The 56,249-nt window shown below is 65.9% G+C and carries 51 protein-coding genes, 1 tRNA gene and 1 pseudogene (2 of these 53 running past the window's edge); 26 read left to right on the top strand and 27 right to left on the bottom strand.

Annotated features, from left to right (window positions below; all coding sequences use genetic code 11):
* The 5 genes from IB275_RS04645 to rplU all read right to left on the bottom strand — a co-directional run.
* Window positions 1–278, bottom strand: the 5' portion of a protein-coding gene (locus IB275_RS04645) for a CreA family protein (RefSeq protein ID WP_192290216.1). 178 nt of this gene lie to the left of the window's left edge; 278 of the gene's 456 nt are visible here — the first part of the coding sequence; it begins with the start codon at window positions 276–278; its stop codon lies beyond the left edge, outside the window.
* 11 nt (window positions 279–289) lie between these two features.
* On the bottom strand, window positions 290–1,408 hold the full coding sequence (gene proB / locus IB275_RS04640; RefSeq protein WP_081517334.1) for a glutamate 5-kinase: 1,119 nt from the start codon (window positions 1,406–1,408) through the stop codon (window positions 290–292).
* 61 nt (window positions 1,409–1,469) lie between these two features.
* Entirely contained in the window at window positions 1,470–2,690 is a 1,221-nt protein-coding gene (gene cgtA, locus IB275_RS04635) for an Obg family GTPase CgtA (RefSeq protein WP_151189396.1), read from the bottom strand.
* 159 nt (window positions 2,691–2,849) lie between these two features.
* Window positions 2,850–3,107, bottom strand: a complete 258-nt coding sequence (gene rpmA / locus IB275_RS04630) for a 50S ribosomal protein L27 (protein ID WP_017521622.1) — start codon at window positions 3,105–3,107, stop codon at window positions 2,850–2,852.
* 41 nt (window positions 3,108–3,148) lie between these two features.
* A complete protein-coding gene (gene rplU, locus IB275_RS04625; protein WP_015475683.1) occupies window positions 3,149–3,460 on the bottom strand; it encodes a 50S ribosomal protein L21 in 312 nt (103 codons plus the stop codon).
* Window positions 3,461–3,701: 241 nt separating this feature from the next.
* On the opposite strand from rplU, the gene IB275_RS04620 reads away from it, so the two are divergent.
* Together IB275_RS04620 and IB275_RS04615 are read left to right on the top strand one after the other, a co-directional pair.
* Entirely contained in the window at window positions 3,702–4,670 is a 969-nt protein-coding gene (locus IB275_RS04620; RefSeq protein WP_081517332.1) for a polyprenyl synthetase family protein, read from the top strand.
* Between the two features lie 170 nt (window positions 4,671–4,840).
* Window positions 4,841–5,065: a PA4570 family protein gene (locus IB275_RS04615; protein ID WP_045217230.1), complete on the top strand. Its 225-nt coding sequence runs from the start codon at window positions 4,841–4,843 to the stop codon at window positions 5,063–5,065.
* Window positions 5,066–5,198: 133 nt separating this feature from the next.
* Here the strand turns inward: IB275_RS04615 and bamJ are convergent, their stop codons facing one another.
* The 6 genes from bamJ to IB275_RS04585 form a co-directional block, all read right to left on the bottom strand.
* Window positions 5,199–5,816, bottom strand: a complete 618-nt coding sequence (gene bamJ / locus IB275_RS04610; RefSeq protein WP_045217227.1) for a BamJ family beta-barrel-assembly machinery protein — start codon at window positions 5,814–5,816, stop codon at window positions 5,199–5,201.
* A 101-nt stretch (window positions 5,817–5,917) separates the two neighbouring features.
* A complete protein-coding gene (locus tag IB275_RS04605; RefSeq protein WP_045217224.1) occupies window positions 5,918–6,214 on the bottom strand; it encodes a DUF6482 family protein in 297 nt (98 codons plus the stop codon).
* A gap of 126 nt (window positions 6,215–6,340) precedes the next feature.
* Window positions 6,341–6,835, bottom strand: a complete 495-nt coding sequence (locus IB275_RS04600) for a TIGR00645 family protein (protein ID WP_017521628.1) — start codon at window positions 6,833–6,835, stop codon at window positions 6,341–6,343.
* Between the two features lie 187 nt (window positions 6,836–7,022).
* On the bottom strand, window positions 7,023–7,364 hold the full coding sequence (locus tag IB275_RS04595) for a PA4575 family protein (RefSeq protein WP_081517330.1): 342 nt from the start codon (window positions 7,362–7,364) through the stop codon (window positions 7,023–7,025).
* A 146-nt stretch (window positions 7,365–7,510) separates the two neighbouring features.
* The gene (locus tag IB275_RS04590) at window positions 7,511–10,018 is read right to left on the bottom strand and encodes a Lon protease family protein (protein WP_192290218.1); all 2,508 of its coding nucleotides are present in this window, start codon (window positions 10,016–10,018) and stop codon (window positions 7,511–7,513) included.
* Window positions 10,019–10,114: 96 nt separating this feature from the next.
* Entirely contained in the window at window positions 10,115–10,438 is a 324-nt protein-coding gene (locus tag IB275_RS04585) for a TraR/DksA family transcriptional regulator (protein WP_045217219.1), read from the bottom strand.
* 246 nt (window positions 10,439–10,684) lie between these two features.
* Here IB275_RS04585 and IB275_RS04580 point away from each other — a divergent pair, with 246 nt between their 5' ends.
* Complete coding sequence (locus IB275_RS04580; RefSeq protein WP_192290220.1) at window positions 10,685–11,173, top strand: DUF3015 domain-containing protein; 489 nt, start codon at window positions 10,685–10,687, stop codon at window positions 11,171–11,173.
* Between the two features lie 61 nt (window positions 11,174–11,234).
* The gene (locus IB275_RS04575) at window positions 11,235–13,100 is read left to right on the top strand and encodes an Lnb N-terminal periplasmic domain-containing protein (protein WP_192290222.1); all 1,866 of its coding nucleotides are present in this window, start codon (window positions 11,235–11,237) and stop codon (window positions 13,098–13,100) included.
* 48 nt (window positions 13,101–13,148) lie between these two features.
* Here the strand turns inward: IB275_RS04575 and IB275_RS04570 are convergent, their stop codons facing one another.
* The 4 genes from IB275_RS04570 to rtcR are packed head-to-tail and all read right to left on the bottom strand — an operon-like array spanning window position 13,149 to window position 17,353.
* Window positions 13,149–14,204 (bottom strand): hypothetical protein, encoded by a 1,056-nt coding sequence (locus IB275_RS04570; RefSeq protein WP_192290224.1) that lies wholly within the window; start codon window positions 14,202–14,204, stop codon window positions 13,149–13,151.
* Window positions 14,201–15,142: an SMI1/KNR4 family protein gene (locus IB275_RS04565; RefSeq protein WP_192290226.1), complete on the bottom strand. Its 942-nt coding sequence runs from the start codon at window positions 15,140–15,142 to the stop codon at window positions 14,201–14,203. The genes IB275_RS04570 and IB275_RS04565 overlap by 4 nt, the downstream gene beginning before the upstream one ends.
* Window positions 15,135–15,704, bottom strand: a complete 570-nt coding sequence (ybiA, locus tag IB275_RS04560) for a riboflavin biosynthesis intermediates N-glycosidase (protein WP_192290228.1) — start codon at window positions 15,702–15,704, stop codon at window positions 15,135–15,137. Before ybiA ends, IB275_RS04565 begins: the two co-directional genes overlap by 8 nt.
* Before the next feature lie 35 nt (window positions 15,705–15,739).
* A complete protein-coding gene (gene rtcR / locus IB275_RS04555) occupies window positions 15,740–17,353 on the bottom strand; it encodes an RNA repair transcriptional activator RtcR (RefSeq protein ID WP_192290230.1) in 1,614 nt (537 codons plus the stop codon).
* Between the two features lie 285 nt (window positions 17,354–17,638).
* On the opposite strand from rtcR, the gene IB275_RS04550 reads away from it, so the two are divergent.
* The 8 genes from IB275_RS04550 to IB275_RS04515 all read left to right on the top strand — a co-directional run bounded on the left by IB275_RS04550 (window position 17,639) and on the right by IB275_RS04515 (window position 24,129).
* Window positions 17,639–17,711 (top strand) — tRNA-OTHER (locus IB275_RS04550).
* Between the two features lie 361 nt (window positions 17,712–18,072).
* Window positions 18,073–19,215 (top strand): slipin family protein, encoded by a 1,143-nt coding sequence (locus tag IB275_RS04545; RefSeq protein ID WP_192290232.1) that lies wholly within the window; start codon window positions 18,073–18,075, stop codon window positions 19,213–19,215.
* A gap of 31 nt (window positions 19,216–19,246) precedes the next feature.
* Window positions 19,247–19,645, top strand: coding sequence for a zinc-ribbon domain containing protein (locus tag IB275_RS04540; RefSeq protein ID WP_192290234.1), 399 nt, complete (start codon window positions 19,247–19,249; stop codon window positions 19,643–19,645).
* Entirely contained in the window at window positions 19,642–20,868 is a 1,227-nt protein-coding gene (locus IB275_RS04535; RefSeq protein WP_192290236.1) for an RtcB family protein, read from the top strand. The genes IB275_RS04540 and IB275_RS04535 overlap by 4 nt, the downstream gene beginning before the upstream one ends.
* A 9-nt stretch (window positions 20,869–20,877) precedes the next feature.
* Complete coding sequence (locus tag IB275_RS04530; protein WP_192290238.1) at window positions 20,878–21,456, top strand: hypothetical protein; 579 nt, start codon at window positions 20,878–20,880, stop codon at window positions 21,454–21,456.
* A 19-nt stretch (window positions 21,457–21,475) separates the two neighbouring features.
* Window positions 21,476–22,501, top strand: coding sequence for an RNA 3'-terminal phosphate cyclase (rtcA, locus tag IB275_RS04525; protein WP_192290239.1), 1,026 nt, complete (start codon window positions 21,476–21,478; stop codon window positions 22,499–22,501).
* A 102-nt stretch (window positions 22,502–22,603) separates the two neighbouring features.
* Window positions 22,604–22,969 carry a hypothetical protein gene (locus IB275_RS04520; protein WP_192290241.1) on the top strand — a complete coding sequence of 122 codons (366 nt, stop codon included), beginning with the start codon at window positions 22,604–22,606 and terminating at the stop codon, window positions 22,967–22,969.
* 128 nt (window positions 22,970–23,097) lie between these two features.
* Window positions 23,098–24,129 (top strand): cytochrome-c peroxidase, encoded by a 1,032-nt coding sequence (locus tag IB275_RS04515; RefSeq protein WP_192290243.1) that lies wholly within the window; start codon window positions 23,098–23,100, stop codon window positions 24,127–24,129.
* Between the two features lie 51 nt (window positions 24,130–24,180).
* Here IB275_RS04515 and gdhA read toward each other — a convergent pair whose 3' ends face one another.
* On the bottom strand, window positions 24,181–25,515 hold the full coding sequence (gene gdhA, locus IB275_RS04510; RefSeq protein ID WP_138212153.1) for an NADP-specific glutamate dehydrogenase: 1,335 nt from the start codon (window positions 25,513–25,515) through the stop codon (window positions 24,181–24,183).
* A 217-nt stretch (window positions 25,516–25,732) separates the two neighbouring features.
* Here gdhA and IB275_RS04505 point away from each other — a divergent pair, with 217 nt between their 5' ends.
* Window positions 25,733–26,029: a hypothetical protein gene (locus IB275_RS04505; protein WP_225607857.1), complete on the top strand. Its 297-nt coding sequence runs from the start codon at window positions 25,733–25,735 to the stop codon at window positions 26,027–26,029.
* 64 nt (window positions 26,030–26,093) lie between these two features.
* On the opposite strand, the gene ettA is transcribed toward IB275_RS04505, so the two are convergent.
* The gene (gene ettA / locus IB275_RS04500; protein ID WP_192290245.1) at window positions 26,094–27,758 is read right to left on the bottom strand and encodes an energy-dependent translational throttle protein EttA; all 1,665 of its coding nucleotides are present in this window, start codon (window positions 27,756–27,758) and stop codon (window positions 26,094–26,096) included.
* A gap of 420 nt (window positions 27,759–28,178) precedes the next feature.
* Between ettA and IB275_RS04495 the strand changes: the two genes are divergently transcribed.
* Window positions 28,179–32,342, top strand: a complete 4,164-nt coding sequence (locus tag IB275_RS04495; protein WP_225601857.1) for an EAL domain-containing protein — start codon at window positions 28,179–28,181, stop codon at window positions 32,340–32,342.
* Between the two features lie 267 nt (window positions 32,343–32,609).
* Window positions 32,610–33,863, top strand: coding sequence for a serine hydroxymethyltransferase (glyA, locus tag IB275_RS04490; protein ID WP_024763060.1), 1,254 nt, complete (start codon window positions 32,610–32,612; stop codon window positions 33,861–33,863).
* Between the two features lie 191 nt (window positions 33,864–34,054).
* Here glyA and IB275_RS04485 read toward each other — a convergent pair whose 3' ends face one another.
* Window positions 34,055–34,561, bottom strand: coding sequence for a SecDF P1 head subdomain-containing protein (locus tag IB275_RS04485; RefSeq protein ID WP_192290247.1), 507 nt, complete (start codon window positions 34,559–34,561; stop codon window positions 34,055–34,057).
* Between the two features lie 290 nt (window positions 34,562–34,851).
* On the opposite strand from IB275_RS04485, the gene IB275_RS04480 reads away from it, so the two are divergent.
* The 3 genes from IB275_RS04480 to IB275_RS04470 all read left to right on the top strand — a co-directional run bounded on the left by IB275_RS04480 (window position 34,852) and on the right by IB275_RS04470 (window position 38,012).
* Complete coding sequence (locus IB275_RS04480) at window positions 34,852–36,147, top strand: NCS2 family permease (RefSeq protein WP_081517309.1); 1,296 nt, start codon at window positions 34,852–34,854, stop codon at window positions 36,145–36,147.
* A 192-nt stretch (window positions 36,148–36,339) separates the two neighbouring features.
* Window positions 36,340–37,425 (top strand): tRNA (uridine(54)-C5)-methyltransferase TrmA, encoded by a 1,086-nt coding sequence (trmA, locus tag IB275_RS04475; protein ID WP_192290249.1) that lies wholly within the window; start codon window positions 36,340–36,342, stop codon window positions 37,423–37,425.
* 89 nt (window positions 37,426–37,514) lie between these two features.
* Entirely contained in the window at window positions 37,515–38,012 is a 498-nt protein-coding gene (locus IB275_RS04470) for a DUF4136 domain-containing protein (protein ID WP_192290251.1), read from the top strand.
* A gap of 3 nt (window positions 38,013–38,015) precedes the next feature.
* On the opposite strand, the gene IB275_RS04465 is transcribed toward IB275_RS04470, so the two are convergent.
* The gene (locus IB275_RS04465) at window positions 38,016–38,318 is read right to left on the bottom strand and encodes a DUF1883 domain-containing protein (RefSeq protein ID WP_017521653.1); all 303 of its coding nucleotides are present in this window, start codon (window positions 38,316–38,318) and stop codon (window positions 38,016–38,018) included.
* Window positions 38,319–38,418: 100 nt separating this feature from the next.
* Window positions 38,419–38,877, bottom strand: coding sequence for a DUF4345 family protein (locus tag IB275_RS04460; protein WP_081517307.1), 459 nt, complete (start codon window positions 38,875–38,877; stop codon window positions 38,419–38,421).
* Between the two features lie 184 nt (window positions 38,878–39,061).
* Between IB275_RS04460 and IB275_RS04455 the strand changes: the two are divergent.
* Window positions 39,062–39,513 (top strand): annotated as a pseudogene (locus IB275_RS04455) (DUF411 domain-containing protein).
* A 176-nt stretch (window positions 39,514–39,689) separates the two neighbouring features.
* Here IB275_RS04455 and alaC read toward each other — a convergent pair.
* Window positions 39,690–40,907, bottom strand: coding sequence for an alanine transaminase (gene alaC / locus IB275_RS04450; RefSeq protein ID WP_081517305.1), 1,218 nt, complete (start codon window positions 40,905–40,907; stop codon window positions 39,690–39,692).
* A gap of 172 nt (window positions 40,908–41,079) precedes the next feature.
* Here alaC and IB275_RS04445 point away from each other — a divergent pair, with 172 nt between their 5' ends.
* Both IB275_RS04445 and ypfJ read left to right on the top strand, forming a co-directional pair.
* The gene (locus IB275_RS04445) at window positions 41,080–41,940 is read left to right on the top strand and encodes a PhzF family phenazine biosynthesis protein (protein ID WP_192290253.1); all 861 of its coding nucleotides are present in this window, start codon (window positions 41,080–41,082) and stop codon (window positions 41,938–41,940) included.
* Window positions 41,941–42,007: 67 nt separating this feature from the next.
* Entirely contained in the window at window positions 42,008–42,913 is a 906-nt protein-coding gene (ypfJ, locus tag IB275_RS04440) for a KPN_02809 family neutral zinc metallopeptidase (RefSeq protein WP_192290255.1), read from the top strand.
* Window positions 42,914–42,944: 31 nt separating this feature from the next.
* On the opposite strand, the gene IB275_RS04435 is transcribed toward ypfJ, so the two are convergent.
* Both IB275_RS04435 and IB275_RS04430 read right to left on the bottom strand, forming a co-directional pair.
* Window positions 42,945–43,379 (bottom strand): response regulator, encoded by a 435-nt coding sequence (locus IB275_RS04435; RefSeq protein ID WP_192290257.1) that lies wholly within the window; start codon window positions 43,377–43,379, stop codon window positions 42,945–42,947.
* A 151-nt stretch (window positions 43,380–43,530) separates the two neighbouring features.
* Window positions 43,531–45,426 (bottom strand): propionyl-CoA synthetase, encoded by a 1,896-nt coding sequence (locus IB275_RS04430; protein WP_192290259.1) that lies wholly within the window; start codon window positions 45,424–45,426, stop codon window positions 43,531–43,533.
* Between the two features lie 304 nt (window positions 45,427–45,730).
* Between IB275_RS04430 and IB275_RS04425 the strand changes: the two genes are divergently transcribed.
* Window positions 45,731–45,910 (top strand): hypothetical protein, encoded by a 180-nt coding sequence (locus tag IB275_RS04425; protein WP_045217315.1) that lies wholly within the window; start codon window positions 45,731–45,733, stop codon window positions 45,908–45,910.
* On the opposite strand, the gene IB275_RS04420 is transcribed toward IB275_RS04425, so the two are convergent.
* The 3 genes from IB275_RS04420 to IB275_RS04410 all read right to left on the bottom strand — a co-directional run bounded on the left by IB275_RS04420 (window position 45,911) and on the right by IB275_RS04410 (window position 51,506).
* Window positions 45,911–47,086, bottom strand: coding sequence for a multidrug effflux MFS transporter (locus IB275_RS04420; protein ID WP_081517300.1), 1,176 nt, complete (start codon window positions 47,084–47,086; stop codon window positions 45,911–45,913).
* Window positions 47,087–47,297: 211 nt separating this feature from the next.
* On the bottom strand, window positions 47,298–50,456 hold the full coding sequence (locus IB275_RS04415; protein WP_192290261.1) for an efflux RND transporter permease subunit: 3,159 nt from the start codon (window positions 50,454–50,456) through the stop codon (window positions 47,298–47,300).
* 12 nt (window positions 50,457–50,468) lie between these two features.
* A complete protein-coding gene (locus IB275_RS04410) occupies window positions 50,469–51,506 on the bottom strand; it encodes an efflux RND transporter periplasmic adaptor subunit (RefSeq protein WP_494514423.1) in 1,038 nt (345 codons plus the stop codon).
* A gap of 303 nt (window positions 51,507–51,809) precedes the next feature.
* Here IB275_RS04410 and IB275_RS04405 point away from each other — a divergent pair, with 303 nt between their 5' ends.
* A complete protein-coding gene (locus IB275_RS04405; RefSeq protein WP_081517297.1) occupies window positions 51,810–52,442 on the top strand; it encodes a TetR family transcriptional regulator in 633 nt (210 codons plus the stop codon).
* Between the two features lie 36 nt (window positions 52,443–52,478).
* Here the strand turns inward: IB275_RS04405 and IB275_RS04400 are convergent, their stop codons facing one another.
* Window positions 52,479–52,676 carry a heavy-metal-associated domain-containing protein gene (locus IB275_RS04400; protein ID WP_081517296.1) on the bottom strand — a complete coding sequence of 66 codons (198 nt, stop codon included), beginning with the start codon at window positions 52,674–52,676 and terminating at the stop codon, window positions 52,479–52,481.
* Between the two features lie 153 nt (window positions 52,677–52,829).
* On the opposite strand from IB275_RS04400, the gene IB275_RS04395 reads away from it, so the two are divergent.
* The 3 genes from IB275_RS04395 to cueR form a co-directional block, all read left to right on the top strand.
* Entirely contained in the window at window positions 52,830–53,312 is a 483-nt protein-coding gene (locus tag IB275_RS04395; protein ID WP_192290265.1) for a hypothetical protein, read from the top strand.
* Window positions 53,313–53,415: 103 nt separating this feature from the next.
* Window positions 53,416–55,821, top strand: coding sequence for a heavy metal translocating P-type ATPase (locus IB275_RS04390; protein WP_192290267.1), 2,406 nt, complete (start codon window positions 53,416–53,418; stop codon window positions 55,819–55,821).
* A gap of 51 nt (window positions 55,822–55,872) precedes the next feature.
* Window positions 55,873–56,249: the 5' portion of a Cu(I)-responsive transcriptional regulator gene (gene cueR, locus IB275_RS04385; protein ID WP_192290269.1), read on the top strand. The gene runs 25 nt beyond the window's last position; only the first 377 of its 402 coding nucleotides appear in the window; its start codon is at window positions 55,873–55,875; its stop codon lies off the right edge, out of view.

Raw genomic sequence — 56,249 nt, 5'->3', positions numbered from 1 at the left:
TCCTTCAACTCACCGGCAAAACGGATCGGCCCGACCTGACGACAGGAGATCGACGCCTCGGCACGATCCTCCGCCAGCCCCAGCCCACCCTTCACGCCACCCGTCTTGGCGCGAGACAGGTAGCAACTGACACCCCGCACCTTCGGATCATCGAAAGCCTCGACGACGATCTTGTCGTTCGGCCCGACCCATTTGAAGACGGTGGACACCTCACCGACCACGTCGGCCCGGGCCAGCGCCGGCAGCAGCATCAGCGCCGCCATCAATCCCTTGCGCATGAAGAATCTCCTCAGACGAGCACCAGGTTGTCGCGGTGCACCAGCTCCGGACCATCGACATAGCCAAGCATGCCTTCGATGGCATCGGTCGGCTGGCCGATGATCTTCTGCGCCTCCAGAGCGCTGTAGTTCGCCAGACCGCGAGCGATCTCGCGACCCTGCTGATCCACACAGACCACCATCTCTCCGCGACGGAAGCTGCCCTGCACGGCCTTCACGCCGACCGGCAACAGACTCTTGTGATCCTGCGACAGGGCCTTCACTGCACCATCGTCCAGCACCAGCGTGCCGCGCATCTGCAGGTGACCAGCCAGCCACTGTTTGCGCGCCGCCTTGCGACTCTGCTCGGGAGTCAGCAGCGTGCCGAGCCGCTCACCGACACGCAGGCGATCCAGCACACGCTCGATACGACCACCAACGATGACGGTGTGCGCACCGGAACGCGCCGCCAGACGAGCCGCGCGCAGCTTGGTCTGCATGCCGCCACGACCCAGCGCACCACCGGTACCGCCAGCAACCGCGTCCAGGGCGGGATCATCGGCGCGAGCTTCGAAAATCAGCTCGGCATCGGGGTTGTTGCGCGGGTCAGCGTCGAACATGCCATCGCGATCAGTGAGGATCACCAGCAGATCAGCCTCGACCAGGTTGGCCACCAGCGCCGCCAGGGTGTCGTTGTCGCCGAAGCGGATCTCATCGGTAACGACGGTATCGTTCTCGTTGATCACCGGGATCACGCCGAGATCGACCAGCGTGCGCAGGGTGTTGCGCCCGTTCAGGTAGCGCTTGCGGTCGGACAGGTCGTCATGAGTCAGCAGCACCTGCGCGGTCTGCAGGCCGTGCACGCCGAAGCTGGACTCCCAGGCCTGGACCAGGCCCATCTGCCCCACCGCGGCGGCCGCCTGCAGCTCGTGCATGTCACTAGGTCGGGAAACCCAACCCAGGCGGCTCATGCCCGCCGCGACGGCGCCCGAGGACACAAGAACCAGCTCAACGCCCGCGCAATGCAGCGCGACCATCTGCTCGACCCATACCGCCATGGCATCACGATCCAGACCGCGACCATCGGCGGTCAGCAACGCACTGCCAATCTTGACTACCCAGCGCTTGGCGCCAGTGACCTTCTCACGCATACCCTCAACCTTAGAAGTCAGGCTTCACACGTTTCATCCGGACCGGCGGGCGCCGTTCCGATCAAGGCACGTAGAAGATTTCCGGCCCATCGCCGTCGTCTTCGTCATCCTCGAAATCATCGTCATCCGCATCATCGACATTCTTCAGACCGGAGCGACGCAGTGCACGAGCATCGTCCAGGGCCTGCAGACGGGCACGGGCCTCGTCTTCGATGCGCTGATCCAGGGCCGCCAGGGCTTCGCCATAGGCCGGCTCCTCCTCGATGCGCAGGGTGCGCTCGTCGAGGTACTTCATGATGTCCTGGCTCAGCTTCTCGGTGCCTTCACGCTCCAGGGCGGAGATCACATAGACCGGACCCTCCCAGCCCAGACGCTCGACCACGGCCTGCTTGCGACGCTCCTGCTCCTCAGGCTCAAGGATCTGATCCATCTTGTTCAGCACCAGCCAGCGATCACGCTCGGTCAGCGCCGGGCTGAATTTCTCCAGCTCGTGGACGATGGTTTCCGCGGCATCGGCCGGATCACTCTCATCCAGCGGCGCCATGTCGACGATGTGCAGCAGCAGACGGGTACGCGCCAGGTGCTTGAGGAAGCGGATGCCCAGGCCGGCGCCTTCGGCAGCACCCTCGATCAGGCCGGGGATGTCGGCGACCACGAAGCTCTTGAAGCGCCCCACGCTGACCACGCCCAGGTTCGGCACCAGGGTGGTGAAGGGATAGTCGGCGACCTTCGGCTTGGCGGCGGACACCGCACGGATGAAGGTGCTCTTGCCGGCGTTCGGCAGACCGAGCAGACCGACGTCCGCCAGGACCTTCAGCTCCAGCTTGAGGTCACGCGCATCACCAGGCTTACCCGGCGTGGTCTGGCGCGGCGCACGGTTGGTGCTGGACTTGAAGCGGGTATTACCCAGGCCGTGCCAGCCGCCCTGGGCAACCATGATGCGCTGACCGGCAGTGGTCAGGTCACCGATGATCTCCTGGGTATTGGCATCGATGATGGTGGTACCGACCGGTACGGGCAGGACGAGATCGTCACCCTTGGCGCCGGTGCAGTCCTTGCTGCCGCCGTTCTCGCCACGCTGGGCGTCGAAACGACGGGTGTAGCGATAGTCCACCAGGGTGTTCAGGTTCTCGTCGGCCTCGAGGTACACCGAGCCGCCGTCACCACCGTCACCGCCGTTGGGACCGCCTTTCTCGATGAACTTCTCGCGGCGGAAGCTCATGAGGCCGTTGCCGCCGTCACCGGCTTTCACGTGGATGGATACTTCGTCGACGAATTTCATTGCGAACGCCTCCCGCAGCAGCTGCGGGTTGAAAATAAGAAAAGGAGCATAGGATACAGCCAAGTCCGCGCAAACGCCCGAACCGGCAGCACCTCGTCTGGAAACGCCAGAAACAAAAAAGCCCCGTCGCGAGACAGGGCTTTTTCAGTGAGAGCTCGCTTAGGCAGCGACGACGCTTACATAGCGACGGCCAAAGGCGCCTTTCACTTCGAACTTGATCACGCCGTCGACTTTAGCGAACAGGGTGTGATCCTTGCCCATGCCAACGCCGTAGCCAGCGTGGAACTGGGTACCGCGCTGACGCACGATGATGTTGCCTGCTTTCACAGCCTGGCTACCGAACAGCTTCACGCCAAGGCGTTTGCTTTCTGAGTCGCGGCCGTTGCGGGTACTACCGCCAGCTTTTTTGTGTGCCATGAGTCAATTCTCCTAAAACAGGAAGCAGCCCTAAAAAGGAATTAGGCCTGGATGCCGGTGATTTTGATTTCAGTGAACCACTGGCGGTGGCCCTGACGCTTCATGTGGTGCTTGCGGCGGCGGAACTTGATGATGCGCACTTTGTCGTGACGACCGTGGGAAACCACTTCTGCGGTCACTTTCGCGCCTTCTACCACCGGCAGGCCGATCTTGACGTCATCGCCATTGGCGACCAGCAGGATGCGATCCAGGTTGATCGCTTCGCCGGTGGCAACGTCGAGCTTCTCGACCTTGAGGAATTCGCCTTCGGTGACTTTGTATTGCTTGCCACCAGTAACAATTACTGCGTACATCTGGATGTCTCCGTTAGACCTGCTCACCCGACGCTTTATAGAAAGAGGAATCGGTCGGCATGGCTGCATGGGGCCGGAAAGGACGCCCGTGCAATTGCGTAAGGCAGGATATGCCAGGGAAGTTCGGGGCCGCGATTGTACGCAAACCCCTGGTGCGGATCAAGCCCCATGGGGCCTTGCCTTGACAGCCCAAACAGCGGCACCTAGCATGCCGCGCAATCTACGAGGAGCGCTGTCTTTAATGCAACCCCAGGCTTTCTATCGCGTGGTGGCGGACGACTTCACCGCCGTCGACGGCATCATCCGTCGCCAACTCACTTCCCGCGTTCCCCTGGTGGAAAAGATCGGCGACTACATCATCTCCGCCGGCGGCAAGCGTCTTCGCCCGCTGCTGGTGCTCCTCTCGGGCAAGGCCCTGGGCTATTCGGGCGATGACCTGAAGCTGCTGGCCGCCACCATCGAATTCCTGCACACCTCGACCCTGCTGCACGACGACGTGGTCGACGCCTCCGGCCTGCGCCGCGGCCGCGCCACCGCCAATGCCCAGTGGGGCAACGCGCCGAGCGTGCTGGTGGGCGACTTCCTTTATGCGCGCTCCTTCGAAATGATGGTCGAACTGGGCTCCATGCCGGTCATGCGCATCATCTCCCAGGCCACCCGCGTGATCGCCGAAGGCGAAGTGCTGCAGCTGTCCAAGGTCCGCGACGCCAGCACCACCGAAGAAACCTACATGGAAGTCATCCGCGGCAAGACCGCAATGCTCTTCGAAGCCTCCACCCACAGCGCCGCCGCGCTGGCCAACGCCCAGCCGGAGCAATCCGAGGCGCTGCGCCTGTTCGGTGACGCCCTGGGGATCGCCTTCCAGCTGGTGGACGACCTGCTCGACTACCGCGGCGACGCCGCCAGCCTGGGCAAGAACGTCGGCGACGACCTCGCCGAAGGCAAGCCCACCCTGCCGCTGATCGCCACCATGCGCGACGGCACCCCGGAACAGGCTGCACTGGTGCGCAAGGCCATCCAGCAGGGCGGCAGCCAGGATCTGGAAGGCATCCGCGCCGCCGTGGAAGCCGCCGGCGCGCTGGACTACACCGCCAACCTGGCCCGCGAGTACGCTGCCCGCGCCATCGACTGCCTGAAGGCGCTGCCGGACAACGAATACCGCGCCGCGCTGATCGAACTGGCCGAGTTCGCCGTCGCCCGCACGCACTGATCCGCCGCTTCACCAAAGCCCGCCCCGGTTCGCCGCGGCGGGCTTTTTGTTGCCTGTCTTTTGACCGGGAACAACAGATCGTCGCCTGCGTAAAAATTTTTCCAATTCAGGCTTGCTATTAAGATAATAAGAATTATTCTCATTAAACGGTCTGCACGGAGGAACACGCCATGACCTACATGATCGACGCCTGGCTGGATCGCCCGCACCCCTACCTGCGCATCCTGCATCGGGACACCGGGGAAGTCTGCGCGGTGCTGGAAGAAGAAGCGCTGGATGAACTGCGCGAACAGGGCGGCCTGGAGTTGTCCGAGCTCAATACCAGCGAACCGCTGGTGCTCAAGGAGCTGGTGCGCAACCTGTTCCTGTTCTGTTACGCCCGCGCGCTGCGCTAGACGCACTTTACGATGGCGCAGGAAGCGCCATCGGTGCTCCGCCGCCCGGGAGGCGGATGCACAAAGGGGCGCCTGAGCGCCCCTTTTCCTGCGCAGTCGCCAGGGATGGCACTGCGCAGCGAACCTTCGGGAATCAGAGGATTTCCAGCAGCTCGACGTCGAACACCAGCACGCTGTGCGGCGGGATGCTGCCGACGGCCTGGCCGCCATAGGCCAGCTCGCTCGGCACATGCAGGCGCCATTTGCTGCCGGCGTTCATCAGTTGCAGCGCCTCGACCCAGCCGGCGATCACACCGCCCACCGGGAATTCGGCCGGCTGGCCGCGCTCGTAGGAGCTGTCGAAGACGGTGCCGTCGACCAGGGTGCCGTGGTAGTGGGTACGCACGGTGTCTTCGCGGGACGGCTTGGCGCCTTCGCCGGTGGTCAGCACTTCGTACTGCAGGCCGGACGGCAGGACGGTCACGCCTTCGCGCTTGGCGTTTTCCACCAGGTACTCGCGGCCTACGGCTGCGGCGGCCTCGGCTTTCGCCTGGGCTTCGGCCTGCATGCGCTCGCGGATCACCTGGAAGCTGGCGGACAGGGCTTCGCCCGGAACGCGGCTTTCAGCGCCGGCGTAGGCGTCGGACAAGCCGGCCACGATGGCGTCCAGGGTCATGCCCGGAACCGGGTTCTCGCGCAGCTGGTCGCCCAGCTGACGGCCGATGCCGTAGCTGACGCGGGCTTCGTCGGTGGAAAGGTTGAGTTCGCTCATGGCGGCGCTCCGCTGGGGGTTCAAAAAAGGGCCGCCAGCCTAGCACAGATGCACCGCCTCCCCCACCGCGCGAGCCCCGCGCAGCGCGCCGCGCAACAGACTCAGTGCAACGGGATGGTCACGCCGGCGCCGATGTCGCGCTCGTCGTCCATGCCGCACATCTCGTCATGCACCACCGCATGCACCAGATGGAACGGGACGTTGGGCAGCGCCTTGAGCACCTCCCGCGCATGGGCGACCGAACGCACGCTGATGACATGCCCGGCCTCGTCCTGGACCGGATAGAAGCGCGCGCCCATCCGCGCCTCCAGCACGTAGATATCGCCTTCCAGCGACACCAGGTTGATCTCGTCGATGTCGCCGGCGACGGAGCGGCTGGTCAGTTCCTGCAGATTCATGTGCTGCACCTCCTGCGGATTGATCCACGCAAAAAGTCTTGTACAGCAGGCGCTCACCGCAAGGCGAAAACGCAACCGCCCGTCCGTTTTGTAACGGCCGGGCGGCGGGAATGACGCAGCAACGCCTTAGTGGTCGTGGCGCGTGGCCTTGTCCAGGTAGCCCATGGCGAAGGCCGAGAGGACGAAGGTGAGGTGCATGATCACGTACCACATCAGCTTGTTGTCTTCGATGTTCTTGGCGTCCATGAAGATGCGCAGCAGGTGGATCGAGGAGATCGCCACGATGGAGGCGGCCACCTTGTTCTTCAGCGAACTGGCGTCCATCTTGCCCAGCCAGCTGAGCTTTTCCTTGCCTTCATCGATGTCCAGCTGCGAGACGAAGTTCTCGTAGCCGGAGAACATCACCATCACCAGCAGGCCACCGACCAGCGCCATGTCGATCAGCGACAGCAGCACCAGGATCAGGTCCGCCTCGGCGATGCTGAAGATGCTGGGCAGGATGTGGAAGATTTCCTGGAAGAATTTGATGGTCAGCGCCAGCAGGGCCAGCGACAGGCCGATGTAGATCGGCGCCAGCAGCCAGCGCGCGGCGTACAGGGAGTTTTCGACGAATCGTTCCATGGTGCTCGCAGGTGAAGTATTGGGAAAAAGGGCCGCGGCAGTATAGCGGATGGCTTTTGCGAGTTTTCCCGGCTTTCTATGGATAAATATGTCTGTGGATAATTAGGCAACGGCCACGGTGTGGAACCGTAGCGAACAGGCACCCCGCGAGCTTCAGCGGATTGTGCAGGGCCCGCGCAAGCGGCCGTCAGCCTTCGGGGCGGAACTGGAAATTGCCGACATGGCGCGAACGTTCGCCGTTCAGGCGGCGCAGTTCGCCCTGCAGGTGCAACTGCCAGATGGGAGGATCTTCCGCCACGATGTAGCCCTGCTGGGCCAGGCAGTCGGAGATTGCCTCAAGCACGCCTTCGGCCACGAAAGGCCCGCAGAACGGGCCCTGCGCCTTGATGGCGGTGGGCTGCGCGCCGGACATCCCGGCAGCGCACAACAAGGTCCAGAGTCCATTCTCTCCGGCCAGCGGCCTGATCTCGCACTCGATGCGCGTGGTCAGCCCCAGACAGGGGCGGATAAGGCAGAGGTTACGCGGCATGGCGGCACCCTCGCGGTTGTCCTGAGTTCGAGACTACACCCAGGTTCCGACACGCGAAAGTGCGGATTTATCCCGTCATCTTGCAGCCAACGGAGTGTAAAACGCGCGGACAGGACGCCGAAGCGGCGCCCCGGTCCTGACGTCAATCAGTCGACGTCCTTCTTCTTGCGGGCGCGCTCTTTCTCCACAGGAGCCTTTTCCACCGGCACCCTCTCCGCCTTCGGCTTGCTGGCGGGCTTGGCGGCGGCGGGCTCCTTGGCCGGTTTTTCCTTCTCTTCCTCGTCCATGCCCAGCTCGGAGATTTCCTTCAGGCGCTCGACGACACGGGCGTTGACGCTGCCCCTGGGGAAGTGGCCCTTGGCATCCGGCGCACCGGCTGGCTCGCCGACCAGCAGGCTCAGCGCCTCGTCGGCCTGGCGCACGGCATAGATGTGGAACTGGCCGTTGCGCACCGCCTGCAGCACGCGCTCGTCGAGCATCAGGGTGGCGACGTTGGCACGCGGGATGATCACCCCCTGCTCGCCGGTCAGGCCACGCGCCTCGCAGAGGCGGAAGAAGCCTTCGATCTTCTCATTGACCCCACCGACCGCCTGCACTTCACCGAACTGGTTGATCGAGCCGGTGATGGCGAAGCATTGCCGCAGCGGCGTGCGCGACAGGGCGGAGATCAGCGTGCAGACCTCGCCCAGCGAAGCGCTGTCGCCGTCCACGTAGCCGTAGGACTGTTCCAGGGCGATGCTCGCGGATATCTCCAGGGGGAATTCCTGGGCGTAGCGGCTGCCGAGGTAGCCGGTGAGGATCATCACGCCCTTGGAGTGGATCGGCTGGCCGAGGTTGACCTCGCGCTCGATGTCGACAATGCCACTGCCACCCGGATAGACGGTGGCGGAGATGCGCGCTGGCATACCGAAGGCGGAGTCGCCGACTTCCAGCACGGTCAGGCCGTTGCACTTGCCCACCGCGGCGCCTTCGCTGTCGATCAGGATGATGCCGGCGAGGATGTCGTCGAGAATCCGCGCCGACACGCGGCCAGTACGGGTTTCCTTGGCCTTCAGGGCACGCTCGATGTGCCCCAGGTCGGTCACTTCCTGGCCGGCCAGCTGGCGGATGAAGTCCGCTTCGCTGACCAGTTGGAACAGGTCGCCGATGCGTGCCGAGAGGCGACCCTGGTGTTCAGCCAGGCGGGCGCTGTAGGTCGCCAGGCGCGCCACGGCTTCACGGCTGAGCGGCGCCAGGCCCTCTTCCGAGGTGCGGGTCTTGAGCAGCTGGGCGAACTGTTCGAGGCTGTCCTCGGCGAGCGGGATGTCCTCGTCGAAGTCCACCAGCACGCGGAACATCTCCTGGAAGTCCGGATCGAGGTCCTGCAGCGTGTAGTAGATCTGCCGCGAGCCGATGATGATCACCTTGATGTTCAGCGGGATCACCTGGGGCGTGAGGCTCATGGCGGTGAGGCGGCCGAGTTCGGCCAGGGGCGATTCCATCTTCAGCTGGCGCGACTGCAGCGCGCGCTTGAGGGCGTCCCAGACGAACGGCTCGCTCAGCAGCTTCTCCGCCTCCAGCACCAGGAAGCCGCCGTTGGCGCGGTGCAGAGCACCGGGGCGCAACTGGCGGTAGCTGGTGTAGAGCGCACCCTGATCGGAGGCGTATTCGATGCGTCCGAACAGGTTGTCGTAGGTCGGGTGCGACTCGAACACCACCGGCGCGCCGCTGGTGGCATGGTGGCCGATCGCCTGGTTCGGCGCGTACTGCTCTTCCAGGCTCTGCTTGCGCTGCGGGTCGGTGCGCTCGGCGTCCACCAGCTGGTCGACCACGGTCTTCAGCAGGTTGAGCTGCATGGCCTGCAGGTAGGCACTGACCCCGGAGTTGTTGTTGTACTTCTCCACCAGCGGAGCCAGCAGTGGCTGCAGCGCCAGGGTGATGGTTTCCTCGTTGAGCTGGCGCAGCTGGTTGCTCGACTCGCGCTTCCACTGCGGCAGGCTGGAAAGCTCCTCGTTGAGGTGCTCCTCCAGGTCGGCGATGTCGGCATGGAAGCGCTCGCGCTCCTCTTCCGGCAGTTGGGCGAAATCGGCTTCATCCAGCGCCTTGCCGTCCTTCATCGGGGTGAAGGCGATGTTGGAGCTGTCGCGGTAGAGGGCGACCTCCTTCTCCAGGGCCAGGCGTTCGACGGTGTCCAGGGCCTTGTCGTAACGCTGGTTGAAGGCGCGGTCGATGGCGCTCTTCTTCTGTTGGTAGGCCGGGTTCTCGAACACCGAGGGGAAGGTGGAGAGCAGGTTGTCGATCAGGTGGTCGATATCGGTGCCGAACTCGGCGGCGCTGCCCGGCGGCAGCTCGATCACGCGCGGCTCGCGCGAATCGTCGAAATTGTTGACGTAGACCCAGTCGGCCGGCGTCGGCAGGCGCTTGCCCTCGGCCTTCAGGTAGCGCTGCACAAAGGAGAAGCGACCGGTTCCCGGTTCGCCCATGACGAATACGTTGTACCCCGGACGCGGCATCGCCACGCCGAACTGCAGCGCCTCGACCGCGCGCTCCTGTCCGAGCACGCCCAGGAAAGGCTCCAGTTCTTCGGTGGTCTTGAAGGGAAACTGTTCGGGGGTGAAGGGGCGGGTCAGTTCATCGGGCGCCAGGCGCAGGCCGGCAGCAACGGAATCGGGCATTGGAGGTCCTTGCTTCGGGCGGCGCGAGGCCGCGGAGATTCGACCGCATTCTCGCGCCGCCCGCGCGCCACTGGCAAGGCAGTATTGGTGACAGTTTCAGTCCACCGCATCGGCGCAGCGCAGGCAGTGCTCGGCGGCCGGCAGCGCGCGCAGGCGGCGCTCCTCGATGGCCTCGCCGCAACGCGCGCACTCGCCGTAGGTGCCGTCAGCCAGGCGCAGGCGCGCCAGGCCCACCAGGCGCATGCCCGCGTCGGCTTCGGCGAGCAACGCGCGCAGCACGTCGTCGTTCTGCCGCTGCTGGGCCTGCTCGGCGAAGTCCGGCGAATGGCTGCGGCCGAGGTCGCGGCGGATGGCTTCGGCACGCTTGGAATACTCGGCCGCCAACTGGTCCAGCGCTGGCCGTGGATCGAAATCGACCATGACTACTTCCTCGCAAGGGGAACTGATTCAAGTGTGGTCGGTTCCAAGACTTCCGCCGCTGATGCCGATCAACTGCCGGTCATCCCGGCCCATTCAGCCGGGACCGGCCATACTGACTGCGGCAGCGGTTGCCTTGACACCTGCAAGGCATTGGAGAAAAGCTCTGACCAGGCGCTGTTAGGCTGTCAGCGACTGTTCAACGTTTCCCGATCTCATAAAGCAAGACCTCAAAAAGAGAGAAAAACGATGAAAAGGATTCTGCTCGGTACCCTCCTCGCCACCGCCTCCCTGAGCGCCCTCGCCGATGCACCCGGCAGCGACGGCTGCGGCTGGGGCAACATGCTGTTCAAGGGCCAGCGCGGCACCGCCACCCACGTCCTGGCAGCGACCACCAACGGCACCAGCGGCAACAACACCTTCGGCATGACCACCGGCACCAACGGCTGCCACACCAACGGTGCGCTGACCTACGGCGGCAAGCCGATGATCGTGCTCAGCAGCATGATGGACGAGCTCTCCGAAGACATGGCCAAGGGTGACGGCGAAGCGCTGACCACCTACGCCGTCGTGCTGGGCGTGAAGCCCGAGGACCGCGCGCACTTCGCCCAGGTCACCCATGAGCACTTCGCGCAGATCTTCAACAAGTCCGACGTCACCGCCGAAGACGTCTACACCAACACCCAGGCCGTCCTGAAACAGGACAGCACCCTGGCCAAGTACGCCGACCAGGCCTGATGGCCAACGCGAGCCCGCCTCCTGAGGGCGGGCTCACCCTTCCCTCCCAGTAGCCCACTCGATGCCCAAACGCCTGTTGCCCTGGATGGCGCTGTGCGCCTGCACCCCACTGCTGGCTTCGCCGGCGATCGACCCACAACGCCTGCAGAGCCTGGCCGACGAGCCCTACTGGCTGGCACTGGGTCACTACGAACACGCCAAGCTTGGTGGCTGGCGCAGCTTCGTCGATGATCCGAAATTCTTCCTCGCAAAGGACGGAGACCGTCACCCGCAATCCGAACTGGCCGCCACCGTGCAGGCCCTCTACGCACCGGCCAGCCTCGGCGACAAGCACGCCCAGTGCGTGTACCCGGCGCGTACCCGCTGGCTGCGCCAGCAATTGCAGCTCGATGATCTGCCGACGGTGGAGTGCAAGGAATTCACCACCTGGTACCAGGACATCAACCCGCACAGCGCCGTGCTGGTGTTCCCGGCCGCCTACCTGAACAGCCCGTCCTCGATGTTCGGCCACACCCTGCTGCGCATCGACCAGGCCGACGTCGATTCCGACAACACCGCCCTGCTCAGCTACGCGCTCAACTTCGGCGCCTACATCGAGGGCATGGACAACAGCATCCTCTACGCCTGGAAGGGCCTGATGGGCGGCTATCCCGGCCTGTTCGCCCTGGTGCCCTACCGCGAGAAGCTCTCCGAATACAGCCGCCTGGAGAACCGCGACCTCTGGGAATACCGCCTGAACCTGACGCCGGAAGAAACCGCGCGCATGGTCGAGCACGTCTGGGAGCTGAAGCAGATCCGCTTCAAGTACTACTTCTTCGACGAGAACTGCTCCTTCCGCCTGCTGGAGCTGCTGGAGATCGCCCGCCCCGGCACCGAACTCACCGACCACTTCCCGCTCACCGCCATCCCCACCGACACGGTGCGCGCAGTAAAGGACGCCGGGCTGATCGACCGGGTGGACTACCGCCCCTCCCGCGAGCGCGAGTTGCTGGCCCGCGGCGAACCGCTGAGCCACGACGAGAAGGTGCTGGCCCGCCAAATCGCCGACGACGACAGTCAGCTGCAAAGCCCCGAGTTCGCCGCCCTGCCCGCCGACCGCCAGGCGCTGGTCCAGGACACCGCGTTCCGCCTGGTGCGCTACCGCGCCACCGGCCAGGAACGCGACCAGTCCACCGCCTCGCGCAGCTACAACCTGCTCAAGGCGATCAACAAGAACCCGCCGCCGGCGCTGGACGTCGAACGCCCCGGCCAGCCGGAGAACGGCCACGAATCGCGCACCTGGCAGATGGGTGCCGGCAGTCGCGACGGCGAGGCTTTCGCCCAGTACGGCCTGCGCATGGCCTACCACGACCTCGACGACAACGCCTACGGCTTCCCCCTCGGCGCGCAGATCGAGATCGGCCAGCTCAAGCTGCGCCAGTACGAAGGCAACCGCTGGCAGCTGCAGCAACTGGACCTGGTCACCATCCGCTCCATGACGCCGCGCAACGAGCTGCTGAAACCGCTGTCCTGGCAGGTCGCCGGCGGCTGGGAACGGGTGATCGGCAAGCACAGCGACAACGACCACGACACCCTGGTCGGCCATCTCAACGGCGGCGCTGGCGGCAGCTGGAAGCTCTCCGACGACTTGCAGGCCTATGCCCTGGGCACAGCGCGCATCGAGAACAACCCGGACTTCGCCGCCACCATCGCCCCGGCCATGGGCTTCGACACCGGCGTGCTATGGAGCAACCCGCTGGGCAACCTCAGCCTCGAAGGCAAGGGCGACTACTTCCACAACGGCGAAGTGCGCCGCACCCTGAGCTTCGGCCAGCAGGTAGAACTGGGCCGCAATCTCGGCCTGCGCCTGTCGGCCCAGCGCGAGTTCAGCCATGAGGCCAGCCCGCGCAGTGAGGTGATGCTGGAGCTGCGCTGGTACCACTACTGACCGGGGAAGACGCGCTGCGGCCAATGCCGTGGCGCGCCTTTGCCAGCGTCACTCCAGATAGGCCGCCACTTCTTCCTCGCTGAGAAAACGCACCAGCTCCACCGACGGCTGATGTGCGTCATGCAGGCGATCGGCGAAGCCCGACCAGGAGCGCGACACCCCCTCTGCGGTATCCAGCGCAATCAGCACACAGTGGCCATGCTTGCGGCTATTGCTGCGCAGCGGCGCCTCGCCCCACGCCCAGGCCAGACTGTTGACCAGCTCGCCCTTCTCGAAGGCGAACGCCTGCAACCACAAATACTGTGCGCTGTCTTCCCGTGGTACCTCCTGCCCCGCGACAGGTGCCGCGACGCGCAACCCGAGTTGCTCACCATGGACCGCCAGCAGCGGCTGCAGCAGTGAGAACGCATGGAAGTTGCAGTTGATGCCCTGCGCGCTCACCACCAGACCGCTGCGCGTCGCGGGCAGCACCACCACCAACTCGTCTTCGTAGGTCAGCGCCGCGGCATGGTCGAGGAAGTGCAGATTCTCGAAGGGCAGCGTGGTGTTGGATTTCACCATGGCGTCGATATCGCGGAGCAGCTCGCCATTAGCCAGGAAATCGCGGTGATTTTCCCGCGAACGCATCAGCATGGTCATCAGCGGCAGCACCAGCAGATCGACCGCCGGATGCGCGCTGTCGATGAGTAGCGACTGCGCGGGTGTCAGGCTGTCGAGCCGCTCGCGGGCCTGCCTCGCCGCGGCCTGCGCCTCCTCGTCGTCCTCGACATCCTCATCGGCGCAATACGGACGCAGCGTCGCGAGGGCCCGCGCCAAAGCTTCCAGCACTGCCGCGAAGGCAATGCACGGGTTTGCGCCGCCCTCGACCCAACTACCGCAGAACAGCGCCAGCAACGACGCACGGTTGGGACTGAGCTCGGGAAGCAATGCTGCGCACAGGGCAAGCATCTCGTCCGCGCGGGGCGTACCCAGTGTCTCGCGGTACAGCTCGCGAACGTCGGTGCGGCGGACGAAGTCCTGCGCCTCGACCCGATCCTCCGGCGCACTCACCGGCTGGCGCAGGAATTCGACCAACGATTCCGGCAAGCGTGTCGCCAGCGTCATGCCACATCTCCGTCGAGCTGATACTCCCCAATGCCCTGCTCGGCGAACCAGCGGATCACCGTCTCGCGCTGTATCACCCGCGCATGCACCGGCGCATTGCCACCGCCAGTCAGCAACTGGCCAAGGTCGCAACCCCGGTCGCGCAGCTGTTCCAGCAGCGCAATATCGCCGCTGCGCACCGCATGCGTCAGCGCCAGGCGTTGCAGCTCCGGCTCACCGGCAATCCGTCCCTGCTCCAGCGCCGCGCGCCAGTCGCGTATCAGCGGCCGCAGCGAGCCCTGCAGAAGCTGCACCAGCGCTTCGCCCTCGGCGCCCGAGGCAGCCAGTTCATCCAGAGCTTCGAGCAATTCCTGACCGCCATCCGCCCCCTCGGCGAACGGGTCGTCATCGAAGCCCAGCAGCGCGAACAGGCCGTACAGGTCGTCGGCCACCCTTGTCAGTGCATCCTGGTGCAGACGCAGCGGCCAGGCTGGCGGCAGCGCACGGCTCCAGGCGTAGATGGCGCCGAACTCTTCCGGCTCGACACAGACGTAGACCCGCTCCAGGTACTCGAAACCACCGATGGGCAGGAAGCCCACGCGGCCGTCCCACTGCTGGCCATTCTCCTCGGCGACTTCCTCGGCGCACTCCTGCTCGTGCGCCAGCCAGCCCCAGAGGTCGTTGTAGCCGTCGCTGTCCGGATAGAACAACTCGTTGAAGGAGTAAGGATGCAGGTGGCCGTCGTAGTCCACGCACAGCTCGTAATCCAGCCGGCCACCGAAACTGCAGCGCCACAGGGCGACCAGTTCACGCGGCAGCTGGCTGCCCAGGCGTTGCTCGACCTCGGCCAGTTGGGCATCGCTGATCGGCGGCTGCGCGTCATGGATAATGCGCCCGGCGAACCAGGCCAGGCGGTGATCGCGCAGCAGTTGCTGCTGGGCAGCCGTGAACTCAGGCATTTCGGCCCTCCCGGCGCAGCGCATCGCGCGCACTCATGAGGGCAACACCCAGCAGGTTCAGCCCGCGCCAGCGCGCCGGATTGCCTGCATCGGGATGATCGACCGCCAGACCGATGCCCCAGATGGCATCCACCGGGCTGGCCTCGACCAGCACGCGATCGCCCGTGCCCAGCAGGAATTCGCGCAGGGCCGGGTTCTGTCCGAACTTGGCGTGGTTGGCGCGGGTGACGATCGCCAGGCGCTCGGCGTTCCAGGCGGCCTCGTCGAAGCCGAGGATCTCGCGACCGATGGATTTGGCCTCAGCCGGCGTGCGCGCCGCGAGAATCCGCGCCAGCGCCGCCTCGTCACCGAACAGTCGGGCCTTGCCGGCCATCATGTAGTGCTCGGCACTGGTGTAGGTTACTCCGTCGATCTCGAAGGCCACTTCGAACCACTGGCTGAAGCAGCTCTTGTCGACTTCCACGGAGTGCTTTGGGCGATGCCCCCAGAAGTACAGGTACTTGAACGCCTCGCCCGCCTCGATGCGTCGGCACAGCTGCTCGACACTCATCGGTTCTTCCATGATCGGCTCCTTGCCGCTACCGCAAAACGCCGATTCTAGCGCACCCCGTCAGTGATCCCGGACCAATCCAGACCGAAGCGCGCCAGGTACTTGCGCAGGCGGTCGGCGTCGTTGGGGTTCTGCTTTTCCTGACGCGAGACGGCGAACAGCTGGCGACCGGCGTCGGACAGGCTGCGCGCCCGCCGGCAAACGTCGACCACCGCTTCCAGCTGCAGGCGGTCGAACAGGTCCAGCGCCTCGGCGCCCTCCTCCCCCAGCAAGCGATCCAGCGCGCTCTGCGTCTGGGTAGCGCCCCAGGAGCGGCGCAGCCGGCCGATTTCTTCCTCCACCAGCGCCTCGTCGATCCGTCCACTATCGGCCAGGGTCGCCATGCGCGTGATGGACGCCGACAGCTCGCGGAAGTTGCCGCTCCACAAGGCTTGCACCGAGTTGGCGAAAGCCAGGTAGCGCGTGCGCGCCTCGCGGTTGAAGCGCACCAGGCGACCCTGCTCGCGGGCGTGGCGTTCCAGCTCGAAATCGATGTTCGGCTCGATGTCTTCGCGGCGCCCGGCCAGCCCCGGCAGGTCGAAGGTCCAGAGGTTGATGCGGGCGAACAGGTCCTCGCGGAACAGCCCCTCGGCCACCCGTTCGCGCAGATCGCGGTGGGTGCCGGCGATCAGCTGGAAGTCGCTGCCCACCTCGCGGTCCGAGCCCAGCGGGAAGAAGCGCTTCTCTTCGATGGCCTTGAGCAGCATGGCCTGCTCGTCCAGGCCCAGTTCGCCGATCTCGTCGAGGAACAGCATGCCGCCATCCGCCGCGCGCAACAGACCTTCGCGGGCGTTCTGTGCACCGGTGAAAGCGCCCTTGATGTGGCCGAACAGCGCGGACATGGCGCCGTCGCCGCGCAAGGTCGCGCAGTTCACCTCGACGAAACGGCCCTGGAACTGGTGCCGTGCGCGCTTGAGTTCGTACACGCGGCGAGCAAGGAACGACTTGCCGGCGCCGGTAGGGCCGATCAGCAGCATCGGCGCGCGGGAGCGCCCGGCAACCCGCTCGATCTGCTCGATGGAGCGGTTGAAGTCGGCGTTGCGCGTGGCGATGCCGGACTTGAGGAAGGCCAGGCTTTCCTCCTGTTCACGACGAAAGCGCGTGGCGATGCGGTCGTAGCGCGACAGGTCGAGGTCGATGACCGTGACCGTCCCTTCCGGCTGCCGCGCCTCGTCCTTGCGCCGCGACGGCGAAGCCTGCACCAGTCGCGCCGGCAGGTAACGCGCCTCGGTAAGGAGGAACCAGCAGATCTGTGCGACGTGGGTCCCGGTGGTGATGTGCACGAGATAGTCCTCGTGCTCGGTATCGAAGGCGTAGCTACCGACGAAATCGTGCAACGCGCCGTAGACCTCCTCGAAGTCCCACGGGTTGCGCAGCGCCATGGGCTGCAAGCGCACCTCGGTCTCCGGGGAGACGAGCCGCACATCGGCGGCAATGCGCTCGGCCAGCCCGATATCCCGCGCGTCCAGCCCGTGGATCAGCTCCAGGCGGTCGACCAGCAGGTCCTGCTGCTGGCACAGGCCGACCGTGGGCCGCCATTTCTGCCAGCGCGCTGCGCCCTTGCCGACGCGATCCAGGGTAGAACCGAGGAAGCCGATGGCGACGGTTTTCTTGGCTTTCATCTTTTATCCATGAAGATAAATAACGATCTCAGGATATCCATAAAATCCATGATCGGCCAATCATCGAGAATGGATTTCCGCACCCAGAAAAAAATTAATTTGTTATTTATCAAATAGTTACAAGAAAAGAACAACACCCAAAAACAAACCTGGCACGCCCCTCGCTATATCTCCCTCGACCGCATCGCTGATGCAGCCCACGGGCAGGGACTACCACTCCCGCCGGTGCCCGAGCCCACCCCTGGTGTCGGCTTCGCGCATGCCGCTGCAGCAGTCACGGTCGATGGCGCGGTAGCTCAGCCCGGTAGAGCACTCCATTTCGCTGGAGCCGTCGCAGGTTCGAATCCTGCCCGCGCCGTTCGATAGCTCAGTCCGGTAGAGCAGCCATCCACGAAATGGCCTGTCGCGGGTTCGACTCCCGCTCGAACACTGCCCTGTTAAGGCAGCTACTCATGAAGGCAACACCCCGCCGGTGGGCGACGGGAGAGGCGCAAAGAGGCCAGGAAGGCCGGACGCGCCAGGGACCCGAAGCCACCGCCAGCCCGCCCGGTACGAGGACCGGGCCCGCGACAAGGCAAGTGCTGGCCGATGGATTCGGCGCAATGGACAGGCAGTCCGCAGCACCAGGCTCTCGCAGGCCCCCGCCTCGCCACCCGACGAGCTGGCGGACACCGGCACCTAGCACAACAGAAGCACGCACACCAGAAGAAGGAAGAGAGATGAAACTGCTGAAGCGCTTTACCGTGAAGAAGAACGAACGCGGCCTGCTGTACTCCGAGGGCGATTTCCTGGCAATCCTCGAGCCGGGTATCCACCGTCACCTGGACCTGTACAACCGCCTGAGCGTGGAAACCTTCAGCCTGAACACCCCGCTGTTCGAACACCGCCTGGCTGGCTACCTGCGCCAGTCCGAACCGGCGCTGGTCGAACGCTACTTCACCCGCATGGACCTGGCCGAGAACGAGGCCGGCCTGCGCTTCGAGGACGGCGTGCTGGCGGAAATCCTCGCGCCGGGCAGCCGCCGGCTGTACTGGAAAGGCCAGACCGAACAGCGCCTGGAGCGCATCGACCTGAGCCAGGAGTACCGCGTGGCTCCGGCGCTGTTGCAGCAGATGCAGGGCAACCTGCGCGGTCGCAGCGTGGTCGGCGTCGAGGCGCTGCTGGTGACCCTGGTACCGGCTTACCAGGTCGGCGTGCTGAAGGTCGACGGTGCGGTGGTCGAGCTCCTGCCCGCGGGCCAGTACGGTTTCTGGCGCTACAACCGCCAGGTGAGCGTGGAGCTGATCGATACGCGGATCCAGGCGCTGGAAGTCAGCGGCCAGGAAATCCTCACCCGCGACAAGGTGAGCCTGCGCCTGAACCTGGCCGCCAACTGGCGTTACAGCGACGTACTGACGGCGTTTTCCAGCCTGTCCAAGCCGCTGGAGCACCTCTACCGCGAGCTGCAATTCGGTTTGCGTGCGGCGGTGGGTACCCGCTCGCTGGATGAGTTGCTGGAGAACAAGCAACTCATCGACGACTCGGTCGGCGCCTACCTGAAGGAGCGACTGCCGGGCACCGGCATCGAGGTCAGCGGCCTGGGCGTGCGCGACATCATCCTGCCGGGCGAGATGAAGACCCTGCTGGCCCAGGTGGTGGAGGCGGAGAAGGCCGCGCAGGCGAACGTGATCCGTCGCCGCGAGGAAACCTCGGCGACCCGCTCGCTGCTGAACACAGCCAAGGTGATGGAGGACAACCCCACCGCCCTGCGCCTGAAGGAACTGGAAACCCTGGAGCGGGTAGCCGAACGAATCGACCGCATCTCGGTATTCGGCGGCCTGGATCAGGTATTGAATGGACTGGTAACGCTGAAGCAGGCCTGACAAAGGCCTGCCCAGCGCAGGAGTCGGCACCGTGAAGAGCAACAAGCAACGCCGCCGGGAAATCCGCCAGGCGCGCGAGCAACGCAAGGCGAAGAAGGCCGCGCCCGCCTGGCATCCTTCGGGCCAGGTCGCTCCGCCCGGCAGCGTCCCGGTCAACCGCTCGAACCTGGCGCCTTACAACAGCTACGGCGACCCGTTGTTCGTGCGCCGTGGCTGGTACGAGGACCGGGATTTCACCTGCCATGACTGCGGCGCCGAGCAGACCTGGACCGCCGCCCAGCAGAAGTGGTGGTACGAAGACTGTAAGGGACAGGTGTTTTCCACGGCGATACGCTGCCGCGCCTGTCGATTGAACAAACGAATTCGCGATGGCCGGGCACAACCCGCTACCGGCCAGCTCGCCAGGCAAATGAAGAGAGTCGAAACATGAGCACCAAGACCTTCCAACTGCTGGAAGTCGCCAACGGCAAACCGATCAAGCTCTGGACCCAGGGCGTGCCGGTGGAAGACGACGCCAGGCAGCAACTGATGAACACCGCGAAGATGCCCTTCATCTTCAAGCACCTGGCCGTGATGCCGGACGTGCACCTGGGCAAGGGATCGACCATCGGCAGCGTGATTCCCACCAGGGGCGCCATCATCCCGGCGGCCGTGGGCGTGGATATCGGCTGCGGCATGATCGCCGCACGCACCTCGCTGGTGGCATCGGACCTGCCGGATAACCTGCACGGCCTGCGCACCGCCATCGAGAAGGCCGTGCCCCACGGTCGCAGCAACACCCGGGCAGGCCGCGACAAGGGCGCCTGGGAAAACGTGCCCGATCACGCCGACGACGCGTGGCGCGCGCTGGCCGGCCGCTTCAAGGTGATCACCGACAAGCACCCGAAGCTGGAGAAAACCAACAACCGCAAGCACCTGGGAACCCTCGGTACCGGCAACCACTTCATCGAGGTCTGCCTCGACGAAGCGGACCGCGTCTGGTTCATGCTGCACAGCGGCTCGCGCGGCGTGGGTAACGCCATCGGCAACCTGTTCATCGAACTGGCCCAGGCCGATATGCGCCAGCACATCGCCAACCTGCCGGACCGTGACCTGGCCTACTTCGAGGAAGGCAGCCAGCACTTCGATGACTACGTGGAAGCCGTGGGCTGGGCCCAGGACTTCGCCCGACAGAACCGCGAGCTGATGATGCAATCGGTGATCGCCGCCGCGCGGCAGATCATCCGCAAGCCGTTCGAGGCGAGCCTGGAAGCGGTGAACTGCCACCACAACTACGTGCAGAAGGAACGCCACTTCGGCGAAGAGGTACTGGTGACGCGCAAAGGCGCGGTGTCTGCGCAGAAAGGCCAGCTCGGCATCATTCCGGGATCGATGGGCGCCAAGAGCTTCATCGTCCGCGGCCTGGGCAACGAAGAGGCGTTCTGCTCGTGCAGCCACGGCGCCGGGCGGACCATGAGCCGCACCAAGGCGAAGAAGCTGTTCAGCGTCGAGGACCAGGTGCGCGCCACCGCCCACGTCGAATGCCGCAAGGATGCCGACGTGATCGACGAGATCCCGATGGCCTACAAGGACATCGACGCCGTGATGGACGCCCAGCGCGAGCTGGTGGAAGTGCTGCATACCCTGCGCCAGGTGGTCTGCGTGAAAGGATGAGGTGAGGACATGCTGCAACCCATGGAAAACCAGCGCATGCAGGAACTGCGCAGCCGCCTGGAACACGAGCGCTGCGTCTTCGACTTCCGCGTGCTGACGCTCGACCCGACCGCCACGCCCGGCGAGGCGGAACATCGCCTGGCGTTGCAGCGGCTGTTCGAGTCCATCCAGGAACGCGCGCGCAAGTGGCAGGCGGAAGTCATCGCCCGCCACCCGCAGTACGCCAACCACAAGTGGGCGGACCTGACGCCGGACCTGGCCCGGGCCCGCCCGCAGGCACTCAGTGCCGAAGCAGTGTGCGAGCTGACTCGGGATGACGGCCCGCTGTGCCGCGCCTTCCGCGAGCCGCCCTATGGCACCCAACTGCAGGTAGCGGACTTCCGCGAATGGCTGCAGGTGCTGCGGCTGAATCCGGACGAAGGCCTGCAGGTGCTCGACTGGGTCGGCGACGGCGATGCCGAACCGCATCGCAGCAACTGGAGCTGCTACTTCGATGACGGCAAGGAATGGTGGGGCATCTGGTGCCTCACCCTGTACAACCCGCGACGCCGGACATTGTCCGCGCTGGCCGCCAGCGCGACGGACTGAAGCTGCAAGGATCGAAGCAATGAACAAGCACCTGATCGAACTCGACGGCGCCGAAGGCGGCGGGCAGATTCTGCGCAGTGCGCTGAGCCTGTCGATGATCACCGGTACGGCGCTGCGTATCGTCAACATCCGTGGCCGGCGCTCGCGGCCGGGGCTGCTGCGTCAGCACCTGACGGCCGTGCGCGCAGCGGTGGATATCTGCGGCGCGGCGGTGGAAGGCGACGAGTTGGGATCGCGCAGCCTGACCTTCCGCCCCGGCACGATTCGCGGCGGCGACTACCGCTTCGCCATTGGCAGCGCGGGCAGTGCCGTGCTGGTGTTGCAGACGCTGTTGCCGGCCCTGCTGTTCGCCGATGGGCCGAGCAGCCTGGCGATCAGCGGCGGCACGCACAACCCGCTGGCGCCACCGGCGGACTTCATCGAGCGCAGCTGGTTGCCGCTGCTGCGGCGCATGGGCGCGAAGGTCGACTTCGAGCTGCTGCGCCATGGCTTCATGCCGGCGGGCGGCGGTGAGCTGCTGGTGCGCACCACGCCCGGCGAGCTGCAGCCGCTGCATCTGCCGGAAGCCGGCGCCGTGCTTTCGCGCTCGGCCCGCGCCCTGCTGGCGGCCATTCCCGGCCACGTGGCGGATCGCGAGCTGGAGAAGGTGAAGCGGCATCAGGACTGGCACGCGGCCTCCGCACAGGTTGTCCGCCTGCCGGAAGACCAGGGCCCGGGCAACGCCCTGCTGCTGGAAGTCGAGTGCGAGCAGCTCACCCTGGTGTTCTGCGCCTTCGGCCAGTCAGGGGTCAGCGCCGAGCGTGTCGCCAGCCAGGCGTTGCACCAGGCCGATGACTGGCGCCGCAGCGGCACCAGCGTCGAGGAACACCTCGCCGACCAGTTGGTGCTACCGATGGCGCTGGCCGGTGGCGGCAGCTTCACCACGCCGGTTGCGAGCGACCATCTCTTGAGCAACTGCGCGGTGATCGAAGCCTTCCTGCCGGTACGGATCGACTGCACGGCAGGGCAGGCAGCTGGCCAGCACATCCGCATCACGCCGACTTGACGCTTTCCTCACGAGCCGCCCAATAGATTCGCGCCATGTCACCTCGAGTGGCGCTACCTCTTCCGGCGCGTGTGCCCGCCTCACCGGCACACGGGAGTCTCCATGGCGCACCGCGCCGCCGTCGTCCTGCTCTGCGCCGCGCTGCTCGCCGGCTGCGAAACCACCCATGAAACCCTCATTGCCCAGGGCTATCCGCCGGCCTATGCCGACGGCTATGACGACGGCTGCGGCAGCGGCCGCCAGGCGGCCGGCGCGATCACCGGCGAGTTCCGCAAGAACGTGCCGCGCTACCTCGATGAGCCGAAGTACGCCCTGGGCTGGAACGACGGCTTCCAGCAATGCCAGGCCATGCGCGTGAGCCAGGAGCGCCAGCAGTACGAAGAACAGCGCAACAGCGACCGCGACCGCGACCGCGACTGGGAACAGCAGAAGGATCGCGCGCTGTCCCATGCCCTGCGCGGCAACTGACCGCTGCGGCAACCATCCACACCCGTATGGCGCCGCGCGCTTGATTCCGGTCAAGCCGCGCCCCGTCCGTCTGGCCTCTCCTTGAACTCAGAAGAAACCCAAAAAGCCTGAGAAAAAGGAGACTCCACATGCAGCCCATCAAACTGGCACTGGGCAGTCTGCTGCTGGCCGTGAGCACGGCGGCGGCGCAAGCGAACGCCGATGTCCTGCGCGACAACGCCAACAGCATCTTCAAGCCCATCCCGGAGCAGGCCAGCGACAAGCTCGACCCCAACCAGATCGAACTCGGCCGACAGCTGTTCTTCGAGCCACGCCTGTCCGCCAGCCATGTGATCAGCTGCAACACCTGCCACAACATCGGCACCGGCGGCGCCGACAACGTGCCCGCGTCCAGCGGCCATGCCTGGCAGAAGGGCGCGCGCAACTCGCCCACTGTATTCAACGCGGTCTTCAACGTCGCACAGTTCTGGGATGGCCGCGCCAAGGACCTGGAAGAACAGGCCAAGGGCCCGGTGCAGAACCCCGTGGAGATGCACAACACGCCGAAGAACGTCGAGGCCACGCTGCGCAGCATGCCGGAGTACGTTGCCTCCTTCGAAAAGGCCTTCCCCAGCGACAAGCAACCAGTCAGCTTCGACAACATGGCCCGAGCACTGCAAGCCTTCGAGTCGACCCTGATCACCCCGAACTCGCGCTTCGACCTTTACCTCAAGGGCGACGACAACGCCCTCGATGCCAGGGAGAAAAAGGGCCTGCAGACCTTCATGAGCTCAGGCTGCATCAGCTGCCACAACGGCGTGAATCTGGGCGGCCAGGCCTATTTCCCGTTCGGTCTGGTGAAGAAGCCCGACGGCAAGATCCTGCCCACCGGCGACAAGGGCCGCTTCGAAGTGACCAAGACGCAGAACGACCAGTACGTGTTCCGCGCCGCGCCCCTGCGCAACATCGCGCTGACCGCGCCGTACTTCCACAGCGGGCAGGTCTGGGACCTGGAGGAAGCAGTGGCGATCATGGGCACCGCGCAACTGGGCAAGCAGTTGAACGCCGAGGAAGTCGGTGACATCGTCGCCTTCCTCAAGACCGCCACTGGCAAGCAGCCGAAGGTGGAATACCCGCTGCTGCCGCCAAGCACGGCGACCACGCCGAAGCCGGTGGACTGAGCGAAATGAAAAACGGGCCCGACGGGCCCGTTCTTCATTTCCGGGGAGTGGTCAGACCACGCCCTGGGCCAGCATCGCGTCGGCGACCTTGACGAAGCCGGCGATGTTGGCGCCCTTCACGTAGTTGATCCGGCCATTCTCCTCGCCATAGGCGACGCAGGCATGGTGGATGTTCTGCATGATGCCGTGCAGGCGCTGGTCCACCTCACCGGCGGTCCACAGCAGACGCATGGCGTTCTGGCTCATCTCCAGGCCGCTGGTGGCGACGCCTCCGGCGTTGGAAGCCTTGCCCGGCGCGTAGAGAATGCCGGCCTCGAGGAAGATATCCACAGCCTCCAGGGTCGACGGCATGTTCGCGCCTTCTGCCACGCAGACGCAGCCGTTGGCCAGCAGGGTGCGCGCGTCGTTGGCGTCCAGCTCGTTCTGGGTAGCGCAGGGCAGCGCGATATCGCAGGCCAGCGACCACGGGCGCTCACCGGCAATGAAGCGCAGGCCGGGGCCGGTCATCTCGCTGAGGCGACCGCGACGGACGTTCTTCAGCTCCATCACCGCTTCCCACTGTTCCAGGGTCAGGCCGGCCTCGAAGAACAGGGTGCCTTCGGAATCGGACAGCGAGATCACCTTGCCGCCCAGTTCCATGACCTTCTGCGCGGCGTACTGGGCCACGTTGCCGGAACCGGAGATGGCCACGCGTTGGCCGTCGAAGCCGCTCTCGCGGGCCTTGAGCATCTCCTGGGCGAAGTACACGCAGCCGTAGCCGGTGGCTTCCGGGCGGATCAGGCTGCCGCCGTAGGACATGCCCTTGCCGGTCAGCACCGAGGTGAACTCGTTGGACAGGCGCTTGTACTGGCCGAACAGGTAGCCGATCTCGCGGGCGCCCACGCCAATGTCACCGGCCGGCACGTCGAGGTCAGCGCCGACGTGACGGAACAGCTCGCTCATGAACGACTGGCAGAAGCGCATGACTTCGGCGTCGCTCTTGCCCTTGGGATCGAAGTCCGAGCCGCCCTTGCCGCCGCCCATGGGCAGCGAAGTCAGGGAGTTCTTGAAGACCTGCTCGAAGGCCAGGAACTTCAGTACGCCCAGGTTCACCGAGGGGTGGAAGCGCAGGCCGCCCTTGTACGGGCCGATGGCGCTGCTCATCTGGATGCGGAAACCGCGGTTGACCCGCACTCGTCCGGCATCATCCACCCACGGTACGCGGAACAGGATCGCGCGTTCGGGCTCGACGATGCGTTCGACGATGCCGGCCTGCAGGTAGTGCGGATTGGCTTCGAGGAAGGGCCAGAGGGAGCGCAGCACCTCTTCCACCGCCTGGTGGAATTCGGGCTGATCGGGGTCGCGCCGCTTGAGGCGCTCGAGGAACGAGTCAACGGATTGCGTCATGTCTACACCGGTACTTTTCTGATTATGTGATGCTTTTTTGCCGGCAGACTCTAACAACCCACGCCGCCCCGAGATAGTGCAGAGTGACGCTTTTATGAATCTTTATGGTGCAAAAATATAAATTCCACTTCTGCCGGACCGGCAGAAAAACAGATTTTTGTATACAAAATCAATAGGTAGTTGCACGCAGACCATTCAATCCATCAGGACGATCCCGATGCTCACACGCCCCCTCGCACTTCTCGCCGCCCTCACCTGCACTCTCGCCCTGCCCGCCCACGGGGCCATGAAACTGGGCAACTTCACCGAATCCGGCGCGCTGGTGGTGGCGGATACATTCGACAGCGAAGTGATCCACAAGTCGAAGTTCAGCACCGACGACCTGGAGCGCATGGCGCGCCAGCTGGAAGAACAGCAACGCACCCTGCAGGACCAAGCGCGGCAAATCGACACACTGCAGCGCCAGCTGGAGGAACAGCGCCGCGCCCTGGACGATCTCAAGCGCAGCCGCTGACCGCTGTCGGCGCGCTCCGCAAAAAAAACGGGGCCCGAAGGCCCCGTTTTCCTGCAGAAGCGGCTTACGCCAGCTTCTTGTAACGCACGCGGTGCGGCTGCGAGGCAGCGTCGCCCAGGCGTTTCTTGCGATCGGCTTCGAACTCGGTGTAGTTGCCTTCGAAGAAGACCACCTTGCCGTCGTCCTCGTAAGAGAGGATGTGGGTCGCGATGCGGTCCAGGAACCAGCGATCGTGGGAGATCACGATGGCGGCGCCGGGGAAGTCCAGCAGCGCTTCTTCCAGCGCACGCAGGGTTTCCACGTCGAGGTCGTTGGACGGTTCGTCGAGCAGCAGCACGTTGCCGCCCTGCTTCAGGGTCAGGGCCAGGTGCAGACGGCCACGCTCACCACCGGAGAGGTCCTTGACGAACTTCTGCTGGTCGCCGCCCTTGAAGTTGAAGCGGCCGACGTAGCTGCGCGACGGGACTTCGTAGTTGCCGATCCTGATCTGCTCGAAGCCGTCGGACACCTGCTCCCACACGGTCTTGTTGCCATCGAGGATTTCGCGGCTCTGGTCGACGCTGGCGATCTGCACGGTTTCGCCGATCTCGATGCTGCCCGAGTCCGGTTGCTCCTTGCCGGTCAGCATGCGGAACAGGGTCGACTTACCCGCGCCGTTGCCACCAATCACGCCGACGATGGCGCCCTTGGGAATGCTCAGCGACAGGTCGTCGATCAGCTGGCGATCGCCATAGCCCTTGCTGACGTTGTGCAGCTCGATGACCTTGTCGCCCAGGCGCGGACCTGCCGGGATGTAGATTTCGTTGGTCTCGCTGCGCTTCTGGAATTCCTGCGATTGCATTTCCTCGAAGCGTTGCAGACGGGCCTTGGACTTCGACTGACGAGCCTTGGCACCCTGGCGAACCCATTCCAGTTCGGCCTTCATCGCCTTGGCATGGGAGGCTTCCTGCTTGGCTTCCTGGGCCAGGCGGTTGGCCTTGGATTCCAGCCAGCCGGAGTAGTTGCCTTCGAAGGGGATGCCTTGGCCACGGTCCAGCTCGAGAATCCAGCCGGCGACGTTGTCGAGGAAGTAACGGTCGTGGGTGATCGCTACCACGGTGCCCGAGAAGTCGTGGAGGAAGTGTTCCAGCCAGGCGACGGAGTCGGCGTCCAGGTGGTTGGTCGGTTCGTCCAGCAGCAGCATGTCCGGAGCGGACAGCAGCAGGCGGCACAGGGCGACGCGGCGCTTCTCACCACCGGAAAGGTGTTCGATCTTGGCGTCCCACGGCGGCAGGCGCAGGGCGTCGGCGGCGACTTCCAGCTGGCGCTCCAGGTTGTGGCCGTCGGAAGCCTGGAGGATGGCCTCCAGCTTGGCCTGCTCGGCGGCCAGGGCGTCGAAGTCGGCATCCGGCTCGGCGTAGGCGGCATAGACCTCGTCCAGGCGGGCCTGGGCAGCCTTGATCTGGCCGACGGCTTCTTCGACGATCTCGCGAACGGTGGCCTGCGGGTCGAGCTTGGGCTCCTGCGGCAGGTAGCCGACGTTGATACCCGGCATCGGGCGGGCTTCACCTTCGATCTCGGTGTCGACGCCAGCCATGATGCGCAGCAGGGTGGACTTACCCGCGCCGTTCAGGCCGAGCACGCCAATCTTGGCGCCGGGGAAGAACGACAGGGAAATGTTCTTGAGGATTTCACGCTTGGGCGGCACAACCTTGCCGACCCGGTGCATGGTATAGACGTATTGAGCCATGGATACCTGACTTCTGGGATGAATTGTGATCGGGATGGCCGGAACGAACGACGGCAGGTTCCGGGACGCCGGCTCACTGGCCGGAGCGGCAGCGCTCGAACGCTAGCGAGCGGGCTGCCGGCGGGCGCGAACGGCCGATGGACGGCCCTTCGCGCGGGACTCTGCGCGGATGTACTTTATGCAACCCACACCACGCGCGCGTGCGGCAAAGCTACCGGAATGAGTCAGGAAGGGCAAACGACGCTCGTCGGCCATACTGGCACTTCGCCGCCTTTCCGGGCATCCTAGCCTGCGCCGAATTCAGCCGTATCGCCCCAGGTCCTTAAGTCCTTGTCTATTTTCCCCCGTACTCCTCCGGACGCCCTGGCCAGGCCTGGCCGCGTGGCGACCCGGACCGCGCTGGTGCTGCTGGTGCTGTTCATGCTCGGCCTGCTGGGCTGGCAGCTGCATCAGGAGTTTCGTAGCCAGGAGCGCTTCGAGCGTGAGCGGGTGGTGCTGCATGGCGAACAGATGGCCCAGCGGATCTCCCTGACCCTGGAGCTCAAGGCCGTGGCGGCCCAGGCCCTGCTGCAGCAGGAACAGGACCGCGCCCCCGGCGACGTCCACGCGCCGCTGATCGCCGGCCTGACGCACATCTACCCGTCCTTCCACAGCCTGGTCCGACTGAGCGCCAGCGGCGTGCCCGTGCATGACTCCGCCAGCGGCATCAAGGACACCGCGTTCATCGAGGCCCTGCGCCAGCGCAGCGCGCAGCAGACCTATCACTATGCCTTCAGCGAGGAAAACGGCGGCCACTTCTATGTCTGGCTGAAGGCCACCGAGGCGGGCGAAGGCGACAGCGTCATCCGCCTCGACGAAAAGGTCGCCCGACGTGGCTGGGCGGCGCAGATCCGCCCCGAATCACCGGACTGGATCCTGGTCGACGACGTCCAGCAGAAGGTCCTCGGCCGTTCCAGCGGCTTCCGCCCCGGCCCGCTGTCCGCCGCCTCGCCGCTGGAACAGGCGCAGAGCCTGGACGGCCTGGACATCCAGAACACCGACTGGCAGTTGCACCCGCAATTCGACGACCGGCAGATCCGCGCCACCCTGCTGCCGCGCCTGGCCGGTGAGCTATCCCTGCTGCTGGTGCTGGCGGGCATCGCCGGCGCCGCCTTGCTGCGCCTGCAGCGAGAACAGCAGAACCTGCGGGCACTGACCGTGGAATCGCAGCAGAGTCTGCGCCAGGCCGCGCAGGCCCTCGGCGCGATCGACGAGCGGGTGCTGGTGACCCGCGCCGACGGCCGCCTCGCCTACCTCAATCCACAGGCCGAGCAGCTGTTCGGCGTCAGCGCCGACAAGGCCGGCGAGCATCATCTGCTGGAGTTGCTGCCCGGCCTGGGCGCCCTGCTGCATGGCAGCGATGCCGCGGCGGAAAACGGCTCCGAACTGGTGCGCGTCAACGATACCGGCCAGGCCCGGCTGTTCGCCGTCAGCCACCATTCCCTGGATGACAGCCCGCTGTCGCCGGAGCAGACCTGGGTGCTGCGCGGCAACCTGCCCCAGGGCGGGCAGGTCTGGGTACTGCGCGACGTCACCGAGGAACAGCAGGCGCTGCACATCCTCGAGGAGACCCGCCGACGCTACCAGGACATCTTCGACGGTGTCGGCGTCGCCCTCTGCGTGCTCGACCTTTCCGCCCTGCGCCAGAGCCTGGTGGATCTCAACCTGCGCCGACAGAGCGACCTGCGCGAGTGGATCGCCTCGCAGCCCGAGCGCCTGCCCTGGCTGCTGCGCCAGGTACGCATTACCGAGATCAACAACGTCGCCAAGCGCCTGATGGGCGTGAGCACCACCGAACAGGCCTGGCAGGTTCTCGTCGGCGGCACCGGCATGCGCCCGGACGGCGTGCGCAGCAAGGTGCTCGAAGCGGTGCTGCACGGCCATGGCATGGTGGAGCTGGAAGCCTGCATCCACACCCGCCAGGGCGAGCAGCGCCATCTGTGGCTGCAGTTGCGCGTGCCGGAGATGATCCAGGACTTCCACGCCGTCACCCTGAGCCTGTCGGACATCACCAGCCGCAAGCAGGTCGAGCTGTCGCTGATCGAGCGCGAGAAGTTCTGGTCCGACGCGGTGCGCGCGGTGCCCGACACCCTGTATATCCACGATATCGCCGCGCGCCGGGTCATCTTCAGCAACCACAACCTCGGCCACCAGCTCGGCTACGACAACGACGAGCTGCGCGAGATGGGCGAGCGCTTCTGGGAGAAGGTGCTGCACCCGGACGACGTCGAATACTACTGGCGCGTGCGCAACCTGCAGCAGGTGGTGGGCGATGGCCTGCTGCTGGACAGCCAGTTGCGCTGGCGCCACCGCGACGGCAGCTGGCACTGGTTCGACATCCGCGAGCAGGCGTTCACCCGCGACGCCTCCGGCCGCGTGGCGCGGCTGATCGGCGTGGCCAAGGACATCACCGACACGGTCGAGGCGCACAACTCCCTGCGCGAGAGCGGCCGCCGCTACCGCATGCTCGCCGAGAGCATCAGCGACGTGATCCTCTCCACGGATGCCCAGGTCAAGCTCAACTACCTCAGCCCATCGATCCACCAGGTGCTCGGCTACAGCCCCGAGTGGGTGCTGTCCAACGGCTTCCAGCAGGTGGCCGCCAACCCGGCTCAGCTGGAGCGCCTGGATGAACTGCTGAACCGCGTTCAGGGCGCCATCGGCGAGCCCAAGCGCCTGGCCGAACTGCGTGAAAGCGCCGAGCCGCAGCTGTTCAGCCTCGACTGCCTGCACGCCGACGGCCACAAGATTCCCGTGGAGCTGCGCATCGCTTTGATGTGGGACGACCACGGCCGCTTCGAAGGCCTGCTCGGCGTCGCCCGCGACGTGAGCCAGCAACGCCGCGCCGAGCGCGAGATGCGCATGGCGGCGACGGTATTCGAGCACTCCACGGCGGCGATCATGGTCACCGATCCGGCCGGTTACATCGTGCAGATCAACGACTCCTTCAGCCGCCTCACCGGCTACTCCGCCGAGGAGGTGCTGGACCAACTGCCGCGCCTGCTCACCGCCGACCGCCAGGAAGCCAACCAGCTCAAGCATGTGATGGAAAGCCTGCTCAAGAGCGGCAGCTGGGAAGGCGAGATTCTGCAGAAGCGCAAGAACGGCGAGCTGTACCCCAGCTGGGTCGGCATCACCGCGGTCCACGACGAGGACGGCGACCTGGTCAGCTTCGTCTGTTTCTTCAGCGACATCAGCGAGCGCAAGGCCAGCGAGCGTCGCATCCATCGCCTGGCCTACTACGACGCCCTGACCCACCTGCCCAACCGCACGCTGTTCCAGGACCGCCTGCACACCGCCCTTTTGCAGGCCGAACGGCACCAGCAGTGGGTGGTGCTGATGTTCCTCGACCTCGACCGATTCAAGCCGATCAACGACTCCCTGGGCCATGCCGCAGGCGACCGCATGCTCAAGGAAGTGGCCGAGCGCCTGAGCCTTTGCGTCAGCGACGACGACACCGTGGCGCGCATGGGCGGTGACGAGTTCACCCTGCTATTGCCCGGCCAGAAGGACCGCGAGAAGGCGCTGCGCCAGGCGATCCAGGTCGCCGAGCAGATTCTCTCCAGCCTCGCCCGCCCCTTCACCCTGGAAGGCCGCGAGTTCTTCGTCACCGCCAGCATCGGCGTTGCGCTCTCGCCGCAGGACGGCGCCGAGCTCAGCCAGTTGATGAAGAACGCCGACACGGCGATGTACCACGCCAAGGAAATGGGCAAGAACAACTTCCAGTTCTACCAGGCCGAGATGAACGCCCGCGCCCTGGAACGCCTGGAACTGGAAAGCGACCTGCGCCGCGCCATCGAGCTGCACGAATTCGTCCTGCACTACCAGCCGCAGTTCACTGGCGACGGCCGCCGCCTGACCGGTGCCGAGGCGCTGCTGCGCTGGCAGCACCCCAAGCGCGGGCTGATCCCGCCGGCGGAGTTCATTCCGGTGCTGGAAGAACTCGGCCTGGTCGCCCAGGTCGGCGACTGGCTGCTGGAGCAGGCCTGCCTGCAACTGCGCGCCTGGCACCGGGACAAGGTGCGGGTGCCGAAGATTTCCGTGAACCTCTCGGCCCGGCAGTTCGCCGACGGCCAGCTGGGCGAGCGTATCGCCGGTATCCTCGCAGACACCGGCATCGCCCCGGCCTGCCTGGAGCTGGAACTGACCGAAAGCATCCTGATGAGCGACGTCTCCCAGGCCATGCAGATACTCCAGGGCCTGAAACGCCTGGGCCTGGCGATTGCGGTGGACGACTTCGGCACCGGCTACTCCTCGCTCAACTACCTGAAGCAGTTCCCCATCGACGTGCTGAAGATCGACCGTAGCTTCGTCGACGGACTGCCCCATGGCGAGCAGGACGCGCAGATCGCCCGCGCCATCATCGCCATGGCCCACAGCCTGAACCTGATGGTGATCGCCGAGGGCGTGGAGAGCCACGAGCAGCTCGAGTTCCTGCGCGAACACGGCTGTGACGAGGTACAAGGCTTCCTCTTCGGCCGCCCGGTGCCGGCCGACCAGTTCGCCGCACTGTTCGCCAGCAACGCGCTGTTCCTGCTGGGCTGACTGCACAACGGCGCCAATGAGCGCCTTTGCTGGATGGGCAGAGCCCAGCGATACGCATGCTGTCGCAATGCGGACCGATGGGTATCGCTGCGCTCCACGCCATCCTACGTCGAGTTCTTCCTGCACTTCCTCCAGGCTACTTCGGCTACGCGATCCGGGCCTTGAACCCCGCTTGTCAGCCACATGACCGCCTTTCATGTGCCAGCACCGGCGCCTTGGGTTAGAATACGCGCCTTTCCCCAGCACCCGATCCTTAAGAGGACCGCCATGTTCAGCCGTGATTTGACCCTCGCCCGCTACGATGCCGAACTCTTCGCCGCGATGGAGCAGGAAGCCCAGCGCCAGGAAGAGCACATCGAGCTCATCGCCTCCGAGAACTACACCAGCCCGGCGGTGATGGAAGCCCAGGGTTCGGTGCTGACCAACAAGTACGCCGAAGGCTACCCGGGCAAGCGCTACTACGGCGGTTGCGAGTACGTCGACGTCGTCGAGCAGCTGGCCATCGACCGCGCCAAGGAACTGTTCGGCGCCGACTATGCCAACGTCCAGCCGCACGCCGGCTCCCAGGCCAACGCCGCCGTTTACCTGGCCCTGCTGTCGGCCGGTGACACCATCCTGGGCATGAGCCTGGCCCACGGTGGTCACCTGACCCATGGCGCCAGCGTTTCCTCCTCCGGCAAGCTGTACAACGCGGTGCAGTACGGCATCACCGACGCCGGCCTGATCGACTACGACGAAGTCGAGCGCCTGGCCGTCGAGCACAAGCCGAAGATGATCGTTGCCGGCTTCTCCGCCTACTCCCAGGTGCTGGACTTCGCCCGCTTCCGCGCCATCGCCGACAAGGTTGGCGCCTACCTGTTCGTCGACATGGCCCACGTGGCCGGTCTGGTCGCCGCTGGCGTCTACCCGAACCCGGTGCCGTTCGCCGACGTGGTCACCACCACCACCCACAAGACCCTGCGCGGCCCGCGCGGCGGCCTGATCCTCGCTCGCAAGAACGAAGAGATCGAGAAGAAGCTGAACTCCGCTGTCTTCCCGGGTGCCCAGGGTGGCCCGCTGGAACACGTGATCGCCGCCAAGGCCGTGTGCTTCAAGGAAGCCCTGCAGCCCGAGTTCAAGGCCTACCAGCAGCAGGTCCTGAAGAACGCCCAGACCATGGCCAGCGTGTTCATCGAGCGCGGCTTCGACGTGGTGTCCGGCGGTACCCAGAACCACCTGTTCCTGCTGTCCCTGATCAAGCAGGACATCACCGGTAAGGACGCCGACGCTGCCCTGGGTCGTGCCTTCATCACCGTGAACAAGAACAGCGTGCCGAACGACCCGCGTTCCCCGTTCGTCACCTCCGGCCTGCGTATCGGTACCCCGGCTGTCACCACTCGTGGCTTCAAGGAAGCCGAGTGCCGCGAGCTGGCTGGCTGGATCTGCGACATCCTGACCAACATGGGCGACGAGTCCGTGGTGGACGGCGTGCGCGAGAAGGTCAAGGCGATCTGCGCCAAGTTCCCGGTCTACGGCGCCTAAGCCCAGCCCGCGAACTGCAAAACGAAAAAGCCCGGCAGATGCCGGGCTTTTTCAAGTCTGTCGTCCACAGAGTCCAGACCTGTGGGGCACGTATTGCGCCAGCGTTATCCTCCGCTGGGGCATCGGCGGATAACCTGTCCCAGGTTATTCGCCCTACGCAGTGCCACCTTCTTCAAACCCCTATAAAGAAGCTACGGCTGCCCACCGGACTTCTGCTCCGGCTGCACCGGCACGTCACGCAGCTCATTGAGCCGACGCACCAGCGTCTGGGCTTCCTCCGGGCTGGCGAACCCCTTGAGCAGCACCTGCCCATCGGTCACCACCCGCGTCACCCTGGGCAGCAGGCGCAGCTGTCCGTCGATGACCACCGCCAGGGCCTTGCCCTGCTCTTCCTGGGTCAGTTTCGCCAGGCGCTGGCTGGCTTCGGGCGTGAACAGCACGCGCACGGCCGGTGTGCCGTCGGCCACGCTGGCCAGTTCAGCCCGCTGCACGTCGCGCTGGGTCAGGGCGGGGTGAGTGGTCACCAGCACGGCCTTGCCCTGTGGGTCGGCCAGGGTGCGGGTGCTGGCCGTGGGCTTCTCGGCCACGGCATGGACATCGAACGTGTGCTGCGGGGCCGACGGCGGCGCACCGGCACACGCACCCAGCAAAGCGGCGCCCAACAATGAGGCAAGGAGGATCGGAATAGAGCGTTTCATCGACTGCGAATCGGACAGGATGGCCCGGTCGGGCCAGGGTTATAGCCAAGGTCATGAACAGTCAGACCACCATCAGCGCACAAGTTGCACTCCCTTGGTCGGCGCTCGCGTCTAAGCTTGCAGACGAACGGATGCTGGCGGTCCGGTCAGAAATTCTCCGGCGCAGGACGAGCTGGTATCATGCGCGCCTTTTGCCGGTCACAAGAAAAGGCGCACGGCCCACCTGGGCATGCACCTTGCTTTTCCCGGCCAGAACGATAACGGCGCGAGAGCGTCACGGGGAGCCAAACATGCTGGAAAAGCTGTTCCAACTCAAGGCGCACAACACCACTGTGCGCACCGAGATCCTGGCGGGTATCACTACCTTCCTGACCATGGCCTACATCCTTTTCGTCAACCCGAGCATTCTCGGCGAGACGGGCATGGATAAGGGCGCGATCTTCGTGGCGACCTGCCTGGCCGCGGCCATCGGCTCGGCGGTGATGGGCCTGATCGCCAACTACCCGATCGCCCTGGCTCCCGGCATGGGCCTGAACGCCTTCTTCACCTACACCGTGGTCCTGCACATGGGCCACACCTGGCAGGTGGCCCTCGGCGCGGTGTTCCTCTCCGCGTGCATGTTCTTCATCATTTCGATCTTCCGCATCCGCGAATGGATCATCAACAGCATTCCCCTGGCACTACGCTCGGCCATCGCCGCCGGCATCGGCCTGTTCCTTGCGCTGATCGCGCTGAAGGAGTCGGGCATCGTCGTCGCCAACCAGGCCACCCTGGTGGGCATGGGTGACCTGGCCAAGCCGGCACCGCTGCTGGCGATCCTCGGTTTCATCCTGATCGTCGCCCTGGAAGCCCGTCGCGTGACCGGCGCGGTGATGATCGGCATCCTGGTGGTGACCTTCATCTCCATCGCCATCGGCGTCTCCCAGTTCGGTGGCGTGGTGTCGATGCCGCCGTCGCTGGCGCCGACCTTCCTGCAGCTGGATATCAAGGGCGCGCTGGATATCGGCCTGTTCAGCGTGATCTTCGCCTTCCTCTTCGTCGATCTGTTCGACAACTCCGGCACCCTGATCGGCGTGGCCAAACGCGCCGGCCTGATGGGCAAGGACGGGCACATGCCGAAGATGGGACGCGCCCTGATCGCCGACAGCTCCGCTGCCATGGTCGGCTCGCTGCTGGGCACCTCCACCACCACCAGCTACATCGAGTCGGCGGCGGGCGTTTCCGCTGGCGGCCGCACCGGCCTGACCGCCATCGTGGTCGCCGTGCTGTTCCTGCTGGCACTGTTCTTCGCCCCGCTGGCGGGCAACGTGCCGGCCTTCGCCACCGCCCCGGCGCTGTTCTTCGTCGCCGTGCTGATGGCTTCGGGCCTGGCCGAAATCGACTGGGACGACCTGACCGTCGCCGCCCCGGTGGTAGTGACCGCACTGGCCATGCCGCTGACCTTCTCCATCGCCAACGGCATCGCCTTCGGCTTCATCACCTGGACCGCCTGCAAGCTGCTGTCCGGCCGCTTCCGCGAGCTGAACCCGGCGCTGGTCATCCTGTCGATTCTTTTCGTGATCAAGCTGGGCTGGTTCAACGCTTGAGTGAAGGGGGCTGCTGCGCGTCGGCCATACTGCGTTGCCAGGTCAATCCGGAATGCTCATTTACAGTCGTAAACTCCGCTTCCGAATCGACCTGGCGCCTTGTCTGACCTAGCTCGCGAGCCCCGATGGTTCCGAGTTGTCATTAGATGAAAAGCGGCCCGGCAACTCCGGGCCCTTTGAAGAGTTTTCCCTATGAGCAGTCCGCGTTTCGATCCCTCCCACTACGACAGCCAACTGGCCGACAAGGCCGCGCGCCTGCGCGAGCTGCTGGCGCCCTTCGCCGCGCCAGAGCCGGAGGTGTTCGATTCGCCCCGCGAGCATTACCGCCTGCGCGCCGAATTCCGCCTGTGGCGCGAGGGCGAAGCCCGCCACTATGCAATGTTCGAGCAGGGCGACAAGCACACGCCGATCCTCATCGAGGAATTCCCCATCGCCAGCCAGCGCATCAACGAACTGATGCCGCGCCTGAAGGCCGCCTGGGCCGAGCCGACGCTCGGCCACAAGCTGTTCCAGGTGGAGTTCCTCACCACGCTGGCGGGCGACGCCATGATCACCCTGTGCTACCACCGCCCGGTGGACGCCGCCTGGCAGGCCGCCGCCGAGAAACTGGCCGCCGAACTGGGCGTGAGCATCGTCGGCCGCTCCCGTGGCAAGCGCCTGGTCGTCGGCCGTGACTACGTCAGCGAAGAACTGACCGTCGCCGGCCGTACTTTCCGCTACCGCCAGCCGGAGGGCGCCTTTACCCAGCCCAACGGCGAGGTCTGCCAGAAGATGCTCAACTGGGCGTACGAAGCCCTGGGCCAACGCCAGGACGACCTGCTGGAGCTCTACTGCGGCAACGGCAACTTCACCCTGCCGCTGGCCACCCGCGTGCGCAAGGTACTGGCCACCGAGATCAGCAAGACCTCGGTAAACGCCGCGCTGGCGAACCTCGCCGACAACGCCGTGGACAACGTCACCCTGGTGCGTCTCTCTGCCGAGGAGCTGACCCAGGCGCTGAATGACGTGCGCCCGTTCCGCCGCCTGGCCGATGTCGACCTGAGGTCCTACGCGTTCGGCAGCGTGTTCGTCGACCCGCCGCGCGCCGGCATGGACCCGGACACCTGCGAGCTGACCCGGCGCTTCGACAACATCCTGTACATCTCCTGCAACCCGGAGACCCTGGCGCAGAACATCGCCCAGTTGCACGACACCCATCAGGTGAGCCGCTGCGCACTGTTCGACCAGTTCCCCTACACGCACCACATGGAAGCCGGCGTCCTGCTGACCCGGCGCTGAAGCCTGCTCACCCGCCGCCCAACCAAGGGTTGGGCGGCGGGCCAGCGCCAGGCGGCTACGCTTGCGGGACAATGACAAGAGGCACGTCCATGTCCCGCCTGATCCTTCCCCTGCTCTGCCTGCTGCTGGCCGCCTGCGCCGGCACCGACCCCGCCAGCATCAGCGTCTCCCCTGCCGCCAACGGTCGGCAAAGCACCTTCTTCATCCAGGCCGTGCGCGCACAGGGCCACCGCGAGGACCTGGAAGATCGCTTCGATCTCGCCGTGCGCCGCGCGCTGGAAGCCAAGGGCTACCGCTATCAGGACAATTCAGGGGAGCTGCGGGTGATCTACGCCGTCGGCCTGGACAGCCAGACCGGCATCGTCCAGCGTCCGGTGGTGACCGGTGCGGGGGTGATGACCCAGACGCAGATCACTGACCAGGAACAGGCGCGCCTGGCGCTGCAGATTCTCGACGAGGCGAGCGGACAGGTGCTCTATCAGGCGCAGGTGGCGCGCCAGCTGCACGATCCGAAGATCACCCAGCAGGCCGTGGACGAAGGCATCGCCCGTCTGCTCAGGGACTTCCCCGCGCACGCGGGGAACTGAGGATCAGCTGTAGTTCGACGGCGACTTGCGCACGAACTTGATGCTGTACTTGAAGTCGGCCTTGCGCGTGACGCTGATGGCGCGGCGGGTGACGGTGTCGATGGTGATGTTCCAGTTGCCGGTGCTGGGCACCTTGATCTTGGCCGGGAACCGGTCGAACGCGCCACCGTGGTAGACGTGGCGCCCGCCATTCTTGAAGCTGCGGAAGGCGGCATCGGTCATCAGGCGGATGTTGCAGGTCATGGAGCACTCGATGACGACCAGGTCGCCTTCGTTCAGGTGCTCACGTTGATGTACGAACTTCATGCTGGCTCCGCCTTGCTTCTACCGCGAAATCAATACGATAGCACGGAGCGGGGGTACCCGGCAGCGCTGCCGCCGGCAGGCCGCGCCGCCTATCCGAAGCTCACAGCCCTTCGAAGTCCGCCTTGCGCTCCTCCGGCTCTTCCGGTTCGCGCACCACCACGGCGCGATGGCGCGACTGCCGCTCCAGCCAGTAGAGGGCGAAGATCGCCAGTGCCGAGATCACCCCGCGGTAGACCACGCCGGCCAGTTGCGCGTCCCACTCCATGCCGCCTTCGGTCCAGGCGATCAGCAGGCGCGACAGTGTCAGGGTCAGTTGCACCAGGATCACCAGGATCAGCGCCGGCCGCACCAGCAGGCGACGACGCAGGGCAAAGACGAGGAACAGCGCGAGAGCGAACTGGTGGCCGCCATAGAAGACGCGGGCGTCGCTTACCGACGACGGCTCCATCAGCAGCATGCCGCTGAGGTTGGCCATCTCGTAGGGGCGAATCCAGTAGAGCAGTCCCAGGCCACCCCAGACCAGAGCCTGGACCAGCAGGACGAGACGGGCGAAGAGCATCCGATTTCTCCTTGGCCTTGCAGCCATTGCCGAGCGTCCTGACCTGCGACCGGGAGTCGCGGACGCACCACCGATCAGCTAAAGACCCCGCACGGCGCGGCAAGTTCGGGCCGGCGCGTCATATGGGGAAACAAACACCCGGTGGGGGCCGAAGACGCTCGGGAGTATGCTCGGTCGCGTTCGTATTTCGAGGTTCCAACCATGCGCACCCTGCTTCTGCTCACCGCCCTTGTCGCCGGCGCCGCCCAGGCCGCCGAGCCGCTGACCATCGACGTGCACCGCGATGCCAACTGCAGCTGCTGCAAGGACTGGATCAAGCACCTGGAAAGCAACGGCTTCACCGTCAACGACCATGTCGAGGCGGACATGAGTGCAGTGAAGACCAAACTCGGCGTGCCTTACAGCATGGGCTCATGCCACACCGGCGTGATCGACGGCAAGTTTGTCGAGGGCCACGTACCGGCGGCCGACGTGCTCAAGCTGCGCGAACGGGCCGATCTGGTCGGCGCCGCCGTGCCGGGCATGCCGATGGGCTCGCCGGGCATGGAGATGGGCGACCGGCATGACGCCTACCAGGTGGTCGGACTGAACAAGGCCGGCCAGCGCGAGGTGCTGGCGGACTATCCCGCTCACTGACCTGACACCCAGGTACTCCCTCCCCCCTGAACGCTAGTGGAGATGGGATGGGGCTTCCGACGCGCGGGGCACTCTCCAGGTTCCCGCGCGACATGGCTCCACGAGCAGGATGGGGTGAGGGACTCCACAACGAAAAAGGCGGCCATCTGGCCGCCTTTCTCGTTATCCGGATCCTGTCACTCGCCCTTGGCCGGCAACAGGCCGTCGGCGCGGAACATCGCCTTGATCCCGCGCACGGCCTGACGCAGGCGGTCGCGGTTCTCGATCAGGGCGAAGCGCACGTGGTCGTCGCCGTAGTCGCCGAAGCCGATACCCGGCGACACCGAGACCTTGGCGTCCTTGAGCAGCTTCTTGGCGAACTCCAGCGAACCCAGGTGCGCATAGGCCGGCGGGATCTTCGCCCAGATGTACATGGAGGCCTTGGGGTTCTCCACCATCCAGCCAGCTTCGTGGAGGCCCTTCACCAGCACGTCGCGGCGCTTCTGGTACTGATCGGCGATGTCGCGCACGCACTGCTGGTCGCCTTCCAGCGCAGCGATAGCCGCCACCTGCAGCGGGGTGAAGGTGCCGTAGTCGTGGTAGCTCTTGATCCGCGCCAGGGCCGAGACCAGCTCCGGGTTGCCGACCATGAAGCCGATGCGCCAGCCGGCCATGTTGTAGCTCTTGGACAGGGTGAAGAACTCCACCGCGATGTCCTTGGCGCCCGGCACCTGCATGATCGACGGAGCTTTCCAGCCATCGAAGGTGATGTCCGCGTAGGCCAGGTCGTGCACCACCAGCACGTCATAGCGCTTGGCGAGATCGACCACGCGCTCGAAGAAGTCCAGCTCCACGCACTGCGCGGTAGGGTTGGAGGGGAAGCCGAGGATCATCATCTTCGGCTTGGGGATCGATTCGCGGATCGCCCGCTCCAGCTCGTTGAAGAAGTCGATCCCCGGCACCAGCGGCACCGAGCGCACCTGGGCGCCGGCGATCACCGCGCCATAGATGTGGATCGGGTAGCTGGGGTTGGGCACCAGGATGGTGTCGCCGTGGTCCAGGGTGGCCAGCATCAGGTGCGCCAGGCCTTCCTTGGAACCGATGGTGACGATGGCCTCGGATTCCGGGTCGATCTCGACCTCGTAGCGGTCGCGGTACCAGTGCGAGATGGCGCGGCGCAGGCGCGGGATACCACGGGACGTGGAGTAGCCGTGGGTGTCTTCGCGCTGGGCGACCTGACAGAGCTTCTCCACGATGTGCGGCGGCGTGGCCCCGTCCGGGTTGCCCATGGACAGGTCGATGATGTCCTCGCCACGGCGGCGGGCGGCCATCTTCAGCTCAGCGGTAATGTTGAAAACGTAGGGGGGCAGGCGATCGATGCGCGCAAAGCGACGAGCTGAACGGGGTTCAGTCATGGTGTCCTCTGATGAACGTAGGCGCCCGGAACCGTCCGAGCGACGCCGGCCACTGCGGTGGCCTGGAAACCGCGGTGCTGTGACCGACGCTTTCTTGTCGGCGAACATATAGCTCGCTAGGCTGGCTGTCGAGTTTTTCTTTGCGCCGCTCAAGGGCGGCATCTGGAGGCCCATGTCCGCGCAACAGTACTGGCAGCTCGACGTCTTCGCCGACCAACCGCTCACCGGCAATGGCCTGGCGGTATTCCCCGATGCCCGTGGCATCCCCGACCAGACCCTGCTGGCGCTGACCCAGGAGCTGCGCCAGTTCGAGTCGATCTTCCTGTTCCCGTCCGCCTCACTGGACACTTACTCGGCGCGCATCTTCACCGTCGACGAGGAGCTGCCCTTCGCCGGTCACCCGGTGCTGGGCGCGGCAGCACTGCTGCACCACCTGCACCAGCGCGGCGAGGAAGAACACTGGACGCTGGAGCTGCCGGCCAAGGCCGTGAAGGTCACCACGCGCCGCCGCGCCACCGGCTTCCACGCCGAGATGAACCAGGGCGCCGCCGACTTCGGCAGCGTGCTCGACGATGACGCGCGCCGCTGGTTCGCCGAGGCCTTCTCGCTGAGCCCCAGCGATCTCGCCGACTACCCCGCCGCCGTGGTCAGCACCGGCCTGCCCTACCTGCTGCTGCCGGTACGCAGCGAGGCCCTGGGCAGCGTGCGCCAGCGCACGGATCTGGCAGCCGAGCTGGCCAAACTCAACGCTGCCTTCGTTTTCGTGCTGGATGTGGATAATCGCGAGGGGCGTACCTGGGACGGCGCCGGGATCATCGAGGACATCGCCACCGGCAGCGCCGCCGGCCCCGTTGCCGCCTACCTGGTGGAACTGGGCAAGGCCCGCCGGGGCGAGCTGTTCCAGCTGGCCCAGGGCCGCTTCGTCGGCCGCCCCAGTCGGCTTGACGTGCAGGTCGGCCAGGACGATGAGGTCCGCGTCGGCGGCGACGTGCAACTGCTCGCCCGCGCCGAGCTGCTGCAGCGTTTCGCCTGACGACCGGGCTGGCGGCCAGCCCCACCCGCGACAACACTGAACCCACCTGTTCGATGGAGATGCCGCCATGCAATGGCGCAAAGGACGACGCAGCGACAACGTAGTGGATGCCCGCGATGACAGCGGCGGTGGTGGCATGGGCGGTGGCGGAGGCATGCGCATCGGCGGCCGCGGCCTGAGCCTGGGCGGCGTGGCCATCGTGGTGGTGATCGGCCTGCTCTCCGGGCAAGACCCGATGACCATCCTCGGCTCGCTGCTCGGCCAGATGGACGTCTCCCAGCAACAGGCGCCGGCGCGGCCGACGCAAGGCAAGCCGGCCACCGGCAACGATCCGCAGGTCGATTTCGTCCGCTCGATTCTCGGCGATACCGAGGACACCTGGGGTGAGATCTTCGCCCGCAGCAACCAGCAGTACGAGCAGCCCAAGCTGATCCTGTTCAACGGCGGGGTGAACTCGGCGTGCGGCTTCGCCTCCTCGGCGGTCGGGCCGTTCTACTGCCCGGGCGACCACCGCGTGTACCTCGACCTCGGTTTCTTCCGCGAGATGGAACAGAAGTTCTCCGCTGCCGGCGACTTCGCCCAGGCCTACGTGATCGCCCATGAGGTCGGCCATCACGTGCAGAACCTGCTGGGCATCTCCGCGAAGATCAACGCCGCCCGCCAGCGCGGCGCGCGCATGGAAGGCGCCAACGGGCTTTCGGTACGCCAGGAACTGCAGGCTGACTGCTTTGCCGGTGTCTGGGCCAATCACGCCCAGCAGCGCCTGAACTGGCTGGAGCCGGGCGACGTGGAAGAGGCTCTGAACGCCGCCAACGCCATCGGCGACGACCACCTGCAGCGCCAGGCGCGCGGCACGGTGATGCCCGATTCCTTCACCCACGGCTCGTCCGCGCAGCGCGTGCGCTGGTTCAAGATCGGCTTCGAGAGCGGTGCGCCGGGCAAGTGCGATACCTTCAAGGCGCAGACGCTATAACGCCGTTATCGGGCTCGCCCGTTGCACAGTCCTACAGATAACGGCTGAGCAGGTCGAGGAAGTACAGCGGGTCCAGCGGCTTGACCATGAAATCCAGCACGTTGAGCCGCATCGCCTCGATCACGTCGCGGGCGTCAGCCTGGCCAGACAGGACGATGATCGGCAGGAAGGTGCCGACCTCGTTCAGTTCGCGGATCAGGTCCAACCCCGCGCCCTCATGCTCCATGCGCAGGTCGGTGACCAGCAGGTCGATGTCCGACTCGTCGCGACGGATGCGCCGCAGCGCTTCAGCGGCGCTGCCGGCAGTCAGGCAGCGCAGGTTCGCCCCCTCGATCAGCTCGCGCATCTCGGCCAGTACTTCGAGGTCGTCATCGACCACCAGCACCAGCGGCTTGCGCGGCGTCCGCGCGGTAACTTCGCGCAGCGCTTCGAGCTCCTCCTCGTCGAGGACCACAGGATTGACCATGAACGCCACACCGCAAGTAGAGGCTCGTTGATATCAGTCTAGATGGCAACTGGCCTTTATTCCTGCCGTCCCGCGGTCAACCTGCAGATAAAAAAGGGCCGCAACGAGTGCGGCCCTGGAAATACGCCGGCAGTACCGGCGTCGTGGGATATCAGCCTGCCTTTGCCAGGCCGGCCTGACCGAGGCGCTCGACGATCTCGCCGAGGATCGCCGGGTCGTCGATGGTGGAAGGCGGCGCATAGCTCTCGCCGTCGGCGACCTTGCGCAGCACCGCGCGCAGGATCTTGCCCGAGCGGGTCTTGGGCAGGCGCTTGACCACCACCGCGCGCTGGAAGCAGGCCAGCGCGCCGATGCGCTCGCGCACCAGCGCCACCAGCTCGCGCTGCAGGTTGGCCTCGGTCGCCTGCGCGCCGTCCTTGAGCACCACCAGCCCCAGCGGCACATGCCCCTTGAGGTCGTCCTGCACGGCGATCACCGCGCACTCGGCGACGGCCTCGTGCAGCGCCAGCAGCTCCTCCATCTCGCCGGTGGAAAGACGGTGGCCGGAGACGTTAATCACGTCGTCAGTGCGGCCCATGATGTAGACGAAGCCCTCCTCGTCCACATAGCCGCCGTCGCCGGTGTGGTAGTAGCCGGGGTAGGTCTTCAGGTACGCATGCAGGTAGCGCGGGTGATCGTTCCACAGCGTCTGCGCGCAGCCGGGCGGCAACGGCAGGGCGATGACGATGGAGCCCTGCTCGTTCGGCCCGAGCAAGCGGCCCTCGTCGTCCACCACCTGGACGTGGTATCCGGGCACTGCGCGGTTGGTGGAGCCGGCGCGCAGGTCGTGGTCGCCCAGGCCGGTGCAGGGCGCGGTCACCGGCCAGCCGGTCTCGGTCTGCCACCAGTGGTCGTGCACCGGCTTGCCGGTGAGTTCCTCCAGCCAGTGCTGAGTGCTGCTGTCGAGCTTCTCGCCAGCGAGGAACAGGTGGCGCAGCGAGCTCAGGTCGTAGCGTTTGAGCAGATCGCCCTGGGGGTCTTCCTTGCGGATCGCGCGGATTGCCGTGGGCGCACAGAACAGGCTGTTGACCTTGTGCTCCTCGATCACCCGCCAGTAGCTGCCGGCGTCGGGCGTGCGCACCGGCTTGCCTTCGTAGAACACCGTGGTGCAGCCATTCATCAGCGGTCCGTAGACGATCAGCGAATGGCCGACCACCCAGCCGACATCGGAAACGCCCCACCAGACATCCCCCGGCTGCAGGCCGAAGATGGCCGGCAGTGCATAGCTCAGCGCTACCGCGTGGCCGCCATTGTCGCGCACGATGCCCTTGGGTTTCCCGGTGGTGCCGGAGGTGTACATGATGTACAGCGGGTCGCCACTGGCGACTTCCACCGGGTCGGCCGGTTGCGCGTGGGCCAGGGTTTCGCGCCAGTCGAGATCGCGACCGGCTTGCAACTCGGCCATCGCCTGCGGACGTTGTAGCACCAGCACATGGGCCGGCTGGTGGCTGGCCAGTTCCAGGGCCTTGTCCACCAGCGGCTTGTATTCGATCACCCGTTCGAACTCCAGGCCGCAGGAGGCGGTGAGCACCAGCTTGGGTCTGGCGTCGTCAATGCGCAGCGCCAGTTCGTGGGGCGCAAAACCACCGAAAACCACCGAGTGCACCGCGCCGAGCCGGGCACAGGCGAGCATGGCCATGGCAGCCTGGGGCACCATCGGCATGTAGATGATCACCCCGTCGCCCTTCTCTACCCCCAGCGCGCGCAGGGCGCCAGCCAGGCGCGCGACTTCATCGCGCAGCTCCAGGTAGCTGAAGCGCTGCTGGGTATTGGTCACGGGGGAGTCGTAGATCAGCGCGGCCTGGTTGCCGCGGCCGAGTTCGATCTGCCGGTCGAGGGCGAGGTAGCAGGTGTTCAGGCGGCCATCGGCGAACCAGCGGTGGCTGCCGTCGGGCAGGGCCTGCAGGGTGTCCTGCGGCGCGCGGTACCAGGCAACGCGGCCGGCCTGTTCGGCCCAGAAGGCGGAAGGCTCCGCGATGGAGCGGTCATGGGACTGCCGGTAACTCATCGTCACTGCCTCTTATTGTTGTTATCGAGGTCGAACAACGAGTATGGACGGGGATCGCCACCCCACCATCAACCTTTGGTCGTAGTCCTTCCGCCCGCCCCGCAAGCGGGTCTGGCAGTAATGCTTTGCAGGATTTTTCAGCGAGGCGGCACAACGGCGGACGGAGCGCTCTGGCACGGTAGCTGGAGAGTTTTCCGGCAGCGCCGCCACCGCATGTCGGCGACCACAGGTCGCACCTACTACCGCCATGTGACAGGACTACACTGAGAGTCCCTTTTCACCTGACAGCACAGGGGTGAGCACCGTGAACATCCTCGTCCGTCCGTCCCGCTTGCGCAAAGACCAGCCGTGGGAAGTCTGCCTCGACCAGCAGGCCGTGGGCTTCCGCAGCGAGCTCGAGGCGCGCAGTTTCGTCGCTACCCTCGAAGCCCGCCTGAAGGCCCCGCACCGGCTACCCGAGCTGGTGCAACGCGCCGCCAGCTGATCAGGCCGCGCGTTCGCTGATCTGCCCGCTCAGCCAGCCGAGCACCGCAGCTACCAGGCCGCAGACGGTGATGACCACCGCCATCGGCAGTGCCGAGCCGTCGTGCAAAGCACCGACCAGCGCCGAAGCGCAGGCCGCGACGGTGAACTGCAGGCTGCCCATCAGCGCCGACGCGCTGCCTGCGTGCCGGCCCTGGCTGGCCATGGCGCAGGCCGAGGAGTTGGGCAGCAGGAAGCCCAGGCTGGCGATGGCGCCGAACAACGGTACCAGCAGCGGCCACAGGTGCTCGGGCTTGGCCAGGGTGATCGCCAGCAGCGCCACGCCGCAGCCGAAGTACACCCACACCGCCCGGCGCAGCCAGAACCCCGGCCCGCGATAACGCAGCAGCCGCGCGTTGACCTGCGCCATCAGGATGAAGCCCGCCGCGTTGCTGCCGAAGATCCAGCCGTAATGCTCGGCCGGCACGCCGTAGAGCTCGATGAAGACAAAGGGCGAGCCGGCGATGTAGGAGAACATCCCGGCGATGGCGACCCCACCGGTGAGTGCGTAGGTGATGAAGGAGCGGTCGCGGAACAGCGCGCGGTACTGCTTCAGTGCTCCGCGCAACGGCGGTCGAGGCCCGCTCGGGATGGTCTCGGGCAGCCACAGGGCGATGGCGCCGCCGGCCAGGGCGCTGAACAGCGTCAGGCAATAGAAGATCGACTGCCAGCCGGACAGGCTCAGCAGCAACCCGCCACCCAGCGGCGCGAGGATCGGCGCCAGGCCCATCACCAGCATCAGCTGCGAGAAGGCCTTGGCGGCGGCGATCGGGTCGCACAGGTCACGCACCACAGCCCGCGAGATCACCATCCCCGCGCAGCCACCCAGGGCCTGGACGAAGCGCGCGCCGATCAGCCATTCCAGGTTCGGCGCGAAGGCGCAGGCGAGCGACGCCAGGGTGAAGATGCTCACCCCCAGCAGCAAGGGGATACGCCGGCCGATGCGGTCGGCCAGCGGGCCGTAGAGCAGCTGGCCGATGGCGAGGCCGGCGAAGTAGGCCGACAGGCTCAGCTGGATGTGCTCGACGTCGGTACCGAAGGCCTGCGCCAGCGCCGGGAAGCTGGGCAGGTAGAAGTCGATGGCCATGGGCCCGAAGGCGCTGAGGGCGCCGAGGATCAGCAGGATGCGGAGGTTCATGGATCACCTGGTCACACGCGTCCACCGAAGGGCGGCAGAGGCCGCAGGCAGGCAGGTGTGGCTAACGGATTGGCGCGCAGGGAAGGCGCGGCGAAGCCTTGCATTGTGGCGAGCGCCGGAAAATTAGCAAGCTCCCTAAGCAACTCCCCAGGCAACTCCCGAAACAATGGGAGAAGCGGGTCCGGCCACACCGGCCGGGCCCGCTTTCGCATCAGGCTTCGTGCGCGCCCTCTGGCTCGGGCTTGGCCTTTGCCTTGGCCTTGCGGCCGCCGACCTTGTCCGCAGCCGACTCCACCAGCATGTAGAACATCGGGATGAGGAAGGTCGCCAGCAGGGTCGCGGCGAGCATCCCGCCGATCACCCCGGTGCCGATGGAATGGCGGCTCGCGGAGCCGGCGCCGGTGCTGATGGCCAGCGGCACGCAACCCAGGATGAAGGCCAGCGAGGTCATCACGATGGGGCGGAAGCGCAGCTTGGCCGCCTCCAGCGCCGCCTCGACCGGGCCCATGCCCTGCTCCTCGCGGCACAGCACGGCGAACTCGATGATCAGGATGGCGTTTTTCGCCGCCAGGCCGATCAGGGTTACCAGGCCGACCTGGAAGTACACGTCGTTATCCAGCCCACGCAGCCAGATCGCCAGGATCGCACCGAACACCGCGAAGGGCACCGCAGTGACCACCGCCAGCGGCAGGGTCCAGCGTTCGTACTGGGCGGCGAGGATGAGGAACACCAGGATCAGGCCGAAGATGAACGCGGTGCTGCCCGAACCCTGGGTCGCCAGCTCCTGGTAGGCCGAGCCGATCCAGGCCAGCGAGTAGTCCTCGCCCAGCACCTGGTCAGCCACTTCCTGCATGGCCGCCAGCGCCTGGCCGGAGCTGTAGCCGGGCGCCGGGCCGCCGAGCAGCTTGGCCGCCGGGAACACGTTGAAGCGCGCGTAGGAGTCCGGGCCGAGGATGCGCTTGACCGAGACCAGCGTGGTCAGCGGCACCAGATCGCCGGTGGACGAGCGGACGAAGACCTGGCTGAGGTCGTCCGGCTTGCGGCGGAACTCCGGCTCCGATTCCAGGGAGACCTGCCAGGTCCGCCCGTAGAGGGTGAAGTCGTTGACGTAGTAGCTGCCGAAGGTGGACTGCATGGCCGTGAACACGTCATCGATGGCCACGCCCAGTGAACGCGCCTTGGTGCGGTCCAGGTCGACGTAGTACTGCGGCACGTTGGCGTTGAAGGTAGTGTTCAGCCCCGCCAGTTCAGGGCGCTTGCTGGCCGCTGCAAGGAACTTGGTGGTGATCTCCTCGAGCTGCTCGGAGGTGCCGCCGCTGCGGTCCTGGATGTAGGCCTCGAAGCCGCCGGTGGTACTCATGCCGGTGATCGGCGGCGGGTTGAAGGACATCACCACGCCGTCTTCCTGGCCCGCCCCCATCTTCATGAACTCGCGGGTCAGGTTGCGGGCGTCCAGCTCAGGCGTGTTGCGCTCCTTCCAGTCCTTCAGGGTGACGAACGAGACCCCGGCGTTGCTGCGGGTGCCGAAGGTGAGGATGTCGAAACCGGCGAAGGTCACCACGTCGGCCACGGCCGGATGCTTCATCAGCTCCTGGGTCACGTCGCCGGTGAGCTTCTCGGTACGGCTCAGCGAAGCCGCCGGCGGCAGGAAGTAGGCGTTGAGCACGTAGCCCTGGTCTTCGTCGGGCACCAGCGAGCCAGGCACCCGGCCGAACAGGATGACCAGCAGCGCGATCATGCCGCCGAACAGTACCAGGCCGAGGGCCGCCCGCTTGAGGAAGAACTGCACCCCGGCGCCGTAGCCATTGGTGATGCGTTCGAAGGCGTTGTTGAACCAGCGGAACGGCGCAGCCGGCTCCTTGTGCTCGGGCTTGAGGATCAGCGCGCAGAGCGCAGGAGAGAGCGTCAGCGCGACGATGCCGGAGATCACCACCGACACAGCGATAGTGATCGCGAACTGCTTGTACATCTGTCCAGCCAGACCGCCGAGGAAACCGACCGGGATGAATACCGCACAAAGCACCAGCACGATGGCGATGATCGGCCCGGTCACTTCCTCCATGGCCTTGATCGCCGCCTCTTTCGGGCTGAGCTTCTCGGTGCGCATTACCCGCTCGACGTTCTCCAGTACCACGATGGCGTCGTCCACCACGATGCCGATCGCCAGCACCATGCCGAACAGCGACAACAGGTTGATGGAGAAGCCCATCAGGTACATGCCGGCGAAGGTGCCGACCAGCGACACCGGGATCGCCAGCACCGGGATCAGCGTGGCGCGGATGTTCTGCAGGAAGATGAACACCACCACCATCACCAGGATCAGCGCCTCGATGAAGGTATGGATCACCTCCTCGATGGACACCTTCACGAAGGTAGTGGTGTCGTAGGGAATCTTGAAGGCGATGCCCTGCGGGAAACGCTTGGCCAGCGCTTCCATGTGGGTACGTACGGCCTCGGCGGTGTCCAGGGCGTTGGCACCCGGTTGCAGGTAGATACCGAAGGCAGCGTTCTGCTGGCCGTTGAGCGAGGTAACCAGGGAGTAGTCCTGCGCGCCCAGTTCGACCCGCGCCACGTCCTTGAGCAGCAGGCTGGCGCCAGTGGAATCACTGCGCAGGATGACGTTCTCGAACTCCTTCGGATCGGTGAAGCGCCCCTGCGCGGTGGCCATGTAGGTGAAGTCCTGCGGCTCCTTCATCGGCTGCTGGCCGAAGCTGCCGGCGGCGAACTGCGAGTTCTGCTCGCGCACCGCGTTCACCACGTCGGTGGGCGTAAGGTTGTACTGCGCCAGCTTGTCCGGCCGCAGCCAGATGCGCATGGAGTAGTCCTTGGAACCGAACTGGCTGACGTCGCCGACACCGGGAATCCGCTTGAGGTCGTCGATCACGTTGATCAGCGCGTAGTTGCTGATGAAGATCGGGTCGCGGGAGTTGTCCGGTGAGAACAGCGTCACCACCTGCAGGATGTCGGAAGATTTCTTCTCCACCTTCACGCCCTGCCGGCGCACTTCCTCGGGCAGCTTGGCAAGCGCCGCCTGCACCTTGTTGTTGACGTCGATGGTGGCCTGGTCGGGGTCGGTGCCGACCTCGAAGTACACGGTCAGGCTCATGGCGCCGCTGGCGTCGGAGTTGGACAGCTGGTAGATCATGCCCTCCACGCCGTTGATTTCCTGCTCCAGCGGAGCGGCCACGGTTTCGGCGATGACCTGGGAGCTGGCGCCCGGGTAGGAGGCCGTCACGGACACTTCCGGCGGCACGATTTCCGGGTACTGGGCGATGGGCAGCGCGCGCATGGCCACCAGGCCCGCGAGCAGGATCACGATGGAAATCACCATCGCGAACACCGGACGTTCGATGAAGAAGCGCGAAATCACGATGGGCGCTCCTTAGGACTGGGACGAAGCGGTATTGGCTGCAGATTCCTGCGCGCCACCTTCCACGGCCTTGACCGGCTGGTCGGGGCGTACCTTGAGCAGCCCGTCGACTATCACCCGATCACCATCATCCACACCGGCATCGATGATCCAGCGGCCATCCACGGTCTTGGTCGTGGTCACCTGGCGCACGCGGGCGAAACCGTCCTTGTCCACCACGTAGACGAAGGTGCCGCGCGGCCCCTGGGCCAGCGCACGCTCGGGCAGGGTCACGGCGTTGCTCTGGGTGATGCCGGTGATCAGGATGCGCACGAACTGGCCGGGGATCAGCAGGTTGTGCGGGTTGGGCACCACGGCGCGGGCGTTCACCGTGCCGGTGCCGGTATTGACGAAACTGTCGGTGAAGTCGACGACGCCTTCGATGGGGTACTTGCTGCCGTCGCCGAAGCGCAGCTCGGCGGTCAGCTTGCCGTCCTTGGGCAGGAGGTAGCGGCCGCTCTTCACGCCATCGTTCATCTGCGTCGCCTGGGTGTCGGGGTAGGCGAAGTTGACGTACACCGGGTCGAGCTGGGTGAGCTTGGTCAGCAGGCTGGAATTCGGGTCGCTGGCCACCACCAGGCTGCCTTCGGAGCGCACTTCCTTGCTCGCCATGCCGGAAATCGGCGCGGTGACCGTGGTGTAGTTGAGGTCGATCTGCTTGGCCTGGACGTTGGCGCGGGCGGCCTCGACGTCGGCCTTGGCCTGTTCGAAATCGGAGGTGTAGCGGTCCAGCTCGCTTTCGCTGGCAAAGCCCTTGGCCTGCAGTTCGCGAATCCGCTTGAGGTCACGCTCGGTCTGCCGGTAGCGCGCCTGGGTCTGTGCCAGCGACCCCTTGGCCTGGCCCAGCGCGGCCTGGTAGGGGCGCGGGTCGATGCGGAACAGCACCTGGCCCTCCTTCACCGGCCGGCCTTCCTCGTAGGTGCGGCGCTGCAGGATGCCGCTGACCTGGGCGCGCACTTCCACTTCGCGGTAGCCGGCGGTCCGCGCGGCGTATTCGAAGGTCAGTGGCACCGGGGCGCTCTTGGCCACTTCGACCGTCACTGCCGGGGGCGGAGGCGCTGCCGTAGCTGGTTTGTCCTCGGCCTGGGCCCAGGCAGCGAACAGGACTGGCAACCCAACGACAGCAAGCGCGACGGGCAAACGACGGGCAAACGGCATGTAACCTCTCCATGGAAATAACTGACGGCGGAACCCCAAAAGGACGACGACTGCGTGACTTTTACCTACGCCAGTGTCTGTAAAGCACTGTTAGCGCAATAAAATCAGTAAACTGCCTGTCACCCAGTGATCCTAGCCTGTATACCACCAAGCGCCATGCGAAGAACTAAAGAAGATTCGGAACGAACCCGTCAGACGATTCTCGACTCGGCTGAAGGCCTTTTCTTTGCGAAAGGCGTCTCAAATACGAGCCTGGAAGAGATCGCGCGCGCCGCTGGCGTCACCCGCGGGGCGGTGTACTGGCACTTCCAGAACAAGGCGCACCTGTTCAACGACATGCTCAACCAGGTCCGCCTGCCGCCTGAGCAGTTGGCGCAGCGGCTGTCCGGGTGCGACGGTCACGACCCGATCGAATCGCTGTTCCAGCTCAGCGTGGAAGTGGTCGAGAACCTCGCCCGCGACGAGCAGCGCCGACGCATCCTCACCATCCTCCTGCAGCGTTGCGAGTTCACCGATGAGCTGCGCGATGCCGAGGAACGCCACAACCAGTTCGTCCGGCAGTTCATCGAGCTGTGCGAGCAACTGTTCAGCCGCGAGGATTGCCGCACGCGCCTGATGCCCGGCGTGACACCCAAGATTGCCTCGCGCGCGGTGCACGCGATGATCTTCGGCCTGCTCAGCGACTGGCTGCGCGACCCGGCCCTGTTCGATCCGCTGCAGGAAACCCGCGAACTGTTCGACGCCGTGTTCCGTGGCCTGGTGCGCGACTGGCACCCGGCACAGGCGTGAGGGCCGGCAGAACGCCGGCCCGGAAGGGGTGAATCCTCAGGCCGCCTCGGCCTCGTAGCCTTCCTCGCGGATCGCCGCGAGGATCGCGGGTTCGTCCAGCCGGCTGGCAACGCGGACTTCACCGGCGCCCAGGTCGACCTGCACGTCCGCCGCGGCGTCCAGTGCCTGTACCGCCTGGGTGATGGCCCGCACGCAGTGGCCGCAGCTCATGCCTTTGACATTGAAGGTGTGCATGGAATCTCTCCTCTGATGGATTGAAGCATTAGATGCAGTCTCGACCTTGCCACCGTGGCAAGGTCAAGCCTCTCGCGTCGCACTCGTCTTGCACTTGTCCTACGTCAGGCTCTCAGCCAAGCTGCGGAAACAGCTGACTCGTCGGAGTACGCCATGCGCCGTTCCCTTTTTATCGCCGCCGGTTTCGCCGCCGTCCTGCCCTTCGCCGGACCGCCTTCGAGCGCCTGGGCCGATGGCATGCCCGAGGAACCCTCGGCGCCGCCCGTACCCACCTCCCCGGCCACGCCACCGCCAAGCACGCCCGGCTCCTGGCCGGTGCCCGACGCCCAGCCGGTGGCCTATGCCGTGCTGATCGTCAGCCGCGAACGGCTGGATACCGGCACTGCCTGCGACATCGACCTGTATGTGCAGGACGAAAAGGTCTCGCGCCTGCAGCCCGAAGGCGAAATCGCCCTCAACCTGCCCCCGGGCGAGGTCTCCCTGCGCCTGCAGACCGCCAACTCCGGCCTCTGCCGCAGCGGCATCCAGCCGCTGCGCGCACAGTCGGTACAGTTGCACGCAGGCGAAGTACGCAAGTTCCGCATCGCCAACAGCGAGAGCGGGCTGTATCTCATGCCGGTCTCCAGCGGCAGCTGATCCCGGCCTCGGCTTTGACCTGCGACAAGCTGGCAGCGAACGAGGGTTGACCTTACCCTTGTGTCAAGGTTGATGCTATCGGGGAACTTCAGGGAGAAGCCCCATGAACAGCGCCAACCCCATCGAACTCGACCTCCCCGTCTCCGGGATGACCTGCGCCAGTTGCGCAGGCCGGGTCGAGCGCGCCCTGCGCAAAGTGCCCGGCGTGCAGAACGCCAGCGTCAACCTCGCCAGCGAGCAGGCCCGTGTGCAGCTCGCCGCGCCATCCAGCGGTGAGACCCTGCCGGCGCTGGTCGCCGCTGTCGAACAGGCCGGCTACCAGGTACCGGCCCACAGCCTGGAACTGGCCATCGACGGCATGACCTGCGCCAGCTGCGTCGGCCGCGTCGAACGCGCCCTCAATAAGGTCCCCGGCGTACGCACGGCCAGCGTCAACCTGGCCAGCGAGCGCGCCCACGTCGAACTGCTCGGCGCGGTAGACGCCGCCGCGCTGATCACCGCCGTCGACAAGGCGGGCTACAAGGCCCGCCCCATCGAACCCGATCAGCCCGCCGTGGATCCGGCCGTGGCCCGTCTGGCGCGCGAGCGCTGGTGGCTGGCCGCCGCCATCCTGCTGTCCCTGCCGCTGGTGCTGCCGATGGTGGGCGACTGGTTCGGCCAGCACTGGATGCTGCCGGCCTGGGTGCAATTTCTCCTCGCCACGCCCGTGCAATTCCTTATCGGCGCACGCTTCTATGTGTCCGCCTACAAGGCAGTGCGCGCCCGCAGCGGCAACATGGACCTGCTGGTCGCCCTCGGCACCAGCGCCGGCTACGGTCTGAGCCTGTACCTCTGGTATGCCGCCGCTCCGGGGCAGATGCCGCACCTGTACTTCGAAGCCAGCGCCGTGGTCATCACCCTGATCCTGCTCGGCAAGTACCTGGAAAGCCGCGCCAAGCGCCAGACCGCCGCCGCTATCCGTGCCCTCGAGGCCCTGCGCCCGGAGCGCGCCACCCGCGTGCGGGACGGCGTCGAGGAAGACGTCGCCATCGCCGAACTGCGCCTGGGTGACGAAGTGCTGGTGCGCCCCGGCGAACGCTTCCCGGTGGACGGCGAAGTCCTCGCCGGGCAGAGCCACGCCGACGAAGCCCTGATCACCGGCGAAAGCCTGCCGGTGCCCAAGGACGTCGGCGATCCGGTCACCGGCGGTGCGATCAACGGCGAAGGCGTGCTGCGCGTGAAGACCACCGCGCTGGGCGGCGAGACCGTGCTGGCCAGAATCATCCGCCTGGTGGAAGACGCCCAGGCCGCCAAGGCGCCGATCCAGAAGCTGGTGGACAAGGTCAGCAACGTGTTCGTCCCGGTGGTGATCGGCATCGCCCTGCTCACCCTGGTCGGCTGGCTGATCGCCGGCGCCGGCTGGGAACAGGCACTGATCAACGCCGTGGCCGTGCTGGTCATCGCCTGCCCCTGCGCCCTCGGCCTCGCCACCCCGACCGCGATCATGGCCGGTACCGGCATCGCGGCGAAATACGGCATCCTGATCAAGGACGCCGAAGCCCTGGAAGTCGCCCACGCCGTGACCGCCGTGGCCTTCGACAAGACCGGCACCCTGACCTCCGGCCAGCCGCGCATCACCAACCTTGCGGCGAACGGCGACGAGGCCGAAGCCCTTGCCCTGGCCGGCGCCCTGCAGCGCGGCAGCGAACACCCGCTGGCCCGCGCCGTACTCGACGCCTGCGCTGATCGCAGCCTGAACCCAGCCGCCGCCGAGGCCACCCAGGCCCTGACCGGGCGGGGTATTCAAGGCCGCATCGACGGTCGCCTGCTGGCCCTGGGCAACCGCCGGATGCTCGACGAAGCCCGGCTGCACCCCGGCGCGCTCACTGAGTCGGCGCAGCGCTGGGAAGCAGAAGGCCGCACCCTGTCCTGGCTCATCGAGCGCGAACCGCAGGCACGGGTGATCGCCCTGTTCGCCTTCGGCGACAGCCTCAAGGAAGGCGCGAAAACCGCCATCGACGCCCTGCGCGAGCGCGGCATCGCCAGTCACCTGATCACCGGCGACAACCGTGGCAGCGCCAAGGTCGTGGCCGACGCCCTGGGCCTGGACGACGTACACGCCGAGGTTTTGCCCGGCGACAAGGCTGCCGTGGTCGGCACGCTGCGCCAGGAAGGGAAGGTCGTGGCGATGGTCGGCGACGGCATCAACGACGCCCCGGCACTGGCCGCGGCAGATGTGGGCATCGCCATGGGTGGCGGCACCGACGTCGCCATGCACGCCGCCGGCATCACCCTGATGCGCGGCGACCCGCGCCTGGTTCCGGCAGCCCTGGACATCTCCCGGCGCACCTACGCGAAGATCCGCCAGAACCTGTTCTGGGCCTTCATCTACAACCTGGTGGGCATCCCGCTGGCCGCCTTCGGCCTGCTCAACCCCATGGTCGCCGGCGCGGCGATGGCCGCCTCCAGTGTCAGCGTGGTGAGCAACGCCCTGCTGCTCAAGCGCTGGAAACCACGTGATCACCAATAAGCCCCACGCCCCCGCCCGAGAAGCGGGGGCGTTCGTTCAGGAGACATCGGCATGAACATCGGCGAAGCGGCAAAAAAGAGCGGCCTGACCGCGAAGATGATCCGCTACTACGAATCCACCGGCCTGCTCACCCCCGCCGGCCGCAGCGCCAGCGGCTACCGCCACTACAGGGAACAGGACCTGCACACCCTGGCGTTCATCCGCCGCTCGCGGGACTTCGGCTTCTCGCTGGAAGAGGTCGGCCAACTGCTCGCCCTCTGGCAGGACCGCTCCCGCGCCAGCGCCGACGTGAAGGCCCTGGCCGCACGGCACATCGACGAACTCAACCGCAAGATCGCCGAACTCAGCAGCCTGCGCGACACCCTGCAGGAGCTGAGCGACCACTGCCAGGGCGACCACCGGCCGGACTGCCCGATCCTCAAGGACCT

Origin of the sequence: Pseudomonas sp. PDM21 (assembly GCF_014852505.2) — a bacterium.
In the GTDB taxonomy this organism is placed as follows: Bacteria; Pseudomonadota; Gammaproteobacteria; order Pseudomonadales; family Pseudomonadaceae; genus Pseudomonas.
Note: the sequence above shows the minus strand (reverse complement) of the source record. Positions and strands in the feature narration are given on the sequence as shown.

What these genes read in the sequence shown, in the direction of transcription:
- IB275_RS04515 (WP_192290243.1), top strand. Translation starts at nt 23,098, where the DNA reads ATGCAGCCCATCAAACTGGCACTGGGCAGTCTGCTGCTGGCCGTGAGC.
- IB275_RS04420 (WP_081517300.1), bottom strand. Translation starts at nt 47,086, where the DNA reads ATGAACCTCCGCATCCTGCTGATCCTCGGCGCCCTCAGCGCCTTCGGG.
- IB275_RS04615 (WP_045217230.1), top strand. Translation starts at nt 4,841, where the DNA reads ATGACCTACATGATCGACGCCTGGCTGGATCGCCCGCACCCCTACCTG.
- IB275_RS04545 (WP_192290232.1), top strand. Translation starts at nt 18,073, where the DNA reads ATGAAACTGCTGAAGCGCTTTACCGTGAAGAAGAACGAACGCGGCCTG.
- IB275_RS04565 (WP_192290226.1), bottom strand. Translation starts at nt 15,142, where the DNA reads ATGCCTGAGTTCACGGCTGCCCAGCAGCAACTGCTGCGCGATCACCGC.
- bamJ (WP_045217227.1), bottom strand. Translation starts at nt 5,816, where the DNA reads ATGAGCGAACTCAACCTTTCCACCGACGAAGCCCGCGTCAGCTACGGC.
- rplU (WP_015475683.1), bottom strand. Translation starts at nt 3,460, where the DNA reads ATGTACGCAGTAATTGTTACTGGTGGCAAGCAATACAAAGTCACCGAA.
- IB275_RS04400 (WP_081517296.1), bottom strand. Translation starts at nt 52,676, where the DNA reads ATGCACACCTTCAATGTCAAAGGCATGAGCTGCGGCCACTGCGTGCGG.
- IB275_RS04605 (WP_045217224.1), bottom strand. Translation starts at nt 6,214, where the DNA reads ATGAATCTGCAGGAACTGACCAGCCGCTCCGTCGCCGGCGACATCGAC.
- IB275_RS04590 (WP_192290218.1), bottom strand. Translation starts at nt 10,018, where the DNA reads ATGCCCGATTCCGTTGCTGCCGGCCTGCGCCTGGCGCCCGATGAACTG.
- ettA (WP_192290245.1), bottom strand. Translation starts at nt 27,758, where the DNA reads ATGGCTCAATACGTCTATACCATGCACCGGGTCGGCAAGGTTGTGCCG.
- alaC (WP_081517305.1), bottom strand. Translation starts at nt 40,907, where the DNA reads ATGACTGAACCCCGTTCAGCTCGTCGCTTTGCGCGCATCGATCGCCTG.
- IB275_RS04505 (WP_225607857.1), top strand. Translation starts at nt 25,733, where the DNA reads ATGCTCACACGCCCCCTCGCACTTCTCGCCGCCCTCACCTGCACTCTC.
- IB275_RS04570 (WP_192290224.1), bottom strand. Translation starts at nt 14,204, where the DNA reads ATGACGCTGGCGACACGCTTGCCGGAATCGTTGGTCGAATTCCTGCGC.
- rtcA (WP_192290239.1), top strand. Translation starts at nt 21,476, where the DNA reads ATGAACAAGCACCTGATCGAACTCGACGGCGCCGAAGGCGGCGGGCAG.
- IB275_RS04495 (WP_225601857.1), top strand. Translation starts at nt 28,179, where the DNA reads ATGCTCGGCCTGCTGGGCTGGCAGCTGCATCAGGAGTTTCGTAGCCAG.
- ybiA (WP_192290228.1), bottom strand. Translation starts at nt 15,704, where the DNA reads ATGGAAGAACCGATGAGTGTCGAGCAGCTGTGCCGACGCATCGAGGCG.
- IB275_RS04445 (WP_192290253.1), top strand. Translation starts at nt 41,080, where the DNA reads ATGTCCGCGCAACAGTACTGGCAGCTCGACGTCTTCGCCGACCAACCG.
- IB275_RS04585 (WP_045217219.1), bottom strand. Translation starts at nt 10,438, where the DNA reads ATGGTCGATTTCGATCCACGGCCAGCGCTGGACCAGTTGGCGGCCGAG.
- rpmA (WP_017521622.1), bottom strand. Translation starts at nt 3,107, where the DNA reads ATGGCACACAAAAAAGCTGGCGGTAGTACCCGCAACGGCCGCGACTCA.
- IB275_RS04390 (WP_192290267.1), top strand. Translation starts at nt 53,416, where the DNA reads ATGAACAGCGCCAACCCCATCGAACTCGACCTCCCCGTCTCCGGGATG.
- IB275_RS04435 (WP_192290257.1), bottom strand. Translation starts at nt 43,379, where the DNA reads ATGGTCAATCCTGTGGTCCTCGACGAGGAGGAGCTCGAAGCGCTGCGC.
- IB275_RS04430 (WP_192290259.1), bottom strand. Translation starts at nt 45,426, where the DNA reads ATGAGTTACCGGCAGTCCCATGACCGCTCCATCGCGGAGCCTTCCGCC.
- IB275_RS04620 (WP_081517332.1), top strand. Translation starts at nt 3,702, where the DNA reads ATGCAACCCCAGGCTTTCTATCGCGTGGTGGCGGACGACTTCACCGCC.
- rtcR (WP_192290230.1), bottom strand. Translation starts at nt 17,353, where the DNA reads ATGAAAGCCAAGAAAACCGTCGCCATCGGCTTCCTCGGTTCTACCCTG.
- trmA (WP_192290249.1), top strand. Translation starts at nt 36,340, where the DNA reads ATGAGCAGTCCGCGTTTCGATCCCTCCCACTACGACAGCCAACTGGCC.
- IB275_RS04600 (WP_017521628.1), bottom strand. Translation starts at nt 6,835, where the DNA reads ATGGAACGATTCGTCGAAAACTCCCTGTACGCCGCGCGCTGGCTGCTG.
- ypfJ (WP_192290255.1), top strand. Translation starts at nt 42,008, where the DNA reads ATGCAATGGCGCAAAGGACGACGCAGCGACAACGTAGTGGATGCCCGC.
- IB275_RS04485 (WP_192290247.1), bottom strand. Translation starts at nt 34,561, where the DNA reads ATGAAACGCTCTATTCCGATCCTCCTTGCCTCATTGTTGGGCGCCGCT.
- IB275_RS04405 (WP_081517297.1), top strand. Translation starts at nt 51,810, where the DNA reads ATGCGAAGAACTAAAGAAGATTCGGAACGAACCCGTCAGACGATTCTC.
- IB275_RS04520 (WP_192290241.1), top strand. Translation starts at nt 22,604, where the DNA reads ATGGCGCACCGCGCCGCCGTCGTCCTGCTCTGCGCCGCGCTGCTCGCC.
- IB275_RS04535 (WP_192290236.1), top strand. Translation starts at nt 19,642, where the DNA reads ATGAGCACCAAGACCTTCCAACTGCTGGAAGTCGCCAACGGCAAACCG.
- IB275_RS04395 (WP_192290265.1), top strand. Translation starts at nt 52,830, where the DNA reads ATGCGCCGTTCCCTTTTTATCGCCGCCGGTTTCGCCGCCGTCCTGCCC.
- IB275_RS04575 (WP_192290222.1), top strand. Translation starts at nt 11,235, where the DNA reads ATGCCCAAACGCCTGTTGCCCTGGATGGCGCTGTGCGCCTGCACCCCA.
- IB275_RS04580 (WP_192290220.1), top strand. Translation starts at nt 10,685, where the DNA reads ATGAAAAGGATTCTGCTCGGTACCCTCCTCGCCACCGCCTCCCTGAGC.
- IB275_RS04480 (WP_081517309.1), top strand. Translation starts at nt 34,852, where the DNA reads ATGCTGGAAAAGCTGTTCCAACTCAAGGCGCACAACACCACTGTGCGC.
- glyA (WP_024763060.1), top strand. Translation starts at nt 32,610, where the DNA reads ATGTTCAGCCGTGATTTGACCCTCGCCCGCTACGATGCCGAACTCTTC.
- IB275_RS04460 (WP_081517307.1), bottom strand. Translation starts at nt 38,877, where the DNA reads ATGCTCTTCGCCCGTCTCGTCCTGCTGGTCCAGGCTCTGGTCTGGGGT.
- IB275_RS04470 (WP_192290251.1), top strand. Translation starts at nt 37,515, where the DNA reads ATGTCCCGCCTGATCCTTCCCCTGCTCTGCCTGCTGCTGGCCGCCTGC.
- IB275_RS04465 (WP_017521653.1), bottom strand. Translation starts at nt 38,318, where the DNA reads ATGAAGTTCGTACATCAACGTGAGCACCTGAACGAAGGCGACCTGGTC.
- proB (WP_081517334.1), bottom strand. Translation starts at nt 1,408, where the DNA reads ATGCGTGAGAAGGTCACTGGCGCCAAGCGCTGGGTAGTCAAGATTGGC.
- IB275_RS04595 (WP_081517330.1), bottom strand. Translation starts at nt 7,364, where the DNA reads ATGCCGCGTAACCTCTGCCTTATCCGCCCCTGTCTGGGGCTGACCACG.
- IB275_RS04530 (WP_192290238.1), top strand. Translation starts at nt 20,878, where the DNA reads ATGCTGCAACCCATGGAAAACCAGCGCATGCAGGAACTGCGCAGCCGC.
- gdhA (WP_138212153.1), bottom strand. Translation starts at nt 25,515, where the DNA reads ATGACGCAATCCGTTGACTCGTTCCTCGAGCGCCTCAAGCGGCGCGAC.
- cgtA (WP_151189396.1), bottom strand. Translation starts at nt 2,690, where the DNA reads ATGAAATTCGTCGACGAAGTATCCATCCACGTGAAAGCCGGTGACGGC.